General features: G+C 69.9%; 60 protein-coding genes and 1 pseudogene (1 of these 61 only partly in view). 47 read left to right on the top strand and 14 right to left on the bottom strand.

Annotated elements, in window-relative coordinates:
* From M6444_RS03390 to M6444_RS03370, 5 genes are all read left to right on the top strand, one after another.
* Positions 1 to 723, top strand: the 3' portion of a protein-coding gene (locus M6444_RS03390; protein WP_298323189.1) for an ABC transporter ATP-binding protein. It extends 171 nt beyond the left edge of the window; only the last 723 of its 894 coding nucleotides appear in the window; the start codon falls outside the window, past its left edge; it ends in the stop codon at positions 721 to 723.
* 26 nt (positions 724 to 749) lie between these two features.
* A complete protein-coding gene (locus M6444_RS03385) occupies positions 750 to 1,652 on the top strand; it encodes a hypothetical protein (RefSeq protein WP_298323186.1) in 903 nt (300 codons plus the stop codon).
* Positions 1,652 to 2,587 (top strand): ABC transporter ATP-binding protein, encoded by a 936-nt coding sequence (locus tag M6444_RS03380; protein WP_298323183.1) that lies wholly within the window; start codon positions 1,652 to 1,654, stop codon positions 2,585 to 2,587. Before M6444_RS03385 ends, M6444_RS03380 begins: the two co-directional genes overlap by 1 nt.
* A 13-nt stretch (positions 2,588 to 2,600) precedes the next feature.
* Positions 2,601 to 3,317: an ABC transporter permease subunit gene (locus tag M6444_RS03375; protein WP_298323181.1), complete on the top strand. Its 717-nt coding sequence runs from the start codon at positions 2,601 to 2,603 to the stop codon at positions 3,315 to 3,317.
* A gap of 68 nt (positions 3,318 to 3,385) precedes the next feature.
* The gene (locus tag M6444_RS03370; RefSeq protein ID WP_298323178.1) at positions 3,386 to 3,988 is read left to right on the top strand and encodes a DUF4262 domain-containing protein; all 603 of its coding nucleotides are present in this window, start codon (positions 3,386 to 3,388) and stop codon (positions 3,986 to 3,988) included.
* On the opposite strand, the gene M6444_RS03365 is transcribed toward M6444_RS03370, so the two are convergent.
* From M6444_RS03365 to M6444_RS03350, 4 genes are read right to left on the bottom strand one after another with little or no spacing between them, the layout of a single operon-like run.
* Positions 3,989 to 4,474, bottom strand: coding sequence for a PTS glucose transporter subunit IIA (locus M6444_RS03365; RefSeq protein WP_298323174.1), 486 nt, complete (start codon positions 4,472 to 4,474; stop codon positions 3,989 to 3,991).
* Positions 4,471 to 4,701: a glucose PTS transporter subunit EIIB gene (locus M6444_RS03360; RefSeq protein ID WP_298323170.1), complete on the bottom strand. Its 231-nt coding sequence runs from the start codon at positions 4,699 to 4,701 to the stop codon at positions 4,471 to 4,473. The genes M6444_RS03365 and M6444_RS03360 overlap by 4 nt, the downstream gene beginning before the upstream one ends.
* 58 nt (positions 4,702 to 4,759) lie before the next feature.
* The gene (locus M6444_RS03355) at positions 4,760 to 5,800 is read right to left on the bottom strand and encodes an SIS domain-containing protein (protein ID WP_363326221.1); all 1,041 of its coding nucleotides are present in this window, start codon (positions 5,798 to 5,800) and stop codon (positions 4,760 to 4,762) included.
* Positions 5,801 to 5,811: 11 nt separating this feature from the next.
* Positions 5,812 to 6,582: a GntR family transcriptional regulator gene (locus tag M6444_RS03350; protein ID WP_298323164.1), complete on the bottom strand. Its 771-nt coding sequence runs from the start codon at positions 6,580 to 6,582 to the stop codon at positions 5,812 to 5,814.
* A 181-nt stretch (positions 6,583 to 6,763) separates the two neighbouring features.
* On the opposite strand from M6444_RS03350, the gene M6444_RS03345 reads away from it, so the two are divergent.
* The 3 genes from M6444_RS03345 to ptsP are packed head-to-tail and all read left to right on the top strand — an operon-like array spanning position 6,764 to position 10,560.
* The gene (locus M6444_RS03345; RefSeq protein WP_298323161.1) at positions 6,764 to 7,519 is read left to right on the top strand and encodes a GntR family transcriptional regulator; all 756 of its coding nucleotides are present in this window, start codon (positions 6,764 to 6,766) and stop codon (positions 7,517 to 7,519) included.
* 9 nt (positions 7,520 to 7,528) lie between these two features.
* On the top strand, positions 7,529 to 8,899 hold the full coding sequence (locus tag M6444_RS03340; protein ID WP_298323158.1) for a PTS transporter subunit EIIC: 1,371 nt from the start codon (positions 7,529 to 7,531) through the stop codon (positions 8,897 to 8,899).
* Positions 8,896 to 10,560, top strand: a complete 1,665-nt coding sequence (gene ptsP, locus M6444_RS03335; RefSeq protein WP_298323155.1) for a phosphoenolpyruvate--protein phosphotransferase — start codon at positions 8,896 to 8,898, stop codon at positions 10,558 to 10,560. The genes M6444_RS03340 and ptsP overlap by 4 nt, the downstream gene beginning before the upstream one ends.
* 1 nt (position 10,561) lies before the next feature.
* Here ptsP and M6444_RS03330 read toward each other — a convergent pair whose 3' ends face one another.
* Positions 10,562 to 10,828, bottom strand: coding sequence for an HPr family phosphocarrier protein (locus tag M6444_RS03330; protein ID WP_298323152.1), 267 nt, complete (start codon positions 10,826 to 10,828; stop codon positions 10,562 to 10,564).
* A 216-nt stretch (positions 10,829 to 11,044) separates the two neighbouring features.
* Between M6444_RS03330 and fbaA the strand changes: the two genes are divergently transcribed.
* From fbaA to M6444_RS03315, 3 genes are all read left to right on the top strand, one after another.
* Positions 11,045 to 12,067, top strand: a complete 1,023-nt coding sequence (gene fbaA, locus M6444_RS03325) for a class II fructose-bisphosphate aldolase (protein ID WP_298323149.1) — start codon at positions 11,045 to 11,047, stop codon at positions 12,065 to 12,067.
* The gene (locus tag M6444_RS03320; RefSeq protein ID WP_298323147.1) at positions 12,064 to 12,477 is read left to right on the top strand and encodes a DUF3151 domain-containing protein; all 414 of its coding nucleotides are present in this window, start codon (positions 12,064 to 12,066) and stop codon (positions 12,475 to 12,477) included. The genes fbaA and M6444_RS03320 overlap by 4 nt, the downstream gene beginning before the upstream one ends.
* Positions 12,478 to 12,565: 88 nt before the next feature.
* The gene (locus M6444_RS03315; protein WP_298323144.1) at positions 12,566 to 13,852 is read left to right on the top strand and encodes an adenylosuccinate synthase; all 1,287 of its coding nucleotides are present in this window, start codon (positions 12,566 to 12,568) and stop codon (positions 13,850 to 13,852) included.
* A gap of 22 nt (positions 13,853 to 13,874) precedes the next feature.
* Here the strand turns inward: M6444_RS03315 and M6444_RS03310 are convergent, their stop codons facing one another.
* Positions 13,875 to 14,495 (bottom strand): GNAT family N-acetyltransferase, encoded by a 621-nt coding sequence (locus tag M6444_RS03310; RefSeq protein WP_298323141.1) that lies wholly within the window; start codon positions 14,493 to 14,495, stop codon positions 13,875 to 13,877.
* A 44-nt stretch (positions 14,496 to 14,539) separates the two neighbouring features.
* Here M6444_RS03310 and M6444_RS03305 point away from each other — a divergent pair, with 44 nt between their 5' ends.
* On the top strand, positions 14,540 to 15,145 hold the full coding sequence (locus tag M6444_RS03305) for a GNAT family protein (RefSeq protein ID WP_298323138.1): 606 nt from the start codon (positions 14,540 to 14,542) through the stop codon (positions 15,143 to 15,145).
* Here M6444_RS03305 and M6444_RS03300 read toward each other — a convergent pair.
* Positions 15,138 to 15,911, bottom strand: coding sequence for a tyrosine-protein phosphatase (locus tag M6444_RS03300; protein ID WP_298323135.1), 774 nt, complete (start codon positions 15,909 to 15,911; stop codon positions 15,138 to 15,140). The genes M6444_RS03305 and M6444_RS03300 overlap by 8 nt on opposite strands.
* Positions 15,912 to 15,989: 78 nt before the next feature.
* On the opposite strand from M6444_RS03300, the gene purD reads away from it, so the two are divergent.
* The 5 genes from purD to M6444_RS03275 all read left to right on the top strand — a co-directional run bounded on the left by purD (position 15,990) and on the right by M6444_RS03275 (position 19,602).
* The gene (gene purD / locus M6444_RS03295; RefSeq protein ID WP_298323132.1) at positions 15,990 to 17,228 is read left to right on the top strand and encodes a phosphoribosylamine--glycine ligase; all 1,239 of its coding nucleotides are present in this window, start codon (positions 15,990 to 15,992) and stop codon (positions 17,226 to 17,228) included.
* Positions 17,225 to 18,115 (top strand): dihydropteroate synthase, encoded by an 891-nt coding sequence (folP, locus tag M6444_RS03290; protein WP_298323128.1) that lies wholly within the window; start codon positions 17,225 to 17,227, stop codon positions 18,113 to 18,115. The genes purD and folP overlap by 4 nt, the downstream gene beginning before the upstream one ends.
* A 63-nt stretch (positions 18,116 to 18,178) precedes the next feature.
* The gene (folB, locus tag M6444_RS03285; RefSeq protein WP_298323126.1) at positions 18,179 to 18,541 is read left to right on the top strand and encodes a dihydroneopterin aldolase; all 363 of its coding nucleotides are present in this window, start codon (positions 18,179 to 18,181) and stop codon (positions 18,539 to 18,541) included.
* Positions 18,538 to 19,104, top strand: coding sequence for a 2-amino-4-hydroxy-6-hydroxymethyldihydropteridine diphosphokinase (gene folK / locus M6444_RS03280; protein ID WP_298323125.1), 567 nt, complete (start codon positions 18,538 to 18,540; stop codon positions 19,102 to 19,104). Before folB ends, folK begins: the two co-directional genes overlap by 4 nt.
* Positions 19,105 to 19,122: 18 nt before the next feature.
* Positions 19,123 to 19,602 (top strand): DUF3180 domain-containing protein, encoded by a 480-nt coding sequence (locus M6444_RS03275; RefSeq protein ID WP_298323122.1) that lies wholly within the window; start codon positions 19,123 to 19,125, stop codon positions 19,600 to 19,602.
* 10 nt (positions 19,603 to 19,612) lie between these two features.
* On the opposite strand, the gene M6444_RS03270 is transcribed toward M6444_RS03275, so the two are convergent.
* A complete protein-coding gene (locus M6444_RS03270; RefSeq protein WP_298323120.1) occupies positions 19,613 to 20,986 on the bottom strand; it encodes an amidase in 1,374 nt (457 codons plus the stop codon).
* On the bottom strand, positions 20,983 to 21,966 hold the full coding sequence (locus M6444_RS03265; RefSeq protein ID WP_298323118.1) for a D-2-hydroxyacid dehydrogenase: 984 nt from the start codon (positions 21,964 to 21,966) through the stop codon (positions 20,983 to 20,985). Before M6444_RS03265 ends, M6444_RS03270 begins: the two co-directional genes overlap by 4 nt.
* Before the next feature lie 94 nt (positions 21,967 to 22,060).
* Here M6444_RS03265 and M6444_RS03260 point away from each other — a divergent pair, with 94 nt between their 5' ends.
* Genes M6444_RS03260 through M6444_RS03250 form a run of 3 tightly spaced genes read left to right on the top strand, consistent with a single transcriptional unit; the run spans position 22,061 to position 24,278 of the window.
* Complete coding sequence (locus M6444_RS03260; RefSeq protein ID WP_298323115.1) at positions 22,061 to 22,807, top strand: hypothetical protein; 747 nt, start codon at positions 22,061 to 22,063, stop codon at positions 22,805 to 22,807.
* 38 nt (positions 22,808 to 22,845) lie between these two features.
* Positions 22,846 to 23,595 carry a hypothetical protein gene (locus M6444_RS03255; RefSeq protein WP_298323113.1) on the top strand — a complete coding sequence of 250 codons (750 nt, stop codon included), beginning with the start codon at positions 22,846 to 22,848 and terminating at the stop codon, positions 23,593 to 23,595.
* Positions 23,595 to 24,278, top strand: coding sequence for a GntR family transcriptional regulator (locus M6444_RS03250; protein ID WP_298323111.1), 684 nt, complete (start codon positions 23,595 to 23,597; stop codon positions 24,276 to 24,278). The genes M6444_RS03255 and M6444_RS03250 overlap by 1 nt, the downstream gene beginning before the upstream one ends.
* Here M6444_RS03250 and M6444_RS03245 read toward each other — a convergent pair.
* A complete protein-coding gene (locus M6444_RS03245) occupies positions 24,254 to 25,717 on the bottom strand; it encodes an NAD-dependent succinate-semialdehyde dehydrogenase (RefSeq protein ID WP_298323109.1) in 1,464 nt (487 codons plus the stop codon). The genes M6444_RS03250 and M6444_RS03245 overlap by 25 nt on opposite strands.
* Before the next feature lie 90 nt (positions 25,718 to 25,807).
* Between M6444_RS03245 and M6444_RS03240 the strand changes: the two genes are divergently transcribed.
* A complete protein-coding gene (locus M6444_RS03240; RefSeq protein WP_298323107.1) occupies positions 25,808 to 27,064 on the top strand; it encodes an aminotransferase class III-fold pyridoxal phosphate-dependent enzyme in 1,257 nt (418 codons plus the stop codon).
* 177 nt (positions 27,065 to 27,241) lie between these two features.
* Positions 27,242 to 27,832 carry a hypothetical protein gene (locus M6444_RS03235; protein WP_298323106.1) on the top strand — a complete coding sequence of 197 codons (591 nt, stop codon included), beginning with the start codon at positions 27,242 to 27,244 and terminating at the stop codon, positions 27,830 to 27,832.
* Positions 27,833 to 27,844: 12 nt separating this feature from the next.
* On the opposite strand, the gene M6444_RS03230 is transcribed toward M6444_RS03235, so the two are convergent.
* Entirely contained in the window at positions 27,845 to 28,705 is an 861-nt protein-coding gene (locus M6444_RS03230; protein ID WP_298323104.1) for a hypothetical protein, read from the bottom strand.
* Between the two features lie 299 nt (positions 28,706 to 29,004).
* Entirely contained in the window at positions 29,005 to 30,159 is a 1,155-nt protein-coding gene (locus M6444_RS03225; protein ID WP_363326220.1) for a betaine/proline/choline family ABC transporter ATP-binding protein, read from the bottom strand.
* A gap of 24 nt (positions 30,160 to 30,183) precedes the next feature.
* On the opposite strand from M6444_RS03225, the gene M6444_RS03220 reads away from it, so the two are divergent.
* From M6444_RS03220 to M6444_RS03165, 12 genes are all read left to right on the top strand, one after another.
* Positions 30,184 to 30,885, top strand: a complete 702-nt coding sequence (locus M6444_RS03220) for an ABC transporter permease (protein WP_298323100.1) — start codon at positions 30,184 to 30,186, stop codon at positions 30,883 to 30,885.
* 1 nt (position 30,886) lies between these two features.
* Positions 30,887 to 31,633: an ABC transporter permease gene (locus M6444_RS03215; protein WP_298323097.1), complete on the top strand. Its 747-nt coding sequence runs from the start codon at positions 30,887 to 30,889 to the stop codon at positions 31,631 to 31,633.
* A gap of 108 nt (positions 31,634 to 31,741) precedes the next feature.
* On the top strand, positions 31,742 to 32,719 hold the full coding sequence (locus M6444_RS03210) for an ABC transporter substrate-binding protein (RefSeq protein WP_298323094.1): 978 nt from the start codon (positions 31,742 to 31,744) through the stop codon (positions 32,717 to 32,719).
* Positions 32,716 to 33,327, top strand: a complete 612-nt coding sequence (locus tag M6444_RS03205) for a DUF1684 domain-containing protein (protein WP_363326219.1) — start codon at positions 32,716 to 32,718, stop codon at positions 33,325 to 33,327. Before M6444_RS03210 ends, M6444_RS03205 begins: the two co-directional genes overlap by 4 nt.
* A 17-nt stretch (positions 33,328 to 33,344) precedes the next feature.
* Positions 33,345 to 33,839 carry a PH domain-containing protein gene (locus M6444_RS03200; RefSeq protein ID WP_298323091.1) on the top strand — a complete coding sequence of 165 codons (495 nt, stop codon included), beginning with the start codon at positions 33,345 to 33,347 and terminating at the stop codon, positions 33,837 to 33,839.
* Positions 33,836 to 35,257 carry a PH domain-containing protein gene (locus M6444_RS03195; RefSeq protein WP_298323089.1) on the top strand — a complete coding sequence of 474 codons (1,422 nt, stop codon included), beginning with the start codon at positions 33,836 to 33,838 and terminating at the stop codon, positions 35,255 to 35,257. Before M6444_RS03200 ends, M6444_RS03195 begins: the two co-directional genes overlap by 4 nt.
* Positions 35,258 to 35,259: 2 nt before the next feature.
* Positions 35,260 to 35,679, top strand: a complete 420-nt coding sequence (gene panD, locus M6444_RS03190; protein WP_298323087.1) for an aspartate 1-decarboxylase — start codon at positions 35,260 to 35,262, stop codon at positions 35,677 to 35,679.
* 11 nt (positions 35,680 to 35,690) lie between these two features.
* Positions 35,691 to 37,382, top strand: coding sequence for a DUF885 domain-containing protein (locus M6444_RS03185; protein WP_363326218.1), 1,692 nt, complete (start codon positions 35,691 to 35,693; stop codon positions 37,380 to 37,382).
* A gap of 16 nt (positions 37,383 to 37,398) precedes the next feature.
* The gene (locus tag M6444_RS03180; RefSeq protein ID WP_298323082.1) at positions 37,399 to 37,764 is read left to right on the top strand and encodes a hypothetical protein; all 366 of its coding nucleotides are present in this window, start codon (positions 37,399 to 37,401) and stop codon (positions 37,762 to 37,764) included.
* A complete protein-coding gene (locus M6444_RS03175) occupies positions 37,761 to 38,168 on the top strand; it encodes a hypothetical protein (RefSeq protein ID WP_298323080.1) in 408 nt (135 codons plus the stop codon). Before M6444_RS03180 ends, M6444_RS03175 begins: the two co-directional genes overlap by 4 nt.
* A 10-nt stretch (positions 38,169 to 38,178) precedes the next feature.
* The gene (locus tag M6444_RS03170) at positions 38,179 to 39,357 is read left to right on the top strand and encodes a histidine kinase (protein ID WP_298323077.1); all 1,179 of its coding nucleotides are present in this window, start codon (positions 38,179 to 38,181) and stop codon (positions 39,355 to 39,357) included.
* Positions 39,347 to 40,030: a response regulator transcription factor gene (locus M6444_RS03165; protein ID WP_298323075.1), complete on the top strand. Its 684-nt coding sequence runs from the start codon at positions 39,347 to 39,349 to the stop codon at positions 40,028 to 40,030. The genes M6444_RS03170 and M6444_RS03165 overlap by 11 nt, the downstream gene beginning before the upstream one ends.
* Here M6444_RS03165 and M6444_RS03160 read toward each other — a convergent pair.
* Positions 39,994 to 41,199 (bottom strand): MFS transporter, encoded by a 1,206-nt coding sequence (locus M6444_RS03160; RefSeq protein WP_298323071.1) that lies wholly within the window; start codon positions 41,197 to 41,199, stop codon positions 39,994 to 39,996. The genes M6444_RS03165 and M6444_RS03160 overlap by 37 nt on opposite strands.
* Before the next feature lie 101 nt (positions 41,200 to 41,300).
* Here M6444_RS03160 and M6444_RS03155 point away from each other — a divergent pair, with 101 nt between their 5' ends.
* From M6444_RS03155 to M6444_RS03110, 10 genes are all read left to right on the top strand, one after another.
* Positions 41,301 to 42,374, top strand: a complete 1,074-nt coding sequence (locus M6444_RS03155; protein ID WP_298323066.1) for a LacI family DNA-binding transcriptional regulator — start codon at positions 41,301 to 41,303, stop codon at positions 42,372 to 42,374.
* 42 nt (positions 42,375 to 42,416) lie between these two features.
* Complete coding sequence (locus M6444_RS03150; protein ID WP_298323063.1) at positions 42,417 to 43,184, top strand: ABC transporter ATP-binding protein; 768 nt, start codon at positions 42,417 to 42,419, stop codon at positions 43,182 to 43,184.
* 2 nt (positions 43,185 to 43,186) lie between these two features.
* Entirely contained in the window at positions 43,187 to 45,085 is a 1,899-nt protein-coding gene (locus M6444_RS03145; RefSeq protein WP_298323060.1) for an FtsX-like permease family protein, read from the top strand.
* A 186-nt stretch (positions 45,086 to 45,271) separates the two neighbouring features.
* On the top strand, positions 45,272 to 46,171 hold the full coding sequence (locus M6444_RS03140) for a DUF2520 domain-containing protein (RefSeq protein WP_298323056.1): 900 nt from the start codon (positions 45,272 to 45,274) through the stop codon (positions 46,169 to 46,171).
* 57 nt (positions 46,172 to 46,228) lie between these two features.
* Positions 46,229 to 46,915 carry a hypothetical protein gene (locus M6444_RS03135; RefSeq protein WP_298323053.1) on the top strand — a complete coding sequence of 229 codons (687 nt, stop codon included), beginning with the start codon at positions 46,229 to 46,231 and terminating at the stop codon, positions 46,913 to 46,915.
* Complete coding sequence (locus tag M6444_RS03130) at positions 46,909 to 47,934, top strand: hypothetical protein (RefSeq protein ID WP_298323050.1); 1,026 nt, start codon at positions 46,909 to 46,911, stop codon at positions 47,932 to 47,934. The genes M6444_RS03135 and M6444_RS03130 overlap by 7 nt, the downstream gene beginning before the upstream one ends.
* Complete coding sequence (gene panC, locus M6444_RS03125; RefSeq protein ID WP_298323047.1) at positions 47,931 to 48,785, top strand: pantoate--beta-alanine ligase; 855 nt, start codon at positions 47,931 to 47,933, stop codon at positions 48,783 to 48,785. The genes M6444_RS03130 and panC overlap by 4 nt, the downstream gene beginning before the upstream one ends.
* A gap of 35 nt (positions 48,786 to 48,820) precedes the next feature.
* Entirely contained in the window at positions 48,821 to 50,494 is a 1,674-nt protein-coding gene (locus M6444_RS03120) for an L-aspartate oxidase (RefSeq protein WP_298323045.1), read from the top strand.
* Positions 50,491 to 51,387 (top strand): carboxylating nicotinate-nucleotide diphosphorylase, encoded by an 897-nt coding sequence (gene nadC, locus M6444_RS03115; protein ID WP_298323043.1) that lies wholly within the window; start codon positions 50,491 to 50,493, stop codon positions 51,385 to 51,387. The genes M6444_RS03120 and nadC overlap by 4 nt, the downstream gene beginning before the upstream one ends.
* A 5-nt stretch (positions 51,388 to 51,392) precedes the next feature.
* The gene (locus M6444_RS03110; RefSeq protein ID WP_298323040.1) at positions 51,393 to 52,163 is read left to right on the top strand and encodes a type III pantothenate kinase; all 771 of its coding nucleotides are present in this window, start codon (positions 51,393 to 51,395) and stop codon (positions 52,161 to 52,163) included.
* Here M6444_RS03110 and M6444_RS03105 read toward each other — a convergent pair.
* Entirely contained in the window at positions 52,123 to 53,043 is a 921-nt protein-coding gene (locus tag M6444_RS03105) for an RNA polymerase sigma-70 factor (protein WP_298323037.1), read from the bottom strand. The genes M6444_RS03110 and M6444_RS03105 overlap by 41 nt on opposite strands.
* Before the next feature lie 79 nt (positions 53,044 to 53,122).
* Between M6444_RS03105 and M6444_RS03100 the strand changes: the two genes are divergently transcribed.
* From M6444_RS03100 to M6444_RS03090, 3 genes and pseudogenes are all read left to right on the top strand, one after another.
* Positions 53,123 to 54,061: an NAD-dependent epimerase/dehydratase family protein gene (locus M6444_RS03100; RefSeq protein WP_298323034.1), complete on the top strand. Its 939-nt coding sequence runs from the start codon at positions 53,123 to 53,125 to the stop codon at positions 54,059 to 54,061.
* Between the two features lie 30 nt (positions 54,062 to 54,091).
* A complete protein-coding gene (locus M6444_RS03095) occupies positions 54,092 to 55,063 on the top strand; it encodes an acetylxylan esterase (protein ID WP_298323031.1) in 972 nt (323 codons plus the stop codon).
* Positions 55,064 to 55,176: 113 nt separating this feature from the next.
* Positions 55,177 to 55,704, top strand: a pseudogene (locus tag M6444_RS03090) (hypothetical protein); the annotation flags it as partial.

The raw sequence follows: 55,704 nt of genomic DNA, 5'->3' as shown, positions 1-55,704 counted from the left end.
CGGGCCATGATGCTGGATCTCGACGTCGTCACCGACGGGTCGCGCATCCGCGAGCAGGTCGGGTACATGCCCGAGCACGACTGCCTACCCGCCGACGTGTCGGCGACCGAGTTCGTCGTCCACATGGCCCGCATGTCGGGCCTACCTGCGAACGCCGCGCGTGAACGCACCGCCGACACGCTGCGCCACGTCGGGCTCTACGAAGAGCGCTACCGCCCGATCGGGGGCTACTCGACCGGCATGAAGCAGCGGGTCAAGCTCGCCCAGGCGCTCGTGCACGACCCCCAGATCGTGCTGCTCGACGAACCGACCAACGGCCTCGATCCGGTCGGCCGCGACGAGATGTTGGGGCTGATCCGCAGGATCCGCACCGACTTCGGCATCTCGGTGCTCGTCACGTCGCACCTGCTCGGCGAGCTCGAGCGGATCAGCGACCACGTCGTCGTCATCGACGGCGGCCGGCTGCTGCGATCGTCGTCGACGTCGGAGTTCACCCGGACCAGTCGGACGCTCGTCGTCGAAGTCACCGACCAGGTCGAGGCCGTAGCCGCGGCGCTGACCGATGCCGGAGCGAAGGTCGAGCGCGACCGCAGGCTGCTGGCCGTCGAGCTGTCCGACGACGCCGACTACGACCTCATTCGCTCGACCGTGGCTCGCCTCGGCGTCGGACTGATCCGCCTGGAGCAGCGTCGTCACCACATCGTCGAGGTGTTCGGAACGTGACCAGTGGTTCGGAGAGGAGCACGCCGATGCCGGCGCATCCTGACAGCGCTCCTGCGGGCGTCATCCACGACATCGGGTATCGCCATTACGACGGCGACCGGCTGGGGCGCGCAGCGATCACCCGGGCGCTGTTCTGGCACAGCCTGCGCGGCGCCTACGGACTGGGACGCTCGGCGCGCTCGAAGATCCTGCCGATGTCGCTGTTCGCCATCATGTGCATCCCGGCGTTCATCATCGCCGTCATCGCCAATGTCGGCGCACTCAATCTGAGCGACCTGCCGCTGCCGTACGAGCGGTACGTGATCACCACCCAAGGCGTGCTGACCATCTTCCTGGCCGCTCAGGCGCCGCAGAGTGTGTCGCGCGACCTGCGGTTCAAGACGGTGCCGCTGTACTTCTCCCGGCCGCTGGAGCGAGTCGACTACATCGGCGCCAAGTTCGCCGCGATGTCGGCGGCGATGTTCATCCTGATCGGGGTTCCGCTGCTGATCATGTACATCGGGGCGCTGCTGGCCGAGTTCTCGGTGGTGACCCACAGCCGCGAGGTCGCCGTCGCCCTGCTCGGCGCTGCGGTGTTCGCGATCGTGTTGTCCGGCATCGGTCTGCTCATCGCCTCGATGACGCCCCGGCGCGGGTTCGGCGTCGCGGCCATCATCACGGTCCTCGCCTTGAGCTACGGAGCGGTCACCTCGCTGCAGGGCATCCTGCGCTACGCCCAGAACGACCCGACCGCTGCCGGTTGGCTGGGCCTGTTCTCGCCGGTGACGCTCGTCGACGGGTTCCAGATGTGGGTGTTCGACACGACGTCGTCGGCCGTCGCGCCACCACCTGGAACCGTCGGCGGCATCGGGTTCGTGCTGGTGACCTTCGTCCTGATCGGCGCCTGCTGGGGGCTGCTGAACCTGCGTTACCGGAAGGTCTCGATCTGATGAGCACTCCATCGGGGGGCTCGACCCTCGCCATCGACGCGGTGTCGCGCTGGTTCGCCAACGTGGTGGCCGTCAACGACGTCACCATGTCCATCGGCCCGGGGATCACCGGGCTGCTGGGGCCCAACGGCGCCGGCAAGTCCACGCTGATCAACATGCTGGGCGGGTTCCTCCCGCCGTCGGCCGGTTCGGTCACGCTGAACGGCGCGACCATCTGGAAGAACCCGGATGTCTACCGTGTCATCGGGTTGGTTCCCGAACGCGAGGCCGCCTACGACTTCCTCACTGGCTGGCAGTTCGTGCTGGCCAACGCCGAACTGCACGGCTTGGCCTCGCCAGGCGACGCGGCACGGCGAGCACTCGAGGCCGTGGAGATGGAGTACGCCCAGGAGCGCAAGGTCGGCGACTACTCCAAAGGCATGCGCCAGCGGGTCAAGATGGCCTCGGCGCTGGTCCACGATCCGGGGGTGCTGCTGCTCGACGAACCGTTCAACGGCATGGACCCGCGCCAGCGGCTGCATCTGATGGATCTGCTTCGCCGGATGGGTGCCGAAGGCCGCACCGTGCTGTTCAGCTCGCACATCCTCGAAGAGGTCGAGCAACTCGCCCAGCACATCGAGGTGATGGTCGCCGGCCGGCATGCTGCGTCAGGTGACTTCCGCGAGATCCGCCGCCTCATGACCGACCGGCCGCACCAGTACGTCATTCGCTCCGACGACAACCGCGCGCTCGCGTCGGCACTGATCGCCGACGGGTCCACCGCCGGGGTTCAGATGGACGAGGACGCCGGCGTCCTGCGGGTGCAGGCGGTGGAGTTCCTGCGTTTCACCGAACTGCTGCCTCGAGTCGCCGACGACGCGGGCATCCGCCTCTACGAGGTGTCGCCATCTGACGAGTCCCTCGAGAGCGTCTTCTCCTACCTGGTCGCGAACTAGAAGGACGCACACGATGAACGCAACGGTAGCCAGGCTCACCGGCAAAGCGCTGTTCGGCGGACGACGAGCGCTGCTGCTGCTGACCCTGTCGGTGATCCTGGTGGCGCTGGCGGTCTTGCTGCGCCTGAGCATCGGCGTCGACCACCAGGTGAGCGCGGACTTCCTCGGCGCGGTCGCGCTGGGCACGATGGTGCCGCTGTTCGGGCTGATCGTCGGTACCGGCGTGATCGGCCCCGAGATCGACGACGGGTCCATCATCTACCTGCTGGCCAAGCCGGTGCCGCGGCCGTCCATCGTGTTGAGCAAGCTGGCCGTGGCGGTGGTCGCCACGATCGTGTTCGCCACGGTGCCGACGTTCCTGGCCGGGGTGATCATGTCCGGTCTGTCCAGCGGTGTCGCGCTCGGGTTCGCCGTGGCCGCGCTGGTGGCCTCGCTGGCCTACAGCGCGATCTTCCTGCTGCTGGCCGTGGTCACCCGGCATGCGGTGGTGTACGGGCTGGCCTATGCGCTGATCTGGGAGAGCCTGATCGGCGGCTTCGTGCCGGGCGCCCGGACGCTCAGCGTGCAGCAGTGGGCGCTGTCGGTGGCCGAGCGGATCGCCGAGCCCGGTTTGGTGTCCTCGGACGTACGTCTGGCTGTGGCCGGCGTGCTGTTGGCCGCCGTGACGATCCTGGCCACCTGGTACGCCGGCCAGCGCCTGCGGGTGCTCAAGCTCGCCGGCGAGGAGTGAGGCGGAAGCGCGAGCGCGCGCACTCGTACGGGTGATCGATCTATCTCTCTGGCAAGCATGGATTGTCGGTGGCGACCTCTAGTCTGACGGGTAGTTGGATCTACCTCGAGGAGGACGTCATGGCCCGGAGTCAACCGCCGATCACGACCGAGATTCAGCGCCAGCAGTGGCTTGATCAAGAAGATGCCTGGATGCGCGACACCGTCCGGTCGTTCGGGTGGGCCGTGCAATCGGTCCTGGCCGATGGATGCTGGGGTTCGCCGTCGTGCTCATGTGGCCGTCCGCGCGGTGTTTCTCCGCCGTTCGCGTACACCATCGGGCTGTTCGGGTTCGGGCACCCGGAGCTGCTGATCTACGGCATGCACGACGACAGCGCCGCGGGCGTGCTCAACGAACTCGGTGAACGGGTGCGTCGAGGCCACATGCTGGTGCCCGGCGAGCTGCAGACGTTCGACAATTGGCCGCACCGGATTCACCTGTTCCCGTTTCGCGACGATGGCGACCTGCCGGTGCTGATCTCGGCCCAGCGCTTCTACGAACGTCGGCAGGACGATCCCGTGCCGGCCCTGCAGTGCGTCTGGGACGACCGATGGGGCCGATTCCCGTGGGAACCGGGCTACGATCCGCCGCCGGGCTTGCAGCCGTTGCCGCAGTCCTTCGGCCGGGCTTGATCAGCGCGACCACTGAAACAGCACGTCTCCGGCTTTGATCGGGCCGGGTTCGTGCCGTACGGTCAGTGCCTCGGTGCTGGCGTCCAGCGCGATCACCGGCACGATCGGGGAACGTCCGCCGGTTTCGACGGTTGCCGGGTCCCAGCTGACGATCACCGCGCCAGCGGCGACCTCGTCGCCTTCGGCCGCGTGCAGCTGGAACCCGTCGCCGTTGAGCTGGACGGTGTCGATGCCCAGGTGCGTCAAGATCCCCGCGCCGTCCGACGTGCGGATGATGAACGCGTGCGGATGCAGCTTGACCAGCGTGCCGGTCACCGGCGCCAGCGCCTGGGTGTTCGCGCTGCGCTCGGGGTCTATCGCCGCTCCTGGCCCCACCAGAGCCGCGCTGAACACCGGGTCCGGCACGTCGGCCAGGTCGATCACCTGGCCTGCCGTCGGAGCGATGACGTCGAGCACCGGTGTGGGCGCCTCCGAGCCGGTTGTCACATCAGGTCCTCGATGTCGGTGGCGATGGTGTCGGCTTCCGGGCCTACGACGACCTGGACGACGCTGCCGGAGGTGATCACCCCGAAGGCACCGGCGGCCTTGAGTGCCTTCTCGTCCACCAGAGACGAGTTGTGCACCTCGGTGCGCAGGCGGGTCGCGCAGGGCTCGATCTCGACGATGTTGTCGGTCCCACCCAGAGCCGCCAGGATCTGCTCGGCCTTGTCCATGTGTCCTCCCTGTGGTCGCTGTGGTCGCGGTGGTTTGCCCGGTCGACGACCGGTCGAGTTACTCGGGCGCGGTGTCGGTCTGGGTGACCTTGGACAGCCCGCGCGGAGCGTCCGGGTTCAAGCCGAGTCGACGGGCCAGGGCCTCCACGGTCAGCTGGGCGGGCACGACCAGGGCCAGCGGCGAGACCAGTTCGGGCAGATCCGGGCCGGCCACGGCGACATCCACGGCGGCGGCGAACGTACTGTCGCCACCGATACCCACTGTCGCCGCAGCGCCCCGTCGGCGCAGGTCGTGGGCCAGCTCGGTGAGCCCCGCCACCATCGGACCATCGGCGGCCGAGACCAGCAAGGCCACGTGCTCGTCGTCCACCACCGCGATCGGTCCGTGCCGCAGGTCGGCGTAGGACAGGCCGCGTACCGGCCGCAGGCAGGTCTCTTCCAGCTTCAACGCCGCTTCCAGCGCAGTGCCGAAGGTGATGCCGCGGCCGCTGACGAGCACGTCCGGAGTCGAGGCCAGCCGTTCGGCGGCCTCATCGACACCGGCACGTCCGTCGATGAGGCGCTGCACCTCGCCCGGCACCCGGTCGAGGTCGGCATCGAGCGAGCCGGGCTTCGGTGACAAGGCGTCAGCGAGCACCGCCATGGCCGCCAGCTGCGCCGTGTACGACTTCGTGGCCGGAACCGCGAGCTCGCGACCGGCCTGGGTGATCATGGCGAGGTCGGCTGCCTGCGCGAGGGCGCTGTCGCCGTCGTTGGTGACGGCGATCGTCCGGGCCCCGTGCTCGCTCGCCCACTGTTGGGCCTCGATGATCTCGCCGGTCTCGCCCGATTGCGACACTGAGACCACGACGGCATCGGACAGGTCGAGGTCGGCGTGGTAGTGGGTGGCGACGCTCGGCGCCGAGAGCCCACCCCGCAACCCGGCGTGCACCTCCACCAGGTAGCGCCCGTAGACGGCGGCGTTGTCCGACGAGCCGCGGGCGACGAACAGCACCGCGCGGCGCTGGTCGGCCAGCGAACGTAGGTCGGAGCGCAACGGCCGAAGCGATTCGATCGTGCGGGCGAGGGCGTCGGGCTGTTCGGCGATCTCGCGAGCCATCGTCGTTTCGGTCACGTAGTACTCCTGATGGGCTTGGTGTTGGGCGTGGTGTTGGGATTGATGTCGGTGTTCTGGGTGGTCGTCCGCCTGCGGGGGACGACCGGCGCGTTCGGCCTGGAGACCGGTACCCACAGGGTGTACCGGTCCGAACGATAGGCCGACTGTGCGTATTCGATGGCCTGGTCGCCGGTGAAGGCCCGGCGCGTGATGCGCAGCACGGGTTTGCCCGGCTTGATGGTCAGCAGTTCGGCCTCCTCGTCGTCGGCTTCGCCGGCGTCGATGGTGTCCTCGCCCCAGTCGGGCGTCAGGCCTCGTTCGCCGAGCTCCACATACACGCTAGACGGCACGCCGTGCTCCAGGAACGCGGGCAGCCGGTCCGACGGCAACCACGTGTGCTCCACGGCCATCGGTGCGTCATCGGCGAAGCGCAGTCGGTACAGGTGGATCACGGTGTCACCGACGGCGATGTCCAAGGCTGCGGCGATGTCCGGCGGGGCCGGGGCGGTCTCGGCGGTGAGCACTTTCACCGAGGCCGTCATCCCGCGGCGGACCATCTCTTCGGTGAACGAAGCCAGGCGTACCTGCAGATCGACCTTGGGTGGGGCGACGAAGGTGCCGCGACCCTGGATCCGTTCCAGCAGGCCTTCCACGACCAACGCGTCGACCGCCTGCCGTACCGTCATCCGCGAGACGCCGAAGCGCTCGCACAGCATCCGCTCCGACGGCACCGGGTCGCCGGCGCTGAGCTCACCGGTCACCAGGGCGCGGAGGTAGTCGCGCACCTGGAGGTGCTTGAGGGTCGTTCGGCGAACAGGCAGCACGAAGCTCACACGGGTCGGGGCCGGGGCGGCCGGGGATCGCTTGTCGCTCACCACTTGACAACAGCGGTGTGCGGCAACATTGTATGGCCAACTGGTCAAGACATCTAGACCAGTGCCGATCTATCTGCTGAAAGAGGCCCCCGTGAGCGTGGTCGACGGCCCCGTGCCCAAGCACCGACAGCTCCGCGACATCCTGCTCGCGCTGATCGAGGGCGAGCTGGTCCCGGACTCGCCGGTCCCGTCCGAGCGCGAGCTCGTGGAGCGGTTCAACGTCAGCCGGGCCACGGTGCGTGAGGCGATCGGCCGGCTGGTGTCCGAAGGTCGGCTCTATCGGGTGCGCGGCAAGGGGACCTTCGTGGCGGCAGCGAGCATCGAATCCCAGATGCATCTGTCGTCGTTCACCGAGGACATGCGCCGCCGGGGGCACAAGCCGTCGACGGTCGTGCTCGGTGCCGACGAGACCGCCGCCCCGCCGCCGGCCCGCGCGGCTCTGGGCCTCGACGTCACCGATCGCGCGTTCCGGATCGAACGGCTGCGCTCGGCCGACGGCGCGCCGATGGCCCACGAGGTCTCCTGGCTACCGGCCGCGCCGCTGCCGGGATTGCTCGAACGTGACCTGACCAGCTCGGTCTACTCGATTCTGGCCCACGACTACGGGCGTGTTCTCGACTCGGCGGCGCAGACGGTGTGGGCCGAGGGGGCCGACCCGTTACGCGCCCGGCTCCTGCGGGTACCGCCAGCAGCACCGCTGCTGGTGTTTCGCAAGACGTCGTTCGCCGCGGGACGCCCGATGGAGCACGTCACGTCGTGGTATCGGGCGGATCGATATCAAGTGCACATGACCCTGGAACGCACATTGCACACCGGACCGGCCAGTCCTGGCTCGGCACGAATGTGAGGAGAATCGATGAGCGCCGCTAGTACGACGGCAACGACGGAGAAGAAGGGGTTCCCAGGGCTAGCCGTGCTGCAGCGGATCGGGCGCAGCCTGATGCTGCCGATCGCGGTTCTCCCGGCTGCCGCGCTGCTGTTGCGCCTGGGCTCCAACGACATGCTGGGCGGCGAGCCCGGTACGGTACCCGAGGGGCTGCCGGCCGGTCTGGCCCAGTACGAGGCGCTGCGCTGGTTGCAGCCGGTAGCCGAGGTCATCGGTGCGGCCGGTGGGGCGATATTCGACCACCTCCCGCTCCTGTTCGCCCTGGGTGTGGCCATCGGGTTCGCCCGGAAGGCCGACGGTTCGACCGCGCTGGCCGGGGTGGTCGGCTACCTGGTCTTCAGCGGGGTCACCGAGGTGATGTCGCCGCACATCCTGGGTGAACCGGCCGAAGGCGCCGAGCAGGAGCTGATCAACTTCGGCGTTCTCGGCGGCATCGTCATCGGCCTGACGGCGGCGATGCTGTGGCAGCGGTTCTATCGCATCAAGCTTCCGCCGTACCTCGCGTTCTTCGGCGGACGCCGCTTCGTGCCGATCATCACCGCCGTTGCTGCGGTGTTCATCGCCGTGTTGATGAGCTTCGTGTACAAGCCGTTCGACTGGGCGCTGTCGAACTTCGGCGAGTGGGTCACCGAGAACGACGTGGTCGGCGGCGGGCTCTACGGATTCACCAACCGGCTGCTCATCCCGATGGGGCTGCACCACATCCTCAACGCCTTCCCGTGGTTCCAGCTGGGCGAGTTCCAGGCGGCCGGGGGCGAGGTCGTCGTCGGAGACATCCAGCGCTTCCTGCAAGGCGACCCCACGGCGGGAACGTTCATGACCGGCTTCTTCCCGATCATGATGTTCGCGCTGCCGGCTGCGGCGCTGGCCATCTGGCAGACCGCGCGCCCGGCGCAGAAGAAGGTCGTCGGCGGCATCATGCTTTCGGCCGCGGTGACGTCGTTCGTCACCGGGGTCACCGAGCCGCTGGAGTTCTCGTTCCTGTTCGTCGCCTTCCCGCTGTACTTCATCCACGCGGTGCTCACCGGGTCGGCGCTGGCCTTGACCAACGCCCTCGGCTTGCGCGACGGCTTCGGGTTCTCCGCCGGCTTCATCGACTGGGCGTTGAACTTCCGGATCGCCGAGGGGCCGTTGTGGCTCATCGTCATCGGTCTCGGGTACGCCGTCGTGTACTACTTCCTGTTCAGATGGGTCATCACCAAGTGGAACCTGCGCACGCCCGGGCGGGAAGAGGACGTCGAGGAAGTGCGCGCCTCGCTCGGTGAGGAGGCCGCCGAGATCGTGCAGGAGGAGCGCGCGAAGAGCTCGGCCGAACGCGGCGGGACGTCGGCGGGCTCATGATCAACGGTATAGGTGTGAGCCCGGGACGGGCGGTGGCGCCGCTGGTTCACATGCCTGAGCCGGTCACGGAGCCCCCGCCCGACGCCGAGCTGCCGGCTGACGCGGACCGTGAGCACGAGTCCGCGCGCATCGCGACGGCGACCGAGCAGGTCCGGCAGGACCTCGACGCCAAAGCCGCGCGGGCGCACGGCGACGGGCAGGCGGTCCTCGAGGCCACGGCGCTGATGGCCGCCGACCCGACGTTGCTGGCCGCGGCGCAGAAGCGGGTCGCCGCGGGGACGGCCGCGACCCGCGCGGTGTGGGAAGCAGCCGAAGAAGTCGCGGCCATGCTCGAGTCGCTCGGCGGCTACATGGCCGAGCGAGTCCGCGACGTCGCTGATGTCCGAGACCGCATCATCGCGCAGCTCAGCGGCCTGCCCGCGCCGGGCGTGCCAGTGAGATCCGAATCGTTCGTCCTGGCCGCCCGCGACCTCGCGCCCGCCGACACCGCGACGTTGGACCCGGCGACGTGCGTGGCCCTGGTCACCGCCGAAGGCGGGCCGACCTCGCACACGGCGATCCTGGCCCGATCGCTGGGTCTGCCGGCGGTGGTCGCCGCGTCCGGCGTGCTCGACATCGCCGAGTCCACGGTCGTTCTCGTCGACGGCGCCGCCGGTACCGTCGAGCCGGACCCGCCCGAGCAGAAAGTCCGTCAGGTCCAGGCGGCGCGGCAGCGGCAGCGGCACTTCGACGGAACCGGCCGGACCAGCGACGGGCACCGGGTGCAGCTGCTCGCCAACGTCGGCGACCCGGCCGGCGCTGTCGCCGCAGCTGAAGCCGGGGCCGAGGGCATCGGGCTGTTCCGGACCGAGTTCTGCTTCCTGGGCCGCACCACCGAGCCGGACGTCGACCACCAGGCCGAGCAGTATGCCGCGGTCCTCGAGCCGTTCGCGGGACGCAAAGTGGTGGTCCGCACCTTGGACGCCGGGGCGGACAAGCCGCTGCCGTTCCTCACCGACACCTCCGAGGCCAACCCCGCGCTCGGCGTGCGCGGTTACCGGACCGTCGTGGCGCATCCGGAGGTCTTGGAACACCAGCTCGAAGCGATCGCCGTGGCCGCAGGGCGCAGCTCTGCCGACGTGTGGGTGATGGCTCCGATGGTGGCCACGCCCGACGAAGCCGAGTCGTTCGCCGCCGCGGTGGGCCGCCACGGCTTGGACACGCCCGGGATCATGGTGGAGGTGCCGGCCGCCGCCCTGCGGGCGGAGTTGCTCATGCGGCACGTGTCGTTCGTCAGCATCGGCACCAACGACCTGACGCAGTACACGATGGCCGCGGATCGGCTGCACGGTGAGCTGGCCGAGCTGAACGACCCCTGGCAACCCGCGGCGCTCCAGCTCGTCGGCCGCACCGCCGAGGCGGGCGAGCGGCACGACCGGCCGGTGGGCGTGTGCGGGGAAGCTGCCGCCGACCCGGCGCTCGCGGTGGTCCTGGTGGGTCTCGGGGTCACCAGCCTGTCCATGACTGCGCGGGCGATTCCGGACGTGGCCGAGGTGCTGCTGTCGGTGTCTCGGGAGGAGTGCGGGCGGCTCGCCGAGGTAGCGCTGGAGGCCGCGGACGCGCGAGCGGCGCGCGCCGAGGTGCGCTCACAGCTGCCGGTCCTGGAGGAGCTCGGCCTGTGAGTCACTCGTCGAGGTCGCGCTCCAGCAGCTCGACGAGAGCGTCGAGGGCCTCGTCCGCGTGCTCGCCTTCAGCCGAGAGGATGACTTCGTCACCCTGTTCGACGCCGAGGGTCATGATCGACAGGATGCTGGACGCGTCGACGGGGTCGCCGTCGGGCTTACGGATACTCACCGCCGTGGGCTGCTCGGCGGCGGCTTTGACGAACACGGCGGCAGGCCGGGCATGGAGTCCGGCCTTGCTCGCGACGACAGTGCGGCGCTCTGGCACAGGGTGCCCCCAGGGGAAGAGTGGTGATCTTGAGTCTAGGCTATCGCTTGCCGCGTCATCAATCGACGGCTGTAGCAGTTCCAGGGTCTCCAGTGTCCCGCATTCGCATGCGCGCGCCGTCGCGGTGATACTGGTGAGTGACACGACCGTTCCCCGCCGACGTGGGACGCGATCCAGAACAGTCGGCCTGCTGCCGTAGAACGAAACGGAGCTTTCATGCCCATCGCCAATCCCGAGGTTTACGCCGAGATGATCGCCCGGGCCAAGGCAGGCTCGTTCGCGTATCCCGCCATCAACGTCACGTCGTCGCAGACCCTCAACGCGGCATTGCGCGGCTTCGCCGACGCCGAGAGCGACGGCATCATCCAGATCTCCACCGGCGGTGCGGAGTACCTCTCCGGTCCCACAGTCAAAGACCGGGTGCGCGGGGCCATCGCCTTCGCCGCGTTCGCGCACGAAGTGGCCAAGAGCTACGACGTGCAGATCGCGCTGCACACCGACCACGCTCCCGTCGATGCCGTCGAAAAGTGGGTGAAGCCACTGCTCGCGGCGTCCACCGAGCGGGTCAAGGCGGGTGAGAATCCACTGTTCGGCTCGCACATGTGGGACGGCTCCGCGGTGCCGCTCGATGAGAACCTGAAGCTCGCGCGTGAGCTGCTCGCGCTGTCCGCCGAGGCCAAGACGCTCCTCGAGATCGAGGTCGGCGTCGTCGGCGGCGAAGAGGACGGCGTGGCCCACGAGATCAACGAGAAGCTCTACACGACGGTCGAGGACGGCCTGGCCACCGCCGAGGCGCTGGGCACGGGCGAGCACGGCACCTACCTGACCGCGCTGACCTTCGGCAACGTGCACGGGGTGTACAAGCCGGGCAACGTCAAGCTGCGCCCGGAGATCCTGCGTGACATTCAGCAGGCGGTCGGTGAGCGAGTCGGCCAGGACAAGCCGTTCAACCTGGTCTTCCACGGCGGTAGCGGTTCCAGCGAGGAGGAGATCTCCGCCGCGGTCGACTACGGCGTGGTCAAGATGAACATCGACACCGACACCCAGTACGCCTTCACCCGTCCGGTCGTCGACCACATGTTCAAGAACTATGACGGCGTGCTGAAGATCGACGGCGAGGTCGGCAACAAGAAGACCTACGACCCGCGCACCTGGGGCAAGCTGGCCGAGGCCGGCCTGTCGCAGCGGGTCGTCGAGGCGGCGCAGCAGCTGCGCTCGGCCGGAAAGCGGATGTCGTGACCGTAGGTCAGAACCTACTCGGCGAGCCACCGGAGACGCGGCTGCCCGACGATCCGGAACCGCATGAGGCGCTGGCGGCGGGGGTCGATCCGGCCACCGTCGCCGCGTCTCACCCCGAGTCGTCACTGGCCTGGGCCGAGCTCGCGGACCGGGCGTTTGCTGCCGGCGACGCCGTCACGTCGTACGCCTACGCCCGTACCGGTTACCATCGCGGCCTCGACCAGCTTCGGCGGGCGGGCTGGAAGGGGCATGGCCCGGTGCCGTGGGAACACGAACCGAACCGTGGCTTCCTTCGGGCCTTGTTCGCGTTGGGGCGGGCAGCTGAGGCCATCGGCGAGTCCGACGAGGCCACCCGGTGTGCGCAGTTCCTGCGTGATTCCAGCCCGACGGCGGCCACCGAGCTGAGCTGACCTCGCCGCCGGCCCATCAGGTAGCCTCTGCAGCGGCCGCAGTTCGCTCACCACCCGCTCACCATCCGTTCACTAGGGGTGTCTCACCATGCCCGCGATCGTCTTGGTCGGAGCCCAATGGGGCGACGAAGGCAAAGGCAAAGCCACCGATCTCATCGGCGGCCACCTCGACTACGTCGTGAAGTTCAACGGCGGCAACAACGCCGGGCACACGGTCGTCATCGGTGACGAGACCTACGCCCTGCACCTGCTGCCGTCCGGCATCCTCACCCCCGGGGTGACGCCGGTCGTGGGTAACGGTGTCGTCATCGATCTCGGTGTCCTGTTCGACGAGCTGGAGGCGCTCGACGCTCGCGGCGTCGACGTGTCGTCGCTGGTCATCAGTGCGAATGCGCACTTGATCCCGTCGTACAACCGCGTACTCGACAAGGTCACCGAGCGTTTCCTCGGCAAGCGCAAGATCGGCACCACCGGCCGGGGCATCGGCCCGACCTACGCGGACAAGATGGCCCGGGTGGGCCTTCGGGTGCAGGACCTGTTCGACGAGAAGATCCTGCGGCAGAAGGTCGAAGGCGCACTGGACCAGAAGAACCAGCTGTTGGTCAAGGTCTACAACCGTCGCGCGGTGAGCGTGGACGAGGTCGTGGACGAGCTGATGAGCTATGCCGACCGGCTGCGCCCCATGGTCACCGACACCGGGCTGCTGCTGGCCAAGGCGCTCGACGCCGGCGAGACCGTCCTTCTCGAAGCCGGCCAGGCCACCTTGTTGGATGTCGACCACGGCACCTACCCGTTCGTGACCTCGTCGAATGCGACCTCCGGCGGAGCGTGCACGGGGTCGGCCATCCCGCCGACGCGCATCGACAGCGTGATCACCGTCATGAAGGCCTACACGACCCGCGTCGGCGAAGGGCCGTTCCCCACCGAGTTGCACGGCGAGGAAGGCGATCGGCTGCGCAAGGCCGGTGGCGAGTTCGGGACGACGACCGGGCGGCCGCGCCGGTGCGGCTGGCTCGACACCGTCATCGGCCGCTATGCGGTGCGGGTCAACGGGACCACCGATTTTGTGCTGACCAAGCTCGACGTCCTCACCGGCTACGACCCGGTACCGGTCTGCGTGGGCTATGAGATCGACGGCGTCCGCCACGACGAGATGCCGCTGACCCAGACCGAGTTCCACCACGCGGTGCCGATCTTCGAGTACCTCGAGGGCTGGCATGAGGACATCACCGAGGCCCGCACGCTCAGCGACCTGCCCGCAGCCGCGCGGCGCTACGTCGAGACCGTCGAGCAGATGTGCGGGGCGCCGATCTCGGCGGTGGGCGTCGGCCCGGGCCGCGACCAGATCGTGGCGGTGCGCGACCTCATCCGGTGACCGGCCGTGCCGACAGGCTCGGTCACATCGCCGTGGACCGGCCCATGACCAGCGCGCGTGGCGGACGTTTCAACACCTCGAACCCGAGGCGGGTGTAGAAGCCCACGGCGCGCTCGTTCGCCGCGCCGACACCGAGATGCACGCCGGGAGCACCGGCCTCGCGCAACGCCGCCAGCAGCCGCTGCATCAGGGCCCGCCCGAGGCCACGGCCCTGCGCCGGTGGCAACAGGTCGATGTGTAGGTGCGCCGGGTAGTCGGCCACCACGTCGTCGTCTGCGCGGCCGGGCCGGTGGATGTGATTCACCAGCGACGCGTCGGCGGAGTCGGACGGGAACGCGTCGAGCGGGTAGCGCCGGCGCAGTGGCGGCCACCAGTGCTGCTCACACGCCGCCTCGAAGGCGCGGGTGTCGCGTGCGCCGAGGATGTAGCCCAGGACCTGGCCGGACTCCTCGATGACGAACGCCAACTCCGGTTCGAAGCGCAGGTACGGCCCCACGAACAATTCGCCGATCAGGCGGGGATCGGTGTAGCGATGGGTGGCGTCCTCGCCGCTGTCCCCGGTGCGCAAGCAGATGTCGTAGAGCGCGTCGTCATCGCCGGGCCGATACGGGCGGATGAGTGAAGTCGGGGCGCTGCGGGTCACGGACGGCCATGCTACGCAATCGGCCGGGCTGCCATGATGACCCGATGGTCGCCATCACTGCCGTCACGCTGGACAACGCCTGGGTACGCCTCGAGCCGCTCACCGAGGCGCACACGCCGGAGCTGGATGCCGCCGTATCCGACCCCGACGAGTTGTTCCGGTGGCTGACCACGTGGACTCCAGGCCCGGCCGGACTGGCCGACGCGGTGGCGCAGATCGTGCAACGCGGCCGCACCGGGCAGGTCGTGCCGTGGGCGATCCGGCGACGCGCCGACGGCCGGATCGTCGGCTCCACGTCCTTCCTCGACATCGACGAAACCAACCTGCGGGTCGAGCTGGGCTCGACCTGGATCGGTCCGGCCTGGTGGCGGACCGAGGTCAACACCGCGACCAAGCTGCTCGTGCTCGGCCACGCCTTCGACACGCTCGGCCTCGAACGGGTGGCGCTGAAGACCGACCACCTCAACACCCGCTCCCAGCGGGCGATCGAGCGCTTGGGCGCCGTGCGTGAGGGCGCCTTGCGCCACCACATCCGGCGGCCAGACGGAAGCTGGCGCGACACCGTCTACTACTCGATCCTCGCCGGCGAGTGGCCGCCGGTCCGCGACCGCCTGACCGCGGCGCTGACCGCGGACCGAGCCGTCAGCTGACCAGCCGCGCGCGCAGCGCGTCGGTGTCGGCGGCGGTCCAGCCGTGCTGGCGCAGCCAGGTGAGTGCGCCGCCGAAATCGGCGTCGACGTGGCGCAGGAAGGTGTGCATGTCCTGCGCGTTCGGGCGCTGACTGGAGGCGGGCCGGTCGTCGAGGTCGGGAGCGTAGGTGGGCGAGGCCTTGAGCCGGCCGATGATCTGCTCGATGCGCTCGCCGCTCTGGGCGTAGTCGTCGACGATCGCGTCGCGCTCGACGCCCGCGACGGACAGAGCCAACGCACAGACCACGCCGGTACGGTCTTTGCCCGCGGCACAGTGGGCGATGGTGGCTCCGGCGCCGTAGGCCATGGTGCGCAGCGCGGCGACCACGTTGGCGGGTCGATGACGCAGATAGTTGGTGTAGTAGACGCCCGCGGACTCCCAGATCTTGACGCCGTCCTCGGTGTTCCACGGCAACAGCGGGTCGGCCTGCACATCGGTTCGTTCGCCGACTTCCGGATACAGCGACAGATGGTGGACCGTCACCGAGGGCTCGTGCGTGAGCGGGCCTGGCCCTTCGGAGACGACCTCGACGGTGGTGCGCAGGTCGACGACGTCGGTGACGCCGAGGGCGCCGGTCAGCCGGTCGACGTCGTGAGCGGTCAAACTCTGCAGGTTGTCCGAGCGCAGAACCCGCCCGAACCGGGTCGTGCCGCCGTCGGTCGTGGGCAGGCCACCGAGGTCGCGGACGTTGACGGCACCGATGAGGTCGATCCAACGCTGTGTCATCGTCCTCACCATAATCAGTCCCACCGACAGCCCCCGACCGCCTTCGGCGCGCCGCGATGCCCGATAGGCTCGGCGGCCGTGAAGGTACTCGTCATCGGTTCCGGCGCCCGCGAGCATGCGCTCGTTCGCTGCTTGCTGCGCGATCCCGAGGTCGCCGAGGTGCATGCCGCGCCGGGCAACGCCGGTATCGCCGCTGAGGTCCCCGTCCACCCCGTCAAGGTCGACCGGGACGAGGCGGTCGCCGATCTCGCCGCCCGCCTCGATGCCGATCTCGTGGTCATCGGACCGGAGGCGCCGCTGGTGGCCGGCGCGTCCGACGCCGTCCGCGCGCGGGGCATCGCCTGCTTCGGCCCTTCGGCGCGGGCCGCCCGGCTCGAAGGTTCCAAGGCCTTCGCCAAGGAGGTCATGGCCGCGGCCGGTGTGCCGACGGCGATGGCGGTGGTCTGCGACACGCCCGCGGAGGTGGCGGATGCACTGGACCGGTTCGGTGCGCCGTTCGTGGTCAAGGACGACGGCCTGGCCGCTGGCAAGGGCGTCGTGGTCACCGAGGACCGCGCGATCGCGGTGCAGCATGCCGAGGCGTGCGGCCGGGTCGTCATCGAGGAGTTCCTCGACGGTCCCGAGGTCTCGTTGTTCTGCGTCACCGACGGCATGGCCGCCGTCCCGCTGGCCCCCGCCCAGGACTACAAGCGCGCCTACGACGACGATCAGGGCCCGAACACCGGCGGCATGGGCGCCTACAGCCCGTTGCCCTGGCTGCCCGACGGCTTCGTCGACGACGTGATGGACCGGGTGATCCAGCCCACCGTGGCCGAGATGCACCGCCGCGGCACACCGTTCGCCGGCCTGCTCTACGCCGGGCTGGCCCTGACGTCGCGGGGCATCCGGGTCGTGGAATTCAACGCCCGATTCGGCGATCCCGAGACCCAAGCCGTCCTGGCCCGGCTCCGCTCGGGGCTCGGCGGGCTGCTGCGGGCAGCAGCCACCGGCACCCTCGCCCAACACCCGCGACCCATCTGGCACGACGGCGCGGCCGTCACCGTGGTGATCGCCGCGCACGGATATCCGCAGGCGACTCGTCTCGGCGACCAGATCGGCGGCCTCGACAAGGCCGCCGCCGTCGAAGGCGTCGAGGTTCTGCACGCCGGCACCCGCATCGACAGCGACGGCGTGCTGGTCTCGAGCGGGGGCCGGGTGCTCTCGGTCACCGGGGTCGGCCGCGATCAGCGCGACGCTCGCTCTCGCGCCTACGAGGCAGTCGGCCACATCCAGCTCGACGGCAGCCACCACCGACGCGACATCGCGGTGCCACGATGACGGATCCGGCCAGCTGCGGACGTCCGGCGCGCTATGTCGCCGATCTGCCGCAGCCTCCGCGCATGCTGGTCATGGGCGTGGTGAACGTGACCCCGGACTCCTTCTCCGACGGCGGTTCTTGGTTCGAGACCTCCGACGCGATCGCCCACGGGCTGCAACTCGTGGCCGAGGGCGCCGACCTGGTCGACGTGGGCGGCGAGTCCACCCGGCCAGGCGCGCAGCGGCCCTCGGTCGACGAGGAGCTCCGCCGGGTCATCCCGGTCGTGCGTGAACTGGCCGCCGCGGGCGCCGTCGTCTCGATCGACACGATGCGCGCCACCGTCGCCGAGCAGGCTCTGGCGGCCGGAGCGCGCCTGGTCAACGACGTGTCCGGCGGCTTGGCCGACCCGAACATGCTCGACGTCGTGGCCGCGGCGGAGGTCCCGATCGTGCTGATGCACTGGCGTGGTCACTCCGACCGGATGCAGGAGCTGACCAGGTACGACGACGTCGTGACCGACGTCATCGCCGAGCTGCGGCCCCGGATCGACGCCGCCGTCGCGGCGGGCGTGCGGCCGGACCGGATCGCGATCGATCCCGGTCTCGGCTTCGCCAAGACGTGGGACCACAACTGGACCTTGCTGGGCCGGATGCGCGAGATTGTGGCGATGGATTTCCCGGTCCTGCTCGCGGCGTCGAGAAAGACCTTCCTCGGCGTCCTGCTGTCGGACCCGCGCACGGGCGAACGGCGCCCGCCGGCGGGGCGCGACGCGGCCACCGACGCGTTGACGGTACCGGCGGCGCTGGATCGGGCCTGGTGTGTCCGGGTGCACACGGTCCCGGCCACGCTCGACGCCGTGCATGTCGCCGCGCGTCTGGGCGAGGAATACCAGAAGGCGGGCCGATGATCGTGGCGAAGACCACCGACCCGGGGGAAGCCACATCGACGGTGCTGGGACTAGGGTCGTGGCGTGCCCGACCGTATAGAGCTGCGTGGTCTGACCGCGCGTGGACATCATGGCTGGTTCCCGCACGAGCGGGACAACGGCCAGACGTTCATTGTCGACGTCTCTCTCGGCGTCGACACTCGTGCGGCGGCCGAGAGCGACGACCTGACCGAAACGGTTGACTATGGCAGTCTGGCCGAACGGGTGGTCGATCTCGTCTCGGGGGAGCCGGTCCGCCTGGTCGAGACTCTCGCCCAGCGCGTAGCAGACCTCTGCCTGGATGAACCCAGAGTCGAGGATGTCGAAGTGACCGTGCACAAGCCGGAGGCGCCAGTGCCGGTGCCGTTCGGTGATGTGACCGTGACGATTCGAAGGGCTCGAACGTGACCAATGTGCCAAACCCCAACGTCGTCGACGCCGACACGCTGACCGGCGATCTGCGTCCGTTACGCCGGACGGCGTTCGCCCTCGGCAGCAACGTCGGCGACCGACTGGACTATCTGCAAGCCGCTGTCGACACACTGACCGACTCCTCCGAGATCGTCCCGGTCGCCGTGTCGCCGGTGTACGAGTCGCAACCCGTTGGCGGCCCGGAGGACCAGCCGAACTTCTACAACGCCGTGCTGGTCGTCGACACCACCCTGTCACCGCGTTCGCTGATGGAACGTGCCCAGTCCACCGAGAGCGCGTACGGCCGCACCCGCGAGGTGCCCAACGGCCCGCGCACGCTGGACATCGACGTCCTGGCCGTCGGCGACGTCACCGCCGACGACGAAGACCTGACCGTCCCGCATCCGCGGCTGGCCGAGCGGGCGTTCGTGCTCATTCCGTGGGCCGACGTCGATCCCGACTTTCACGTGCCCGGCCTGGGCCGGGTGATCGACCTGAGCTCTGGCGTCGACGCCACCGGGGTGCGCCGCCTGGAGGAGCGGCTGGAGTTCCCGAGCTGACTCCGGCTCCGTCGTCCCGTGCAGAAGACCAAGGTCAGCACCCTGGTGTGGACCGCACTCATCGCCACCCCGATCGGCTGGTCGCTCAGCCAGATCATCGACGTGTGGTCCGGAGCGTTGCCGCCCATTCCCTGGGTGCTGCCGTTCCTGTTGCTGTTCCTGTCCATCGGTGCGTTCGCCGGGGCGCGCGCCGTGCGGCAGTGGATCGAAGAACGCCGCTACTACCGGTGCATCGATCCACTGCGGGTGGCTCGGGCGGTGGCCCTGGCCAAGGCCATGGCGTATTTCGGCGCGGTGGCCACGGGCCTCTACGCCGGCCTGGGCGCCCTGGCGCTCACGATGCTGCAATCGCCGATGGGCCGCGAACGCGCGATCCTGGCGGCCGGGGTGGTCGTGTGCGCGGTGGCGATGACGACCGCGGCGATCCGGCTGGAACGTGCGTGTGTCGTCCCACCCGATGACACCGACGAGAACGGTGTGAACGGCGCGAAAGGCTAGCCGCGGCTGATCAGGACCGCGCCCGTTCGTAGGCGTGGCAGGCGGCGAGGACGGTGGCGTCGGCGTGGCGCGGACCCACGACCTGCAGACCGATCGGCAGCCCGTCTGAGGTGAAGCCGCACGGCACGCTCGCCGCTGGTTGCTGGGTGAGGTTGAACGGGTAGCTGAACGGCGTCCACCCGGTCCACTCCCGGTGCGACGAACCGGGCGGGACGTCATGTCCTGCCTCGAAGGCCGGTATCGGCAGGGCCGGCGTCACCAGCAGGTCGAAACGCTGATGGAACAGGCCCATCCGTCGGCCCAGCTCGACTCGGACAGCGGTGGCATCCAGGTAGTCCGACGCGGTGAGGTCGCGGCCACGAGCGACGCCGGCGGCCAGGCCGGGATCGATCTTCTCGACGGCGGACTCGCCGAAGGCCGACACGACCTTGGCGGCGCCGCTGAACCACAGCGCCTCGTAGGCCTCCACCGGGTCGGTGAATCCCGGGTCCACCTGCTCGACCTCGGCGCCCAGGCGCACCAGGACGTCCACCGCACGCCGCACGGCGTCGGCGACTTCGGGGTCGACGTCGACGTAGCCGAGGTCGGGGCTGTAGGCGATGCGCAGGCCTTCGATCGGCGTCTCGATCGCGGTGCGGAACTCCACGGTGGTCGGCGGCAGCGCCGACCAGTCCCGCGGATCCGGCAGCGCGAGCACGTCCAACATGAGCGCGGCGTCGGCGACCGTGCGGGTCATCGGGCCGACGTGGGCCAGCGTGCCGAACGGACTGGCCGGATGGTGCGGGACCCGGCCGTACGTGGGCTTGATCCCGAAGATGCCGGAGAACCCGGCCGGGATGCGGATGGAACCGCCGCCGTCGGTGCCGATGGACAGCGGCCCCATGCCGCGCGCGACGGCCGCTGCGCTGCCGCCGCTCGAGCCGCCCGCGGTGCGCTGCGGGTTCCACGGGTTGCCGGTGACGCCGTGCAGGGGACTGTCGGTGACCCCTTTCCAGCCGAACTCCGGCGAGGTCGTCTTGCCGACCAGGACCGCGCCGTGCTCACGCAGCCGGGCGGTGGCCGGTGCATCTTCGTCCCACGACTGGTCGGGGTCGATCAGGTGCGAGCCGCGCAGCGTCGGCCACCCCGCGGTGAGAACGAGGTCTTTGATCGACGTGGGCACGCCGTCCAGCAGTCCCACCGGCTCGCCGCGGTGCCACCGGTGCTCCGATTCGCGCGCGGCGGCCAGCGCGCGTTCGTGATCGACCAGGCAGAACGCGTTGAGCTCCGGGTTCGTGTCGTCGATACGCTGCAGGACGGCTTGGGTCGCCTCCACGGGCGACAACTGTCCGGCGCGATAGGCACGCAGGAGGTCGACGGCGCTGAGGTCGGCCGGTTCGGTCATGAGGCACTCTCCGTGGGGACGTAGCCGAGATGCTTGTCGACGACGTTCGGCAACGGCTCGTCGCGCCGCCAGCGGTCGAACGCCGCCACGAACAGGTCAGCCAGAGTGTCGAGCCAGCCCACGACGTCACCGGACATGTGCGGTGAGATGACCGCGCCGGGGGTGGTCCACAGCGGATGGTCGGCCGGCAGCGGCTCTTCGGGGAAGACGTCGAGCGCCGCGCCGGCGATCCGCCCGGACCGCAGCGCCTCGAGGACGGCGTCGGTGTCGACGATGGGCCCGCGGCCGACGTTGATGAGCCGGGCCGTGGGCTTCATCCGGCCCAGCACGGTGGCATCGATGAGCCCGCGCGTGCTCTCGGTCAGCGGAGCGGCTATGACGAGCGTGTCCGCGGCACCGACCACCTCACCGAGTTCGGAGCAGGCGTGCACGACACCGAAGTCGGGGTCACCGGTGCGTGCCGTGCGTCCGACCCCGGCCACGCGGATGCCGACGCACGACAGCAGCCGGGCGATCTCACGGCCGATGGGCCCGGTTCCCAGGACGAGCGCGTGAGTGTCCTGGACTCGTTCGGTCTCGCGATGGTGCCAGGTGCGCCGCACCTGCAGGCTCCACGTCATCGCCAGATCCTTGGCGAAGGCGAGGACGGTGGCCAGGACGTATTCGGCGATCGGCCGCTCGAAGACGCCGCGCGAATTGGTCACCACGACGTCGCTGTCCACCAGTTCGGGAAACAGCAGCCGGTCCACCCCGGCCGAGGCGATGTGCACCCAGCGCAGGTCGGTGGCCGCCGGCCAGGCGTCGCGCAGTGCCTCGGAGAGGAAGTCCCACACGAATAGCACGTCGGCGCCGCGCAGGGCGTGCGAGAGCTGCTTGACGGTCACGTACCGCACGTTCGCGTGCTTCTCGACCGCGTGCATACCTGGTGGGCGCTGGTCGGCGTACAGCACCACGACGGTGGGCCATGTGGGGGTGGACATCGCCGTCCTTCTCCTAGCCGGATACCTCGACGTGGACGCCGACTTCACGGTAGAAAGGCGCTAGCAGATTGTCAACAATCTACGAGGAGTCGCGTTGACGATCCCGGAAGGCTATGCCGGCCCGCCCGGCCCACCCGCGCAGTTCGGTGTCGGGGTCATCGCTCCGTACGACTTCGTTCTCGACCGGGAGCTCTGGCGCTGGGTGCCGAGTCAGGTGTCGCTGCGCATCACTCGGACGCCGTTCGTCGACGGGCCGGTCAGTGTCGAGCAGGCCGACCAGGTCAGCGGCGACGCGGAGATCGTCGCGGCCGCGCGCAGCCTGATGGCCAGCGAACCCCAGGTGATCGCCTATGCGTGTACGTCGGGCAGCTTTGTGCACGGCATCGACGGCGAGTTGCACCTGCGTGAGACCATCCGCGCGGCCGCCGGTGCCGCGGCAGTGACGACGTCGGGCGCCTTGCTCGCCGCGTTGGAGGCGCTGGGGGTGCAGCGCATCGGCATCGCGACGCCGTACGTCCGGGAGGTCACCGACGCGCTGCTGGGCTTCCTCGACGCCGCCGGCGTGCAGACGGTGGCCACCGAGCAGTTGGGCCTGCAAGGACGGATCTGGACCGTGCCCTACTCGACGACGTACCGGCTGATCAAGGACGCCGATCGCCCGGAGGCCGAGGCGATCTTCGTCAGTTGCACCAACTTGCCCACCTACGACCTCATCGCCTCGCTCGAGCAGGAGCTGGGCAAGCCGGTACTGACGGCCAATCAGGTCACCGCGTGGGGAGCACTGCGCGACATCGGCCTGGCTGCCGTCGGGCCGGGCCAGGCCGTGCTCGACACGGTATGATTGTCGACAATTTCTGTATCGATCTCATGGGATTGCACATGGCTGTCACTGCCACGCTCGGAATGCTGTACCCGGGTCATTCGGCCGAGGACGACTATCCGGCCATCGAGCAGCGCCTCGGCGACGTCGCCGTGCCGCTGGTGCACACGTCGGTGGGTGAGGATGCTCACCGGGTCGATGCGCTGCTCGACCTCGGCCGGCCGGAGCGGCTGGCCGAAGGGGCCGAGGCGCTGCGCCGCCACGATCCCGACGCCGTCATGTGGGCCTGCACCAGCGGCAGTTTCGTGTTCGGTTGGGAGGGCGCGCACGAGCAGGCAGCGGGCGTGGAGGCCATCCTCGGTGTGCCGGTGTCCAGCACGTCGCTGGCCTTCGCGCGGGCCGCGCAGGCCCTGGGGCTGACCTCCGTCGCCGTGGCCGCCACCTACCCCGACGACGTTGCTCAGCGATTCGTGCAGTTCCTCGCCGCCGCGGGCGTCGACGTCGTCGGCATGTCCAGCCACGGCATCATCACCGCCGCCGAAGTCGGCCGGCTCGGCCGTGACGAGGTCTTCGCGCTGGCGCGCTCCTACGATCACCCGGACGCGCAGGCGGTGCTCATGCCCGACACGGCCCTGCACAGCGTCGCCTGGCTGGACGACCTGGAGGAGCACGTCGGCAAGACGGTCCTGACGGCGAACCAGGTGACGGTCTGGGAGGCTTTGCGCCTGGTCGGGGCGGCATCCTCGCGCCCGGGACTCGGTAGGCTGTTCCGGGAGGCTGTGTACGTGACGCCACAGGGACAGCGGTGATGAGCCGGCGCGGTGAGATCTCTCCGGTCGCGCGGGAGTCCACAGCGAGCTACATCGCGCGCGAGCTGCGCACGGCCATCATGTACGGCACCCTGCCGCCGGGTGCCCAGTTGGGTGAGGCGGCCCTGGCCGCGCAGCTCAAGGTGAGCCGGGGCCCGTTGCGCGAGGCCATGCAACGCCTGGTGCAAGAAGGCATCGTCCGCAGCGAACCGAACCGCGGACTGTTCGTCATCGAGCTCGACGACGACGACATCCGCGACGTCTACCTCGCCAGGTCGGCCATCGAGCGTGCGGCCGTGCGAGCGATCCTGCAGCGTGACACCGACAAAGCCGTCGCGGCGCTGCACGAACCGCTACGCCAGATGGTCGAGGCCGCTGACGGCCCGGACCTGCGCGCCCTCAGTGACGCGGACCTCGCCTTCCACGAGGTCCTGGTCGACCTCGCGCAGAGCCCGCGGCTGCGCCGGATGCATCAGACGCTGCTGGTCGAAACCCGGATGTGCATGGCCGAGCTGGAGCGCACGTACCAGCGCCCCGAGGGGGTCGTCGACGAGCACCGGGGCATCGTCGAGGCGCTGCGGTCGCGCGATGCACAACGCCTCGACGAAATCATCACCGCTCACATGGACGACGCGCTGGCTCGGCTGGTCTCGGACAATCAGCCCAAGCCGATGTTGACGTAGGTGATCTCGAGGAACTCCTCGATGCCCACCCGGCCGCCTTCGCGCCCGAGTCCCGACTGCTTGACTCCGCCGAACGGCGCCGCCGGGGTCGACACGATGCCCTGGTTGATGCCGAGCATCCCCGTCTCGAGCGCCTCGCTGAGCCGTAGGGCGCGGTCGAGATCTCGCGTGTACACGTACGAGACGAGCCCGAACGGCGTGGCGTTGGCCGCTGTGACGACTTCGTCCTCGGTCTCGAACGTCGTCACCGGTGCGACCGGGCCGAAGATCTCGTTGTGGTGCATCTCGGCGTCCGTGGCCACGCCGGTCAGTACCGTCGGCGGATAGAAGTAGCCGGGTCCCGGCAGCGGGGCGCCGCCGACCTCGACCTTCGCGCCGCGGGCGACGGCATCGTCCACCAGCCGCTGCACCTTGGAGCGGCCGGCCTCGTCGATCAGCGGGCCGACCTGAACGCCGTCGTCGACGCCGCGGCCCACCCGCAACTCGCTCATCCGCGCGGTCAGACGAGCGGTGAATTCGCTGGCGACCGAGGCGTGCACGTAGAGCCGGTTCGCCGCGGTGCACGCTTCGCCGATGTTGCGCATCTTCGCCTGCATCGCGCCCTCGACGGCGCGGTCGAGGTCGGCGTCGTCGAACACGATGAACGGGGCATTGCCGCCCAGCTCCATCGACGTACGGATGACGTTCTGCGCCGACTGCTCGAGCAAGATACGTCCCACGGCGGTCGAGCCGGTGAACGACAGCTTGCGGGTGCGGGGATCGCGCAGCAACGGTTCCACGACCTCGCCGGCCCGGGAGGTCGTGACGACGTTGAGGACACCGTCCGGCAGCCCGGCCTCCTGAAGGATCTCGGCCAAGGCCAGCATGGACAGCGGGGTCTGCGGCGCCGGCTTGATCACCATCGTGCAGCCGGCGGCGATGGCGGGCCCGATCTTCCGGGCACCCATGGCCATCGGGAAGTTCCACGGGGTGATGAGCAGGCACGGGCCGACGGGACGACGCATCACCAGGAACCGGCTCTTGCCGTCCGGTGCCGTGGCGTAGCCGCCGTCGATGCGCACGGCTTCCTCGGAGAACCACCGCAGGAACTCCGCTGCGTAGGCGACCTCGCCCTTCGACTCCGCCAGCGGCTTGCCCATCTCGAGCGTCATCAGCCGGGCCAGCTCGTCCTGGCGATCGAGCAGGGCGCGATACCCGCGGTACAAGATCTCGCTGCGCTGCCGGGGCGGGTGCGCGGCCCAGGACTCCTGGGCGGCCACGGCGGCGTCGAGCGCCGTCATCGCGTCGGCCGGGGAGGCGTCGGCCACGTCGCACAGGGTCGAGCCGGTGGAGGGATCCTCGACCGGCATCGTCGCCGTTTCGGTCGCGTCGCGCCACTGGCCGCCGATGAGCAGACGAGTCGGCACAGCGGACACGATGTCCGGGTTGGTTGTCGTCATGGGTCGAAACTACCCCTCGCGTCGAGACCGTAGGGAGGCTTAGAGTGGGATTGTCGACAATCTAACAATCAGATGCGAACGGGAGTTGCCATGGCGACCTTGTCCCCACTGCTCAAGCAGGCGACGCCGGTCCTGGCGGCTCGTGGCGAGGGCTGCTATCTCTACGCTGAGGACGGCACCCGGTACCTCGACTTCACCGCCGGCATCGGCGTCACGAGCACCGGACACTGCCATCCGCGGGTGGTCGAGGCCGCGCAGCAACAGGTGGCCACGTTGATCCACGGGCAGTACACCACCGTCATGCACCGGCCCCTCCTGCGTTTGGCCGAGCGGCTGGGTGACGTGTTGCCTGCTGGTCTGGACTCCCTGTTCTTCATGAACTCCGGCAGCGAGTCGGTCGAGGCGGCCCTGCGCCTGGCCCGCCACGCCACCGGGCGGCCCAATGTCGTCGTCTTCCACGGCTCGTTCCACGGCCGCACCTTCGGCGCAGCCTCCATGACGACCTCGGGGCTGAAGTTCCGCGCCGGCCTCTCCCCACTCATGGGCGGCGTGGCCGTGGCGCCGTTCCCCACCGCCTTCCGCTACGGCTGGGACGAGGACACCGCCACCGAGTTCGCGCTGCGAGAGCTGGACTACCTGCTCAATACGGTCACCGCACCGCAGGAGACCGCGGCGTTCATCGTCGAGCCCGTGCTCGGCGAAGGCGGCTACATCCCGGCGACGCCCGGCTTCCTGCAGGGTCTGCGCGAACGTGCCGACCGGCACGGCATCCTGCTGATCGTCGACGAGGTGCAGACCGGGTGGGGCCGCACGGGCACGTACTGGGGGCACGAGCATTTCGGTGTCACGCCCGACATCCTCGTCAGCGCCAAGGGTCTGGCCAGCGGTTTCCCGCTCTCGCTCATCGCAGCTCGTGAGGAGCTGATGGCGAAGGCCTGGCCCGGGTCGCAAGGCGGCACGTACGGCGGCAACGCCGTGGCGTGCGCGGCGGCGCTGGCCACGGTGGACGTCATCGAGGACGAGAAGCTCGTCGACAACGCCGCTGCCATGGGGGCCGAGCTGTTCACCGGCCTGCAGCGCCTGGCGAGCGATCACCCGGGCATCGGCGACGTGCGCGGACTCGGCCTGATGGTCGGGTGCGAGTTCGTCACCGCCGACGGCGAACCCGACGCCGCGACCGCGCAGCGAGCCCAGGCGGCCGCGCACGAGAACGGCCTGCTGCTGCTGATGTGCGGCGCGTGGGGCAACGTCGTGCGAATGATCCCGCCGCTGATCGTCAGTCCCGCCCAGGTACAGGAGGGCCTCGAGGCCTGGGAACGCGCGCTGCGCTCGGCCACGGCCGGCTGACATCGGCATGCCGGCCGGCATTGTCCGACACCGTGCTGGTGACTGACCAAGGCGGCGAGATCCTCACGGCGGCGTCGTCGGAGTCGGGGGCCTGACGACCCGAGTTCGGCGAAACGCCGACGCGGCCCCGGCGTGTGACGTCCGTTTCGTGCCGTACAAGAAGGTACGGTGACGCCCATGGCCTCCGTCCGTCACCGTCGTCGCCTGAACGCCGTTCGCGTCCTGGCAGTGTTCGCCCCCGTCCTGGCGGTCGCGCTCGTCGCGGTCGCGTTCGTCACCGAGGGGCCATGGCCGCGACTCGCGGCCGGTGCCGGAGCGCTGATCTCCGCCGTGCTCGGCGGGTTCATCCTGCGACTGGAAAGACGGTTGCGCGTCGAGGTGGCCACCGTACGGGCCGAACAGGCCGCCGAGTACTCCGAGGCCCATGCCCGCTACTCCGAGGAGCACCGCGAGTTCACCGACCACATGGTCGGCCTGCTCGATGTCGCCTCCGAGCGCATCGACGTCATGCGCGCGCGCCTCGACACCCTCGAGGCCGAGATCGCCGCAGCCCGCAGCGCTCGTCCTGGTGCCTCCACACCGAGCAACGAACTGGCGCGGTTGGCCGAGGGCGCGGAGTGGAACGACCTGTGGCCCGACCTCAGCGAAGCGCCCACGGTCGTCGACCTGATCAAGTGGGAAGACAAGAACAGCGACCTGTTGCCCGAGCCGCAGCAGCCGGCGTCCGACGCCACTGACCCGGCCGAGCCCGAGGAACGCAGCGCCTGAGCGTCCCGAACTTCAGCCACGGCCACGGGTCGTGACGGTCTGCACCTCAGCGACGGCGATGGGCGCGGGCGACCACGCGCCGCGCAGTTCGTCGGGCAGTCCGGGCAGGTCGACCGCGTGTCCGTCGCGACGGGCCTGCAACGTGTACACCAACCGTGCCCGCGCGCGAAACGCCGGCCGTCCCTTCGGATCCGTGACCGGGCCATCGGTGGAGGCGTGCCGGTAGGTGTGCGTACACCGATCCGATGCGGTATAGCTCCATGCGCAGCGCAGCGTCGGGCTGCCGTCACCGGGATCGAGCTCGATGTGCGCCGGTGTGCCGACGACGACGAGCCCGGCCGCCGACGTGCCGCGGATCGTCGCGTCGTCCACGCCGTCGGCCCAGAACCACGTCGCCAGATTCACCACCGACAGCCCCGGCGGGTTGCTGCGCAGCGTGAAGTCGGGCGCGGCCAGGTGCCCGGCGGCCTGCCACGATTCTTCGGTGCGCGGCAGGTGCCAGTGGAAGTAGGGCCGGTAGCCCTGCCCGGGTGCGGCGCAGAACCGGTAGGTCCACACCGCGTCGGGAGCCGGCGCCGGTGTCGGCCAGGCCGACTCGGGGATCGGTGAGGGCAGGGCCGTCCAGCACGCGAGGTCGCCGATGCAGTACCGCGCCGGCGCGCTGATCTCGCACGTGGGATCGGCCCTTCGGCCGGAGCCGACGCGCTCGTCGGCGCAGCCGTAGCCGACGACGCCGGCCTCGAGCCGGGCTGCCCCGCACTCGGCGTCGTGGGCCGACGTTGCCGGTGAGGCCTGTGCCGTGGGGACGGCGAGCGTAGCCGCGACGGTGAACAGGACGGTGACGACATTGCTCGGGCGGATTCTGGTGGCCATGACCGTGACGGTAGAGACGGCGCGATTGCCCGGCCAAGCACTCGTCCCCGAGGGCAACCGAGGGCAACCGGCAGGGCGTGTTTCAGGGTGCTCAGGGCGTGCCGGTGAGGCCGCCGCCGACAGCTAACCCGGCTGCGACAGTCATCTCGATCAACGACAGCCGATCATGAGCACCTGGCGGCGCGATAGCGCCGTAGCCGCCGCATGATCTCCGCCCGGAGCGCCCGAGCCACGCCGCTGGCGCCTCATGATCACCTCGCAGCGACGATCATGAGGCGACTGCGGTAGCGACCGTGAGTTCAGGCGTTCTGGACGGTTTCGAGGACGACCTCGGCGGGTGTGACGTCCTGGGCGTCGGCCTCGACGGAGCGTCGCAGTGCGGCGTGCAGGGTCGAGGGGGTGAGCACGCCCAGGTAGCGGTCGTCGTCGTCCAGCACGGCGATCCAGCCGGCGTTCCACTGCAACATCTCGGCGAAGGCGACCTTGAGGCTGTCGTCGAGGGCGACCCAGGCCTCCATCCGGCGGGCCTGGTCGCGCACGCGTCCCGGCGCCGAGGTCATCTCCTGACCGACCCAGCCGGCCAGGCGGCCTTCGGTGTCGAGGACGACCGCCCACCGCGACGGCTGCATCGCCGAGCCGGCTTCGGCCAGCGTGTCGTCGAGGTGAACCACCGGAGGGTGCTCCAGGTCGGCCTTCGTGACCGGGGTCACCGACAGCCGCTTCAGCCCGCGATCGGCACCGACGAAGTCGGCGACGAAATCGGTGGCGGGGGCGCCCAGGATCGCGGCCGGACTGTCGAACTGCTCGAGCAGCCCGCCTTGTTTGAACACCGCGATCCGGTGACCGAGCCGTACCGCCTCCTCGATGTCGTGGGTGACGAACAGGATCGTCTTGCGCACATCGTCCTGTAATCGCAAGAACTCGTCCTGCAGTTGCGAGCGGACGACGGGGTCGACCGCGCTGAACGGTTCGTCCATCAGCAGGACCGGCGGGTCGGCCGCCAGCGCCCGCGCCACCCCGACGCGCTGGCGTTGTCCGCCGGACAGTTCGTGCGGGTACCGCCCGCCGTGGACGGCCGGGTCGAGGCCCACCAGTTCCAGCAGCTCGCGGGCGCGCTCGCGGCAACGCCGGCCCGACCAGCCGATCAGCTCGGGCACAACGGCCACGTTGTCCTCGATGCTGCGGTGGGGGAACAGGCCGACGTTCTGGATGACGTAGCCGATGCCGCGGCGCAACTCCACCGGGTCGACATTCGTGACGTCGCGACCGTCGACGAAGATCCGTCCGCCGGTCGGCTCGACCAGGCGATTGACCATCTTCATCGTCGTGGTCTTGCCGCACCCCGACGGGCCGACGAGGACCACCAGCTCGCCGCGGCGTACGTCGAGGGACAGCTCGTGTACGGCCGTCGTGCCGTCCGGGTAGGTCTTGGATACGCCTTCGAGACGAATCATCAGCTCTTCGGTACTGTCGTGCGAATGGCGTTCCGCGGGCCCACTCATACCGCAACCCTGTCCGACGATTGCCTCGTTCGCAACGACTGGGTCTGCCCGGAGTATGTCCGCACCCGCTCGTCCGACATCGTCGACGCGCTCGTCGAGCACGTCGGAATCACCGCGGTCTCGGTACTCGGTGGATTCGTCCTGGCGCTGCTCCTGGCGGTGCTGGCGCGGCGGTGGCCCCGGTTGCGCGGCACGATCGTCGGCACGTCGACGGTGCTCTACACGATCCCGTCGCTGGTCATGTTCAGCCTGTTGTTGCCGATCACCAAGTTGACGGTGACGACGGTGATCGTCGGTCTCGTCTTGTACTCGTTGACCATCCTGGTCCGCGGGATTCTCACCGGGCTGGAAGGGGTTCCTCCCGAGGTCCGCGAGGCGGCGGTCGGGATGGGATACGACGGGCTACGCCTGCTGCGCAAGGTCGAGCTGCCGCTGGCGATGCCGGCCATCTATGCGGCCTTGCGGGTGGCCACGGTGTCGACAGTGGCGATGACCACCATCGGGATGATCGTCGGGCACGGCGGTCTCGGCAATCTGATCGACCGCGGGCTCGACAGCAACTTCAAAGCCGAGGTACTCACTGCGTCGGTGCTGTGCGTGGTGCTCGCGCTGGTCGCCGATCTGGTGCTGGTGGGCCTGCAACGCTGGCGCACGCCGTGGCGACGAGAGGTGAGCTGACATGGGTGCGCTGATCGACGCGTTCGGCTGGTTCGGCGATGGGGCGAACTGGCAGGGCCCGGCGGGCATACCGACACGGCTGGGCGAGCACCTGCTGGTCACGGTGGTGGCGCTAGCCCTGGCGTGTGCGGTCGCGTTGCCGATCGGGCTGTGGTTGGGTCATGTCGGGCGTGGCGGCACGCTGGCCATCAACATCAGCAACGTGGGTCGGGCGGTGCCCACGTTCGCCATCCTGGTGCTGCTGTTCCTGACCCCACTGGGCTTGTCGGTGTGGACGACCATCATCGCGCTGGTGCTCTTCGCCGTCCCGCCGATCCTCACCAACACCTACGTCGGCATGCGTGAAGTCGATCCCGATGCCCGCAACGCCGCGCTGGGGATGGGGATGAGCGCGTGGCAGGTCGTGCGCAAGGTCGAGCTGCCGCTGGCGGTACCGCTGATCATGACCGGTGTGCGGTTGGCCGCGGTCCAGGTGGTCGCCACGGCGACCCTCGCGGCGTTCGTCAGCGGGCCTGGCCTGGGGCGCATCATCACCAGCGGCTTCGGCCGTCAAGACCTGCCGCAGATCGTGGCCGGCGCCATCCTCGTCGCGGTCCTCGCGCTCGTCGTCGAGGGACTGATGGAGTGGGCGCAACGGGCGGCCGATCCGGTCCGCCGGGCGCGCCGGCGATCGGCCTCCGCGACATCGAGACGCGATCGTGACCCGGAAACCCTCGCTTCGCGGGAAGAGGCTGTCGGTGCTTCGTAGTTGACTGGTCGAACGCGGGCGCTGCCGGTGCTCGCCGGACACGCGTGGTGGCCCGCAGGCCGCCACGGGACACAGAAGGTGAACACCCCGGAAGGCGGTGCCAGATAGATGATCAAACGACGAATGCTCGCGGCCACGGTGGCCGGTGTGGGCTTGATGATGACGCTCGCGGCGTGCGGTGACAGCGACGACGTGTTCGACGAGGGCGGTGACGGCGGTGACGGCGACACGGCCGCCGAAGCCTCGGGTGAGCTGACCGTCGGCGGCGCGAACTTCACCGAGATGAACATCATGAAGGAGATGTACGCCGCGCTGCTCGAGGATGCCGGATTCACCGTCGACATTCAGGCCGTCGACAACCGGGAGATCTACTTGCCGGCGGTCGAAAGCGGCGAGATCGACATCGTGCCGGAGTACGCGGCCACGTTCGCCGAGTTCGTCAACGCGCAGATCAACGGTGCCGACGCGCCGCAGGACTCGCCGATCGCCACGACCGATGCGCAAGAGACCGTCGACGCGGCCCGGCCGCTGGCCGAAGAGATCGGCTTGGACATCCTCGAACCCGCCGAAGCGGCCAGCCAGAACGCCTTCGCCGTGTCGCAGGAGTTCGCCGATCAGAACGATCTGACCACGCTGTCCGACCTCGGTGAGCTCGGCGAGCCCATCACCCTGGCTGCGGTCGAGGAATGCCCCGACCGGCCGTTCTGTGAGCCAGGGCTGGAAGAGGTGTACGGCATCGACATCGTGGATCCGCCGCTCGCGCTCGGGTTCAGCACGACGCAGACCAAGCAGGCGGTTCAGCGCGGCGACGCGCAGCTGGGGCTGGTCGGCACCACCGACGGCACTCTCGAGCAGTTCGGGCTGGTCCTCCTCGAGGACGATCAGCAGTTGCAGCTGGCCGACAACCTCGTGCCGGTGGTGAATACCGACACTGCCGGCGATGATGCCGTCGCCGAGGCGCTGCAGCCGCTGACCGAGACGTTGACCACCGAAGACCTCGCCGCCTTGAACGCGCAGGTCGACGCCGAGCGGCAGCAGCCGGCGGACGTCGCCGTCGCCTACCTCGAGGAGAAGGGACTGCTCTGAGCGCACTCGACGTCCTCGACTGGCGCCGCCGGGTCCACGCGCTCTACGCGCGGGTCCGGGCCGAGACGGACCCGGCGCAGGCACACGCCGCGTGGGTGGCCGAGCGCGACGAGCTGTTCCGCACCCACCCGGCGTCGCCGGTACCGGCCGTCGACGGCGTCAGGGCCGGGTTGCGGCATGCTCCGTACGACCCGTCGCTGCGGTTCGTCGCGCCGGTCGACACCGACGTCGACCCGCACCGGCTGGAGGTCCAGACGGCCACGGACGGACTGGTGCCGTTCGAGCGGGTGGGCCGGCTGCACCTGCCGGTCGGCGACCTCGACGTCTGGTGGCTCGACTCCTACGGCGGCGGCGTGTTCGTCCCCCTCAAGGACGCCTCCGCGGGGCGGGCCACCTACGGCGGCGGGCGCTACCTGATCGACACCGTCAAGGGCGCCGACCTCGGCGGCACCCCGGCCGACGGCCTCGTCGTCGATCTCAACTTCGCCTACAACCCGTCGTGCGCCTATGACTCCGCCTGGGCCTGCCCGCTCGCGCCGCCCGGCAACACCCTGGCCACCGACGTGTCTGCTGGTGAACTCCTGCCTCCCACGCCCGAGCGTCGGTAGCGGTAGCCTCGGATCCCGTGGACCAGGACTCGCTTTTCGCCCCTCCCGGGGAGGCCTGGCAGCAGGTGTCGCACAAGCTCGTCGACCTGCGCCGGCTCGTCCTCGTCGTGACGTTGACGCCGCTCACCGCAGCGTTGGCGGTCGGGTTGGGGATCCTGCTCGGCGGCTGGGGCGTGGCCGCGGCCATCGCGGCGGGTCTGGCCGGTCTCGCGTTCGGGCTGTGGCTCATCCCGCGCAACTGGCGCGCCTGGGGCTACGCCGAGCGGCTAGACGACCTCTTGGTCACCCGAGGGGTGATGTACCGGCAGCTCACCGTCGTGCCGTACGGGCGGATGCAGTACGTCGACGTCGCCTCCGGTCCGCTGGAACGGCGGTACGGGTTGGCGACCGTCCAGTTGCACACGGCTTCGCCGGCCACGGATGCCAAGATTCCCGGCCTGCCGACGGCCGAAGCCGCTCGGCTACGTGATCGGCTGTCCGAGCTGGGTGAGGCGCAGGCGGCCGGATTGTGACCGACGTCTCCCGGGATCCCGGCGGAACGCCCGCGCACTTCAAGCGGCTGCATCCGCTGACCCCCCTGCTGCGCGGCTGGGCGTTCCTGGCAGCGGCGATCGGCTTCGGCGGGCAGGATGCGCTGCGCTCGGGCGACATGGGTCGCTTCGGTCTCACCGTCGTGGGAATCGCGGTGTTGGGCATGATCACCGGGCTGGTGTCGTGGTGGTTCACCCGGTACGGGTTCGACGGTGATGCGTTGCGTATCGACTCCGGTGTCCTGAATCGAAGGTCGCGGCGTGTACGGCTGGACCGGCTGCAGGCTGTCGACATCAACCGTCCGCTCGCCGGGCGGCTGCTCGGGGTTTCCGAACTTCGCCTCGAAGTGGCCGGCGGAGGCAAGGCCGAGGCGCCGCTGCAGTACCTGGCCGTCGACGACGCCATCCGGTTGCGGGCCGAGCTGCTCGCCCGCGCAGCCGGTATCGATGCCGACACCCCGGAGGCGCCGGAGCGGGTGGTGCACGAGGTGCCGCTCGACCGGCTGGTGTGGTCGACCGTGCTGTCCAGCACGTTCGCCTTCGGTGTGCTGATGCTGGTCGGTATGGCGGTCGCGTTCGCGATCGTGCCGGACCGGCGTGCCATCGTGAGCGTGTCGTGGTCGGTCCTGCCCGGCATGATCGCGATCGGGGTGGCGCTGTGGAATCAGCTCGGCCGCAACTTCGGGTTCGTCCTCGCCGAGTCGCCGGACGGGTATCGCATCCGTAAGGGGTTGCTGGATACCCAGCACCAGACCGTGCCGCCGGGGCGCGTCCAGGGAGTAGCGATGCGCCAGCCGTTGTTATGGCGGTGGAAGGGCTGGGTGAAGCTGGACGTGGACGTCGCGGGGTACGCGGGTGACTCGACCGAGGACGTCGGGCGCACCTCCACGCTGTTGCCGGTGGCGACGTACGACGAGGCGGCTGCGGTGCTGCGGTACGTCGTGCCGGGTGCCGACCCGCTGGCCGTACCGACCGAGCCGGCGCCGCGCCGGGCCCGGTATCTGCGCCCAGTGGGCTGGAAGCGGCTGGCGTACGGGTTCGACGAGCACGTCGTGGTCGTGCGCGAGGGGATTCTCTACCGCAACGTCACCGTCGTGCCGCACGCCAAGACGCAGAGCGTGCGGGTGACTCAGGGGCCGGTGCAACGACGCCTCGGTCTGGCGACGGTGCGGGTGGACACCACGCCCGGCCCGGTCGACGCGGTGATCCGCCACCGGTTCGCCACTGAGGCGCGCACCATCGTCGAAGAGCAGGCCGAGCGGGCCCGACTGGCGCGCAAGGCCGATATTCCAGAACAATGGATGTCGCGGCGCTCGGTTCCCCCGGATTCCGCGAGTCCCGACGGTGACGCCGACGGTGACGGTCAGCCGGCCGCATCGATCGAGCGAGACCAGGAGTAGACGTGTACCGCACCATGATGAAGAGCAAGATCCACCGGGCCACGGTGACGCATGCCGACTTGCACTACGTGGGTTCGGTCACCGTCGACGAAGACCTCCTCGACGCGGCAGATCTGCTGCCCGGCGAACAGGTCGACATCGTCGACATCACCAACGGCGCGCGGCTGACCACCTACGTCATCGCCGGTGAGCGGGGCTCAGGGGTCATCGGCATCAATGGTGCCGCGGCCCGGCTCGTCCAGCCCGGCGACCTGGTGATCCTCATCAGCTACGGCGTGTTCGACGACGCCGAGGCGCGGTCGTTGACGCCGCGCGTCGTGCATGTCGACACGGCGAACCACATCGTCGGCGTGGGGCAGGACCGGGCCGAGCCCGCGCCGGGCGCGCTGGGGCAGCTCCGCGGCGACATCCCGGCCGCCTGACGCCGGCGACCATGCGGCAGGATGGGGCGGTGCCGAACGACACCTCGCTCACACCCCGTCAAGTCGCTGACGCACACGTCGAGACCCTCGCCGACCTCAATCCCATCGTCGGCACGCAGCTGGGTATCCGCCCTGGTGTCGACGCCCTGCCCGACTTCGGTCCCGAGGGCCTCGAGGCGATCGCCGCGGCCGAACGGTCCACGCTGGCCGATCTCGATGCCGCCGAGAAGGCCCCCGACTTGGCACCGACCGAGCGCCGCGCGGCCCGCCTGCTGCGCGAACGGCTGACGACGTCACTGGCCCTGCACGACTCCGGTGAGTACCTGCGCCAGGTCAACAACCTGTTCTCTCCGGTGCAGGCGCTGCGACTGGTGTTCCTGCAAATGCCGACCGCCGCGCCGCAGGACTGGGACGTGATCGGCCGGCGGCTGCGGCGCGTGCCCGAGGCCGCCGGCAGCTACCGGGCCGCACTGGAAGCCGGCGTTGGGCAGGGACTGCACGCGGCGCCCCGGCAGGTCGAAACGGTGGTCGGGCAGATCGACGCATGGCTGGACGCGGACTGGTTCGTCTCGTTCGTGGCGGACGGGCCGGCCGATCGCCGCGATGAGCTGACCGCGGCCGCGCGTGAGGCCGGCCGTGGGTTCGCCGAGCTGCGGCAGTATCTGGTGACGTCGTACCTGCCCGCGGTGGCCGACACTCCGGACGCCGTCGGGCGCGAGCGGTACGCCCTGGCCGCGCGTCGCTGGACCGGCTCCGCACTCGACCTCGAAGACGCCTACGCCTACGGGTGGGAGGAGTACCGGCGGCTGAGCGAGGAGATGCGCGTGGCTGCCGAGGCGGTCCGGCCCGGGCACACCCCGTCGGCCGTCATGGGTTACCTCGACGAACACGGTGCGGCGATCGACGGCGTCGAGGAGGTCCGGGACTGGCTGCAGCGGCTGATGGACGAGGCGATGGCCGACCTGGACGGCACGCACTTCGACCTGGCCGACCGGGTCAAGACCGTGGAGGCCCGGATCGCCCCGCCCGGCGGCGCCGCAGCACCCTATTACAGCCGCCCGTCGCTGGATTTCACCCGGCCAGGACGCACGTGGTTACCGACTCTCGGCGCTGAACGGTTCCCCACCTGGAACCTGGTGAGTACCTGGTATCACGAAGGCGTTCCGGGTCATCACCTGCAACTGGCGCAGTGGGCGCACCTGGCCGACCAACTGTCGCGCTACCAGGTCAGCATCGGCTCGGTGAGCGCCAACACCGAGGGCTGGGCGTTGTACGCCGAGCGGCTGATGGACGAACTGGGATACCTGACCGACCCGGCGCGCCGCCTCGGCTACCTCGACGCGCAGATGATGCGGGCCATCCGGGTGATCATCGACATCGGGATGCACCTGAAGCTGCGTATCCCGCGGACCGAGCACTTCCACCCCGGCGAGGTGTGGAGCCCGGAGCTCGCCCGGGAGTTCTTCGCCGCGCACAGCGGCCGTGATCAGGCGTTCATCGACTCCGAGCTGGTGCGCTACCTGGGCGCACCCGGCCAGGCCATCAGTTACAAACTGGGCGAGCGAGCCTGGCTGGCCGGACGCGAGGCGGCCCGAGCCGCGCAGGGTGATGCTTTCGACCTCAAGGCGTGGCACATGGCTGCGCTGTCGCTGGGTTCGCTCGGGCTCGACGACCTCTCCGACGAACTGGCTCGCCTGCCGTGACACCCGGAGCGCAGCGTTGATCACCGTCCTCAACTACGCCGTCATCGTCGCCTCGCTCGCCTACGCCGCATGGGCGCTGGTCGCCGTGGTCACCGGCCGCCCGCCGCGCGAGCCGTACGTCATCGGCGCCGGAGTCGTCGAGATCCTGATCCTGCTGCAGGTCGTGATCGCGATCGTGATGATGTTCGTCGACGGTGCTCCGGACGAGACCGCCACGTTCATCGGCTACCTGCTCACGGTCGTGGTGGTGCTTCCGCTCGGGTTGTTCTGGGCCTTGGCCGAGAAGACCCGGTGGGGTTCGGCCGTGCTGGTGGTGGCGGCGTTGGTGATCCCGGTACTGGTGGTCCGGCTGGACCAGATCTGGTCGGCAGGCGCGGCGTGAGCGAGCAGGCGGCGCACCGCGCCAGCGGGCCGGGTCGGTTGCTGGTGGCCGTCTATGCCGTGTTCGCGCTGGCGGCCAGCGCCCGGGCCGGGGTGCAGATCGCGACGAAGTTCGACGAGGCACCGTTGGCGTACCTGCTGTCGGCGTTCGCGGCGGTGGTGTACATCGTCGCGACCGTCGCGCTGGCCAGAGACGATGCGACCTCGCTGCGGGTGGCGCTGGTGGCGTGCTCGGTCGAGCTGGTCGGCGTGCTGGTGGTGGGCACGGTCACCGTCGTCGATCCCGGCGACTTCCCGGACGACACGGTCTGGTCGATGTACGGACGCGGCTACGGCTTCGTCCCGCTGGTGCTACCGGTTCTCGGCCTGTGGTGGCTGCGGCGCCGATGGCGGGCCAACCGCTAGCCTGCCTCGCGTGAGACGTAGGGACCGGCTGTACGCGTGGATCCGCGCGCATCCGCTCGTGCCCGACACCGCGCTGGCCGCGCTGTTGTTCCTCATGGTGGGCGTGCCGTCCGGGTACCGGTACGCCGACGGCACGGCTCACGTCATCCTCGCGACCGTCACTGCTCTCGGGCTGGTGTTCCGCCGGGTACGACCGGTCGCGTCCTTCGCGGTGGCCGCCGGGTGCGCGTGCGTGCAATGGGCCGCGGGAATCGATCTGACGCCGGCCAACGCCTTGTTGCTCCTGGCCTTCTACTCGATCAGTGCGTACGGGCCCCAGTGGGCCAGCCGCGCCGGACTGGGCGTCGGCCTGCTCGGCGCGGCGCTGGCGGGAGCGCGTTACATCGCGCCGTACTCGGACCTGAAATCGATCGTGTTCAGTGTCGTCGCCCTCAGCGCATTCGTGGTGGGGGCGTGGGCGCTCGGTGACGTGCGCAGGGTTCGCCAGGCCTACGTCGCCGAACTGGTCAACCGGGCTCAGCAGGCCGAACGCGAACGTGACCAGCAGGCCAAGATCGCCGTCGCGGACGAGCGGGCGCGGATCGCGCGTGAGATGCATGACGTCGTGGCCCACAATCTGTCGGTGATCGTCGTCCAGGCCGACGGCGGGCGCTATGCCGCCGAGCAGGACCCGAAAGCCGCCCTGCAGGTGCTCGAGACCATCGGCGACACCGGACGTGGGGCGCTGGCCGACATGCGGCGGCTGCTGGGCGTGTTGCGCGCACCGGAGGATTCCGGTGAGTTGGGCCCGCAGCCCGGCCTCGTCCTGCTGCCTGACCTGATCGCCTCGGTCCGCAAGGCCGGGCTCGACGTCGACTTCGGCGTAGACGGCGAACCGCGGGCTCTCGGGGCCGGGGCGTCGCTGGCGGTGTACCGAGCGATTCAGGAAGGACTGACGAACACGCTCAAGCACGCCGGACCGCACGCCCGCAGCCGGGTTCGGCTGGCCTACGATGCCGAACGGCTCACGGTCGAGGTGTCCGACGACGGCCCCGGCGCGTCGGCGTCGTCGTCCGCTGGCGGTCCGGGGCACGGCCTGATCGGCATGCGCGAACGTGTCGAGGCCTTCGGTGGCGAGGTCATGGCCGGGCCAGGCCCCGAGGGCGGATGGCGAATCCGGCTGACCATGCCGTACGACGATGGGAAGTGAGGGCGCGGTGCCGGTCAAGGTGTTCTTGGTCGACGATCAGCAGCTCGTTCGGGCCGGGTTCCGGATGGTGATCGAGTCCCAGCCCGACATGGAGGTGGTCGGCGAGGCCGGCGACGGCGACGAAGCCGTGCACGCGCTGGCGGCGACCTCGGCCGATGTCGTCCTGATGGACGTGCGGATGCCCGTGCTCGACGGCGTGGCGGCCACCCGCCGGCTGCGCCAGCGTGCCCAGGCGCCGAAGGTCGTCGTCCTCACCACGTTCGACTTGGACGAGTACGCGTTCGCTGCGATCAAAGCCGGCGCGAGCGGGTTTCTGCTGAAGGACGTACCGCCACCGACGCTGCTCGACGCGATCCGGTCGGTGCACTCCGGGGACGCCGTCGTGGCTCCGAGCACGACGCGGCGGCTGCTGGAGCGGTTCGCCACGCACCTTCCCGACGATGCGCTAGCCGCGTCGTCGACCTGGGAGCGCCTCACCGAGCGCGAGCACGAGATCGTCGCCGAGGTGGCCCGCGGGCGGTCCAACGCAGAGATCGCTGCCGCGCTGTTCGTCACCGAGGCGACCGTCAAGACCCATGTCGGGCGCATCCTGGCCAAGGTGGGGCTGCGCGACCGGGTGCAGTTGGTCGTGTTGGCTTATGAGACCGGCCTGGTCCGGCCGGGGTCTGCCTGAGCGGTCTGGGCGGGAACCCTGCGCGCTGCCGGGGAGGCGAGCAGACCGATGACGGCGGCGACCGCGACGACGCTGAGCGCTTGCAAGACACCCTGGTGGTCGCCCAGCCAGCCCAGCACGGGCGGCCCGGCGAGGAAGGCGGTGTAGCCGATCGATGCGACGACGCTGACTCTGGCCGCTGCGCGGGCGGGGTCGTCCGAGGCCGCACTCATCCCCAGCGGGAATCCCAGTGAGGCGCCCAGGCCCCAGATCACGATGCCCACCGCGGCGATCGGCAGAGCAGAGCCGAAGACCACGAGCAGGACACCGACGGTGGCCATCGAGCCGGTGAGCCGCAGCACGAAGAGCCGCCCGAATCGATCGATCAGGTTGGAGCCGACCACCCGCCCGACCGTCATCGCGGTCACGAAGATCGCGAAGCCACCGGCGCCCACGGCGTTGCTGACGTCGTAACCGTCGACCAGGCCCAGGGCCAGCCAGTCGTTGGCGATCCCCTCGATCAGGGCGAAGCTCAGCACCAGGACGCCGACGGCCAGCGTGCGAGGCTCGCGCCACGCGGTCCAGACCGACACATCCGCGGGCCGTTCCACGTCGTCGTCGGCCTCGACGGCACGTGGCAGGAAGTTTCTCACGGCCACCAGGGTCGTGGCGGTGACCAGCACACCGGTGGCCACGAGGTGCGCGACCACCGTGACGCCCAGCGCGGTGGCGCCCGCGCCCACGCCGGCTCCGACCACCGTTCCCAAGCTGAACGCGGCGTGGAACCGCGGCATGATGGTCCGCCCGATCAGGCGCTCGACCGCCGCGCCTTCGACGTTCATCGCGACGTCCCACCCGCCGGAGCCGAAGCCGAGGGCGGCCAACCCGGCCGCGGTGAGCAGGACACTGTCGACCGCGCCGCTGCCGATGCCGGCGAGGACGAGCCCGACGCCGACGATGACGGATCCGCCGGCCACGGTGCGGGCCGCGCCGATCTTGCTGATGACGAACCCCGCGGACGGTAACGCCAGCAGCGAGCCGACGGCCAGCGCCAGCAACATCCGGCCCAGGTCGCCGGCGGTGATGCCGAGCAGATCGCGCACGTGCGGGATCCGCGACATCCAGGTGGCGATGGCCATGCCGTTGACGGCAAACACGATGGCCACAGCGTTGCGGGCGGAGTAGGGCACCAGAGTCCTCAGCGAAGGATCGAATCGATTCGAGTCAACTTCGATATTCTCCGTTGCGTCATAGGCTGGGCGCAACTCGGATTCTGGGGAGCGAGATCGTCATGGGTGAGCGCGTCACCCTCGCCGGCGTGGCCGCGCGGGCCGGCGTGTCGCCGTCCACGGCCTCGCTGGCGTTCAGCGGCTCCGGGCCCGTCGCGGCGGCCACCCGCGAGCGTGTCCTGGACGCCGCGCGTGAACTCGGCTACCTGGGCCCGGACCCCATCGCGAGATCGTTGCGCCGGGGCCGCTCCGGCATCGTCGGGGCCTTGATCGGGGAACGACTGCTCTACGCCTTCCGCGACCCGGTCGCAGCCGCCCTGCTGGACGGCCTGGCCGAAGCCCTCACGCCGGAAGGCACCGGTCTGCTTCTCCTCTCCGGCGACGCGGCCCGCACCGGGCCCACGCCGGAACAGGTGTCGCGCATGCCCGTCGACGCCGTCGTGTTCGCGACCTGCGGTGCCGACGACGACCCGCTGCTCGACGTGTTCCTGAGCCGGGGCGTGCCCATTGTGGCCGTCGACGGCCCGGACCGGCCCGACCTCGTATTGCTCGACGTCGACGACTACGGCGGCACTCTCGACCTCGCCCGGCATCTGGCCCAGCTGGGTCATCGGCGGGTGGGCGTGGTGACGCTGCCGCTGCGCCTGGACGGCCGGAGCGGCCCCGTCGACGACGCCCGGCGGGCGGTCATCGGCTTCGCCGACTGCCGGCACCGCCTGGCCGCGGTCGAAGACGTCTTCGGCCCGGTCGAGGTCACCGAAGCCTCCGCGAATGACATCGACGAGGGCCAACGCGTGGCCCGGCAGCTGCTCACCCGGCAGCGGCCGACCGCCGTCGTCGCCCAGAGCGACCTGCTCGCCGTCGGGGTCATGCGGGCCGCAGCGGCGATGGGCATCGACGTCCCGGCCGATCTCAGTGTGGTCGGATTCGACGGCATCGACACCCCGTGGCTGGGCGAGCACACGCTGACCACGGTGGTGCAGCCGAGCGCGGAGAAAGGCCGGACCGCGGGGCAGATGGTGACGCGCTTTCTCGCCGGGGAACGTCCCGACAACGTCCGCTTGCCGGTCCGCGTGCACATCGGGTCGACCTCGGCGCCGCCGTACGACCTTGGTCGTACGACAGGTGCGGACTGACGGCTGACGACTCGCGCCGCGGTCACGACGAGGCTGGACGGCGTGACGATACCGACTGACCGCCACACCAAGGCCGCGAGCGCTGTCGCGGACGCCGTCCGCGCCGAAGCGCTCACCAAGATCTACGGCACCGGGGACACCGCCGTGCGCGCGCTCGATCACGTCGACGTCAGCTTCCGCGCCGGGCGGTTCACCGCCATCATGGGCCCGTCCGGATCCGGCAAGTCCACGCTCATGCATTGCCTGGCCGGGCTCGACGCCGCCACGTCCGGGCGCGTGGTGCTCGGCGGAACCGACCTGAGCGGGCTCGACGACACGGCGCTGACGCTGCTGCGCCGCGACCGGGTCGGCTTCGTCTTCCAGGCGTTCAACCTGCTGCCGACGTTGGACGCGAAGGCGAACGTGCTGCTGCCGCTCCGCCTGGCCGGCCGGCAGCCGGAACCGGAATGGTTCGACACGGTGGTCGACGTCCTCGGCCTACGGGACCGCCTCGGTCACCGCCCCAGCGAACTCTCCGGTGGCCAGCAGCAACGGGCCGCCATCGCCCGCGCCCTGATCACCCGGCCCGACGTCGTCTTCGCCGACGAGCCGACCGGGAACCTCGACTCCCGCTCGGGCATCGACGTGCTCGACCTGCTGCGCACCAGCGTCCGCGACCTGGGCCACACCGTCGTGATGGTCACCCATGACCCGGCTGCAGCCGCCTACGCCGACCGCGTCGTCCTCCTGGCCGACGGCCGGGTCGCGGGCGAGATCGACGAACCGACCGTGGACACCGTCATCGACGGCTTGCGCGAGTTGGGAGGCTGACCATGTTCGGGATCACGATGGCGCGGCTACGCGCGCACCCACGGCGGCTCGTCCTGACCACGGTGGTCGTGGTGTTGTCCGTGGGGTTCACCGCCGGAACCCTGATCCTGGCCGACTCGCTGAACCAGGCCGCCTCCCTCCAGGAGATGCCGGACGCGAAACACCTGGAGGTCCCGCTGTTGATGCTCGGCGCCGTGGCGCTGATCGTCGCTGCGTTCGTCATCGCCAACACGTTCCGCATCCTGGTCGCCCAGCGCACTCGGGAACTGGCGCTGCTGCGTACGGTCGGGGCGACCCGACGGCAGGTACGCACGGGCGTGCTGGTCGAGTCCGCGGTGGTCGGGGCGCTCGGCAGTGCGGCCGGGCTGGCGTTGGGCGCGGTGAGTGCCGCCGGCATCGGGCGGGCACTCAGCGCCGATCACGGGTCGATGCCGTTGGTGGTCTCAGCCTCCACCGTCGTCGCGTCGATGCTGGTCGGGATGCTCGTGACGGTCGGGTCCGCGGTCGCGCCCGCGGCCGCGGCGACCAGGGTGGCGCCGCTGGCCGCGGTACGCGCGGTGCCGGACGGGGTGGACAGCCCGGGCGCCAGGCGCCGGCAAACCGGCGTCGGGCTCACGTTGATCGCCGTCGGTGTCGCCGGGCTGGGCCTGGGCGTGTCGGTGGGGCTCGGGGCCGGCATCGTCGTGGTCGTGTTCGCTGCTGCCGTGTGTTTCCTGGGCATCCTGCTGCTCGGGCCCCGGATCGTGCCGCCCATGCTGCGCATCACGGGGGCGCTGGCGGGACGAGCTGCCGGGCGGGGGCGGTCCACGGTGGAGCTGGCGACGGCGAACTCGGTACGCCATCCACGGCGGGCGGCGGCGACGTCAGCGGCGCTGATGATCGGGGTGACCATGGTGATCGGTTTCGTCACCGTCGCCGAGTCCGCCCGGGCCAGCGTCGGTGTCGTGCTGGACGCGCGGGTACCGGCCGATTTCGTGCTGAGTCCGGTCGAACCCGGGGGCCTGTCCGACGAGGCGATCCGCGCCGTCGACGACCTGCCTGAGACCGGCGCGAGCGTGGAGCTCTACACCGCGATCGTCGACACCGGGGAAGTGGGCACGGTGGAGGTGCTCGGTACCGACCTCCAGCGCTGGGCGCAGATCGCCCAGCTGGACGGCGACGGAAACATCGCCGACATCGCGGCCGGTGACGTCGCGATCGACGGCGGCACGGCCGACGAGTTCGGGCTCGGCGTCGGTGACACCGTGACCGTCTTCGGCCAAGAGTTGCCGATCGGCTACATCGTGGACACCCGGACCATGTACCACACGGGCTTGGTCCTGGCGCCGGCGACGTTCCGGGCCTTGGCGCCGGAGGCGGCGTCGGGGCCGGAGTACTTCGCCGTGGACACCGCCGACGGCGTGTCCCCGTCGCGCGCGCACGCTGCCATCGAGGAGACGTTGCAGGCCTGGCCGGACATCATGCTCCGCAACCACGTCGAGGCCAAGGAACGGTTGAACCGCGGCCTCGACCAGACCGTCAGCGTCGTCGTGGCCATCCTCGGTGTCGCGGTGATCATCGCGGTCATCGGGATCGCCAACACGCTCTCGCTGTCGGTGCACGAACGGCGGCGCGAGATCGGGGTGTTGCGGGCGGTCGGCCTGACCAAGGCCCAGACCATGCGCCTGCTCGGTGTCGAAGCCGTGTTGACCGCGCTCGTGGGGGCGTTGACCGGGGTCACCGTGGGGGTGGGGTTCGCGTTCGCGGCGGTGCTCAGCATGGAGCGGATGATCTTCGTGGTGCCATGGGGCTACGTAGCGCTGACCTTCGTGGTGGCCGGAGCGCTCGGCGCGGTGGCCGCACTCGGTCCCGCGCGCCGTGCCGCCCGGATGTCACCGGTGGTCGCGCTGGCAACGGAATGATCGGGTTCGCCGTTCGAGGTTGGTCAGATGTTGCGTTGGCCGATGGTGAAGCGGCCGTGGTCGACGATCATGGGTCAGTTGTGGCGCTCTGGCTGCTGATCATGGGTCGCCTACGGCGTCATCGCGCCGGTACCGACTCATGATCACCGGATCGTCGACCACGATCTTCGCTTAGCCTTGTCGTTTGTGAGCGAGGAACGTCCGGCCCGTCTCGAGGTGGGCGTGGTCGGGACCGGCCGGGTCGGAGCCGTCCTCGGCGCCGCCCTGGCCGAGGCAGGGCACCACGTGGTCGCCGGGTACGGAGTCTCATTGACCAGCCGCACCCGAGCCGGAGCCTTGTTGCCCGGGGTGCCGCTGGTCAGCGTCGACGAGGTGTTCGCCCGGTCGGGGCTGGTGTTGCTCACCGTGCCCGACGACGTGTTGCCGGCCCTGGTCGACGGGTTGGCGAACACCGCCGCGGTGCGGGCGGGACAGCTGATCGCGCACACCAGCGGCCGGTACGGCATCAGCGTGCTCGACCCCGTGACGCGCGCTGGCGCGCTGCCGTTGGCCCTGCACCCCGCGATGACGTTCACCGGCACGTCGGTGGATCTGCAGCGCCTGGCCGGCGCGACCTTCGGGGTCACGGCCCCCGAGCCGTTGTGGCCGGTGGCCGAGGCGCTCGTGGTCGAGATGGGATCCGATCCCGTCCGGATCGCCGAGGAACACCGGCCGCTGTATCACGCAGCGCTGGCGCACGGCGCCAATCACCTGGTGACGCTGGTGAACGACGCGATGGACCTGTTGCGGGTGGCTGACGTGGCCGAACCGGACAAGGTCCTGGGGCCGCTGCTGTCGGCGGCTCTGGACAACAGCATGCGCCAGCAGGACGACGCGCTCACCGGGCCCGTGGCGCGCGGCGATGCTGGCACCGTCGCCAGCCACATCCGGTACATCGACCAGACGTTGCCCGAGGCCACGGGCGCCTACGTGGCGCTGGCGCGGCGCAGCGCGGCTCGGGCCCTCGCGGCCGGACGGCTGAAGGCGAGCGACGCCGAGGCGCTGCTCGACGTGCTCGCCGACGTCCCTCGGGAACCACCGCGATGACTTCGGCTAGTCAACGAGAAATGTTATCGTGCGGCGGGGGCGACTGATGATCGACAGATGCACTCGACTCACGGAGCGACGTACGTGCAACGGACGACCAAGCGCCACTGCCGCGGCGCGGTCATTGCCGTGGCCGCTGCGTCGGTCCTGCTCGCCGGCTGCGGCGGGAACGATGAACCCGCCGGACTCGATGCCGACGCGTCGGCGTCCAGCACGCCGGAGGACACTGCAGCGCCGGACGACTCCCCGGCGGAATCCGAAGGGGGCGACCCCACTGCCGCGGCCACGCCGACGACCCACGAGTTCGCCGACGCCGGTGTGACCGTGGTGGCGCCTGCGGCGTCGTCGCCGGCTGAGGAGGCCGCCCTGGCCACCTACGTCGAGTTCGCCCACCAATGGCGCAAGTCGCTCCATGATGCCCAGCTCAGCGAGATGCTGCCAGGCCTCGCGGCCCCGTCCATCGTCGAGAGCGTCAAGGATTCGCTGGATTACCAGACGAAGAACGGCATCCGTTATGGCGGCGAGATGGTCATCGAGCCGACCATCGAGAACAGCGGCGACAACGTGGTCATCCTCGGGGGATGCGTCGACGGCTCGGGTATGACGCTGATCGATGACGGTGAGGAGCGCCCGCCGGACGGCGTCGAAGAGAACCCGCTGATCCCGATGAACGTCGTGATCGGGAACAGCGGTGCTGGGTGGATGGTGAACGAAAACACACTGCACGAGGACGAATCATGCTGACGAAACGACACCTGGCGCCGCTGCGCGTCACCGTTCTGGGAGCTACCGCGGCGTTGGTCGCCTCCGTGGGTGTCACCGCCGCCGTCACGCCGGCCACTGCTGACCAGTCGCTGCAGTGCGGCATCAGCGGCTGCGGCAACGACGACGATGACGGCGGTTCCACCCCTGGCGTCGAGGACGGCGCCGTGAGCATCCGAGTGTGGGGAACCGCCACCACCGGAGGCCGCGACGGTTACGACCTGCCGCCCGAGACCGTCGTCGTGCTGCCGCCATGCCGCTACATCCAGGGCTTGACGGGCAAGGAGTACTACGACCACGTCGAGAAGTTCGGCAACGGCCGCGACACCGAAGGCCGGCCCATCCCGCCGTACGAGGGGTACGAGAAGTACAAGGACGACACCGAGGGTCACTGGTGGGGAGGCATGTGCGACAGCGGTGACTTCGACGGCGACCTCGACGAGTTCTTCGACTACTCCGACGAGTGGTTCGACGAGAACGAAGGTTTCTACGTCGAGGCCGGCGACCCGCCGCCGGTGCCGCCGATTCCGCCCGAGGTGCTCGTCGAGGTCGCCTACGACGAGATGACCCTGCCCGAGCCCGAGATCGGCTGGAACCCGAAGCGCGACGGCGACGGCGCCACGTTCGTCAACGTCGACACCTGGCTCTGGCTCGACGACGGCCCGGTGGCGCTCGAGATCAACGCCGAGGCCGGCGACAACGTCGCGCGGGTCGAGGCCACGCTCGGGTCGATGAACTTCTCCGCGCCGAACGCCGCGCCGGTGTCCTGTAGCGGTACGGGGGTCGAGTGGAGCCCGGGCGCGGCGTCCACCGACTGCGCCCTCGTGTTCGAACGCTCCAGCGCGAACCAGCCGGGACAGGTGTCGCGAGTGACCGCCGAGAGCCACTGGGACATCGAGTGGTTCGCCAACGGCGAGCCCCGGGGCGCCCTCGACCCGCAGACCACGACGGCGACCTTCGACGTCCCCGTCGCGGAAGTGCAGACAGTCGTCACCGAATGAACCAAGCGACGGCGCCGGCCGTCACGCGCACACGCGACGAACTGGTCGATGCCCTCTCGGCCAGCGAGACGGCCAGCGCCGTCGTCATGACGCTGGGCGCGTTGCACGACGGCCATCGGGCGCTCATCTCGGCAGCGCGCGAGACCGTCGGCGCCGACGGCACCGTGATCGTCACGATCTTCGTGAACCCGTTGCAGTTCGGCGCGGACGAAGATCTGGACCGGTATCCACGCACGTTGGACGCCGACCTGGCCGTCTGTGCCGACGAGGGGGTCGACGTCGTGTTCGCCCCTGGCGTCCGCGACGTCTACCCCGACGGCGAACCGCAGGTGAGCATCGATCCGGGCCCGTTGGCACTTGAGCTCGAAGGGGCCTCGCGCCCCGGGCACTTCGCCGGCGTGCTGACGGTGGTGGCGAAACTGCTCAACCTGACGGTGCCGACGTTTGCGATGTTCGGTGAGAAGGACTACCAGCAGTTGACGCTCGTGCGCCGGATGGTCACCGATCTGGAGATGCCCTACGAGATCGTCGCGGTCCCCACGGTTCGTCAGGCCGATGGGCTCGCGCTGTCCAGCCGCAACCAGTACCTGTCCGCGCAGCAGCGCCGCCAAGCCGTGGTGTTGTCGCGGGCGTTGACCGCGGGCGCCGATGCTGCGACCGGTGGCCGAGCGGCCGTGCTCGCCGCGGCGCGGGCCGAGCTGGACACCGAGCCCGGCGTCGAGGTGGACTATCTCGAGCTCCGCGGGCCCGACCTGGAACCCGAGGTCGAGCACGGGCCGGCCCGGCTGTTGGTGGCCGCCCGGGTGGGAACCACCCGGCTCATCGACAACGTCGCGGTCAATCTGGCGTGACGGACCATGTCCGAGGCGGCGTAGGCTTCTTCGGCGTGACCGGACTACGCGTGGCCCGCCAGCTACCGGCAGAGCAGCCTGGGTGGACGGTGTCGGCCGACGTCGTCGTCGTCGGCAGCGGCATCGCCGGGCTGACCGCAGCGCTCGAAGCGCGCAAGGCCGGGCGGGTGCTGTTGGTCACCAAGACGCGGCTCTCCGACAGCGCGACGGCCTGGGCTCAAGGTGGTATCGCCGCGGCGCTCGGACCCGAAGACAGCCCCGATCAGCATCTACAGGACACGCTGGTGGCCGGGGTGGGATTGTGCGACGAGGCCGCGGTACGCACGTTGGTCACCGAGGGGCCGCGCCGGGTCCGGGAGCTGGCCGCGCTCGGCGCGGAGTTCGAACGCACCGCCGACGGCGCCATCGCACTCACTCGCGAGGGCGGTCACGGGCAGGACCGCATCGCTCATTCCGGCGGCGACGCCACCGGGAAAGAGATCTCCCGTGCCCTGCTCGATGCGTTGCACGCCGTACGCGAAGACCCCGCGATCGACGTCTACGAGCACGCGTTGATGACCGACGTGCTCACCGATGCCAGCGGGCGTGCCTGCGGGGTCGGCCTGCACGTGCTCGGCGAGGGCCGCCGCGGCGGCATCGGCGCCGCCCTGGGCCGCGCGGTCGTGCTCGCGACGGGCGGGCTCGGGCAGGTGTACGCGTCGACCACCAACCCGTCGGTGGCCACCGGCGACGGCGTGGCCGCGGCGCTGCGTGCCGGTGCCGAGGTGGCCGACCTGGAGTTCGTCCAGTTCCATCCCACCGTGCTGTGGCTCGGCCGCTCGGCGAAGGGACAGCAGCCGCTGATCTCGGAGGCGCTGCGCGGTGAGGGCGCGGTGCTGCGCGACGTGGAAGGGCGGCGGTTCATGCTCGGCCGGCACGACCTCGCCGAGCTCGCTCCGCGTGACGTCGTCGCCAAGGGCGTGGTGACGGCGATGGCCGAGACCGGTGCTGAGCACGTCTGGCTCGACGCCCGGCATCTGGGCGCCTCGTTCGTCGAGGAACGCTTCCCCACCATCGTGGCGCGCTGCCGCTCGTTCGGTATCGATCCGGCTCGAGACCTGGTTCCGGTGGCCCCGGCGCAGCATTACGCCAGCGGCGGCGTCCGCACCGACTGGCGGGGACGGACCACGGTGCCCGGCCTCTACGCCTGCGGCGAGGTGTCGTGTACCGGCGTGCACGGCGCCAACCGGCTGGCGTCGAACTCTCTGCTCGAAGGTCTGGTGTGGGGCCATCGGATCGCTGCCGACCTCGTCGAGACCCTCGCCGACGCGCACCCGGGCGATCCCGTCGACCGCGGCGGCAGCCAGGTCCTGCTCGACGCCGACGCCCGCCCGTTCATCCAGTCGGCCATGACCACCGGCGCCGGGGTCGTCCGGTCGGAATCCTCACTCACGACACTGGCCGCGCGGCTCGCGACCCTGACGACTTTGGCCGACGGGCCGGATTCCACCGTCGTACCGGCGCCGGATTCGTGGGAGACCACCAACCTGCACGCGGTGGCCGTTACGCTCGGTCGGCATGCCGCAATTCGTGAAGAGACACGGGGCGGACATTGGCGTGCGGACTTCCCGGAACGTGATGACGAACGCTGGCGCGCCCATTTGGTCAGCGTCGTCGACGCGGACGGTGTCCTGACGACGAGATATGAGCCGATGAAGGAGTCAGCATGAGTGTGCCCGAGCCCGTCGTTCTCGCCTTGCGCGAGGCGGGCCTCGATCCGCTGTACGTCGAAGACCTGATCCGGGCCACAGTGGAGGAAGATCTCGGTGGCGGCGCCGACGTCACGTCGCAGGCCACCATCGCCCCGGACCAGCGAGCCAGTGCCGTGCTCGAAACCCGCGAGGCGGGCATCGTCGCCGGACTGCCGGTCATGGAGGCGGTTTTCGCCGCGGTCGCCGGCGACGACGTGGAGCTGGAGCGGCACGTCGCCGACGGGGACGCCGTCGGGGCCGGTTCGAAGATCCTGAGCGTGCATGCCCGTACGCGGCATCTCCTGCTCGCCGAGCGCACGGCGCTCAACCTGGGTAGCCGGTTGTCGGGCATCGCCACCGCGACCCGGCGGTGGGTCGAGGCGATCGCTGGTACCGGCGCGGTCGTGCGCGACACGCGCAAGACGATGCCGCTGATGCGCCCCCTGGACAAGTACGCCGTGCGGGTGGGCGGCGGACAGAACCACCGCTCCACGTTGTCGGAGTCGGCGCTGATCAAAGACAACCATGTGGCGGCGGCCGGTAGCGTCACCGCGGCCTACCAGGCCGTGCGTACGGCTCACCCGGACTTGCCCATCGAGGTGGAGGTCGACGACGTCGCGGACGCGATCGCCGCCGTCGAGGCCGGAGCCGAGCTCGTCCTGCTGGATAACTTCACCGTCGACCAGGTGGTCGAGGCCGTCGAGGCCGTGGACGGCAGAGCGCGGCTGGAAGTCAGCGGCGGGCTGACCGTCGAGCAGGCGCCGGCGTATGCCGCCACCGGCGTGGATTACCTGGCCACCGGCGCGCTGACGCATTCGGTGCGTGCCTTGGATCTGGGCCTCGAGGTCGTGGCCGTGGCCGGAGGTCAGTGACGACGATGCTGCTCGCGATCGACGTCGGTAACACCGAAACTGTCGTCGGGCTGCTCGACGGGACGACCATCGCCCGCCACTGGCGCGTGGCCACTGAGGCACGCCGGACGGCGGACGAGATCATGGTGCTCCTGCGCGGGCTGTTCGACGGCGGTGACGACGTCGACGGCATCGCTGTGTGCTCCACGGTCCCGGCTGTGCAGCGCGAGATGCGCCAGCTGATCCAGCGCTACTTCGACGACGTGCCGTCGTTGTTGGTGGAACCGGGTGTGCGCACCGGGGTCCCGGTGCTCATGGACAACCCGCGCGAGGTCGGCACCGACCGCATCGTGAACTCGCTGGCGGCCACCCACTTGTATGGCGGCCGGCCGTGCATCGTGGTGGACTTCGGCACCGCGACGACGTTCGACGTCGTCTCCGCGCGGGGCGAGTACGTCGGCGGTGCCATCGCTCCGGGGATCGAGGTGTCGCTGGAGGCTCTGGGCAAGGCAGGCGCGCAGCTACGGCGGGTCGAGCTGGTGCGGCCCAGGTCGGTGATCGCGAAGAACACCGTCGAGGCCTTGCAGTCCGGGGCGCTGTACGGCTTCAGCGGTCAGGTCGACAACATCGTCACCCGGATGGCCGCCGAGCTCGGGGTGGGGCTCGACGGGCTGACGGTCATCGCCACCGGTGGGCTGGCGCCGTTGGTCCTGGACGAGTCGACGACCATCGACGAACACGAGCCGTTGCTGACTCTCATCGGGCTGCGCCTGGTGTTCGACCGGAACCACCAGTGATGTCACCCACCGGACCGAGGTGTTGCAGCTTGTCCGGGTTGATGACGTTGTGCAGCGCCTGAATCCGGTTGTCGGCCACGATCAAGGACATCACGCCGACAACTCCGTCATCGGTGTGCACCGCGATTCCCGGCGCACCGTTGACGTGTACGAACTCGTACCGCACGGTCAGCCGATCGCCATACCGGACCAGGCCCGCGAGGAACCGGGCCACCTGGAGAGACCCGGTGACCGGAACGCGCCGGGCCGGTGCCTGACCGCCACCGTCGCCGTGGAACATGACGTCGTCAGCCAGCAGGCGTTCGAGTTCGTCGATGTCGCCGGTACGGCAGGCGCGCAGGAACTCTTCGGCCAGCCGATCGCGCTGTTCGCGGGACGGCTCGAATCTGGGCCGGCGCTCCTCGACACTGCGGCGGGCGCGCGTCATGAGCTGGCGGCAGTTGGCCTCGCTGCGTTCGACGATCCGGGTGATCTGCTCGTAGTCGTACTGGAAGACCTCGCGGAGCAGGAACACCGCGCGTTCGAGGGGTGAGAGCGTCTCGAGTACGACGAGGAACGCCGACGACAGCGTGTCGGCGGTCTCGGCGCGCATCGCAGGCTCGTCGCCGCTGGTCAGCCATGGCTCGGGGAGCCACGGTCCCACGTAGCGTTCTCTCCTGACGCGCGCGGAGCGCAGGGCGTCGATGGCCAGTCGAGTGGTGACCGTGGTGGCGAATGCCTCGGGGGACTCGATCTGCGTGCCGGTGCTCGCGGCGGTGTGCATCCGGACGAATGCGTCCTGGACGACGTCCTCGGCCTCGGCGACGCTGCCGAGCATGCGGTAGGCGATGGAGAACATCAGCGGCCGCAGCGAGTCGTGGACTACTGCGAGGTCGGTCACATCTGAATACAACCACGGGCTCGGATGTCACAGGGGCGCCGGCCGTCTCGTCGGCCGGGGTGAGAAGGGAGATCTCACCATGCGTATCTTTCTGGCCGGAGCCACCGGCGTCATCGGTCGCCGTCTCGTCCCTCTGTTGGTCGCGGCTGGGCACGAGGTCGTCGGCACGACCCGGTCGGCGAGCAAGGCAGACGAGTTGCGCGCCGCGGGAGCCGAGCCGGCCGTCCTCGACGCGCTGGATCGTGACGCCGTGCTGAAGGCGGTCGATGCCGCCGCACCCGACGTCGTCGTGCATCAACTCACCGCCATCGACAAGACCGACTTCAAACACTTCGACCGTGCGTTCGCCTTGACCAACCGGCTGCGCACCGAAGGGCTGGATCATCTGCTGGCGGCCTCACTCGCGGCGGGGGCACGCCGCTTCGTGGCCCAGAACTTCATCGGGTGGTCCAACGAGCGCAGCGGCGAATCGGTCAAGACCGAGGACGACCCGCTGGCCGCCGCCCCCGCCGGAGAGTCGAGCGAGTCGCTGGCCGCGATCAAGTACATCGACCAGACGATCACGACGACACCCGGCATCGAGGGGTTGTCGTTGCGTTACGGCTTCTTCTACGGTCCCGGCACCAGCCTGGGGATCGGCGGCGAGAACGTCGAGATGGTCCGAAAGCGGCAGTGGCCGATCGTCGGTGGAGGCGCCGCGATCTGGTCGCTGATCCACATCGACGACGCAGCGCGAGCGACGGTCGCGGCGATCGAGAGGGGAGCGCCGGGCGTGTACAACATCGTCGACGACGACCCCGCACCGGTCCGCGACGTGGTGACCGTTCTCGCCGATGCCATCGGCGCGAAGCCGCCACGGCGGGTGCCGGTGTGGATGGCGCGTCCGATGCTCGGCGGCTTCGGCGTGGCCGCGATGACGTCGCTGCGCGGATCGTCGAACGCGAAGGCGAAGCGTGAACTCGGGTGGAAGCCGGAGTACTCGAGTTGGCGTGAAGGCTTCCGAACCGCGCTCGGCTGATCTGGCAAACCGGCCCGATACGATCGCCGCGTGGCAGTTCCGGCGCCGTACGACGAATGGTTTGGCCCACAGGCTTTCGACGCCACTTACGGGTACGACGAAGCCGGCCTGCGACGGGTAGGCGCACCGCCGGAGCCGGCCGGCTTCGCCGAGTTCTGGTCCGATCTGTACCGGGCGGCCATGAAGGTCGACCCGGCAGCGTCGGTCCGGCCGGTTCCAGGCCCGCCGGGCCTGGACGTGTTCGACGTCGAGTTCACGTCGCTGGGAGACGTCCGGATCGGTGCGTGGCTGGTCGTGCCGGCCGGCCGCGAGGTCCGGACCGCGGTGGTGGTCGGGCACGGCTACGGTGGCCGCAGCGCGATCGACCTGGACTTCGTCCCCGACGGCGCTGCCGCCATCTTCCCGGTGGCCCGCGGGCTGCCAACGCGCAGCTTGGTGGACGGCATCCCGTCCACCGGAGCCGAACACGTGCTGCACGGCATCGAGTCGGCGTCGACCTACGTTCACGGCGGTTGCGCTGCTGACATCTGGTGCGCGGCGACGGTCCTGCTCGATGCGTTGCCCACTTCTGTTGTGCGGCTGGGTTATGTGGGCGGCAGTTTCGGTGGGGGCATCGGTGCTCTGGCCTTGCCGTGGGACGAGCGCTTCACGGCCGGCGCCTTGTACGTGCCGAGCTTCGGCAACCACGACCTACGGTTGACGATGCCGTGCACCGGCAGTGGGGAGTCGGTGCGCCGGTATGTGGCCGCGCATCCGGAGGCTCGTGAGGTGCTGCGGCTGTTCGACGCCGCCACCGCTGCGCTCCGGCTGCGGATTCCGATGTTGGTCGCTCCTGCCCGGTGGGACGGCGCCGTGCCGCCTCCGGGACAGTTCGCCGTCCACAACGCCGTCGCCGGGCCGCGCGAGACTTTCGTACTGTCCGCTGGTCATGCGTCCTACCCCGGTGAGGAAGAAGAGCACGACCGGCTGGCTGCTGCGGTGCGCGATTTCCTCAGCAGATAACTCTTGGCTGGGGTTGTCGTTGTGCTGGTCGCGTTGGGTTCGTGATCGTTTTGTGATGGCTTGGCTGCAGCTTGACGGTAGTGATTCGAACATGTGTCTGGTAGCGTGTGGGCATGTTCGACAGTTGGGACGATCAAGACGACGGGCCGGGTGGGTGTCTGCCTGGTCCGGAGGTTGTCCCGGCTGTTCCTGACTATTTGGCTGCGCGGGATGCGGCCTGGTGCCCGGATGATGATGCCGCGGTCGTGGGTCTGCCCGGCGAGGTCGACGGTGGTGTTGGCCCGGCTGAGGGTGATGGGGTTGATCCGGGGGTGTGGCGGGACCTGGTCGCGGCGGTTGATGGTGGGTCGTGGCTGGTGGCGCCTGATGAGGGTGTGCCGGTGGTGATGGTCGCTGACGGGCGGGGTCGGCGGTATCCGACGGTGGCCGGGGTGACACCGGGCGCCGACCTGGCCGACGCGCTGGAGCGCCTCACCACCGCTGCGGGGGCGAGTGGTGGCGTGACCGGGTCTGGTTTCCCGTCTGGCGTGTCGTTGTCGGGGGTGGGTGATGTGGAGTTGGGTGAGGTGGTGGGGGCGTGTCAGCGGTTGGGGTCGTGGGCGCGTGCGGTGCAGGCGGTGGTGGTGGGTGAGTTGTCTCGG

It is taken from the genome of Haloactinopolyspora sp. (genome assembly GCF_027324685.1).
In the GTDB taxonomy this organism is placed as follows: Bacteria; Actinomycetota; Actinomycetes; order Jiangellales; family Jiangellaceae; genus Haloactinopolyspora.
The sequence above is the reverse complement of the archived record's forward strand: the minus strand, read 5'-3'. Positions and strand labels throughout refer to the sequence as shown.

What these genes read in the sequence shown, in the direction of transcription:
- M6444_RS03385 (WP_298323186.1), top strand. Translation starts at nt 750, where the DNA reads ATGCCGGCGCATCCTGACAGCGCTCCTGCGGGCGTCATCCACGACATC.
- M6444_RS03380 (WP_298323183.1), top strand. Translation starts at nt 1,652, where the DNA reads ATGAGCACTCCATCGGGGGGCTCGACCCTCGCCATCGACGCGGTGTCG.
- M6444_RS03375 (WP_298323181.1), top strand. Translation starts at nt 2,601, where the DNA reads ATGAACGCAACGGTAGCCAGGCTCACCGGCAAAGCGCTGTTCGGCGGA.
- M6444_RS03360 (WP_298323170.1), bottom strand. Translation starts at nt 4,701, where the DNA reads ATGGACAAGGCCGAGCAGATCCTGGCGGCTCTGGGTGGGACCGACAAC.
- M6444_RS03355 (WP_363326221.1), bottom strand. Translation starts at nt 5,800, where the DNA reads ATGGCTCGCGAGATCGCCGAACAGCCCGACGCCCTCGCCCGCACGATC.
- M6444_RS03340 (WP_298323158.1), top strand. Translation starts at nt 7,529, where the DNA reads ATGAGCGCCGCTAGTACGACGGCAACGACGGAGAAGAAGGGGTTCCCA.
- ptsP (WP_298323155.1), top strand. Translation starts at nt 8,896, where the DNA reads ATGATCAACGGTATAGGTGTGAGCCCGGGACGGGCGGTGGCGCCGCTG.
- fbaA (WP_298323149.1), top strand. Translation starts at nt 11,045, where the DNA reads ATGCCCATCGCCAATCCCGAGGTTTACGCCGAGATGATCGCCCGGGCC.
- M6444_RS03315 (WP_298323144.1), top strand. Translation starts at nt 12,566, where the DNA reads ATGCCCGCGATCGTCTTGGTCGGAGCCCAATGGGGCGACGAAGGCAAA.
- M6444_RS03305 (WP_298323138.1), top strand. Translation starts at nt 14,540, where the DNA reads ATGGTCGCCATCACTGCCGTCACGCTGGACAACGCCTGGGTACGCCTC.
- M6444_RS03300 (WP_298323135.1), bottom strand. Translation starts at nt 15,911, where the DNA reads ATGACACAGCGTTGGATCGACCTCATCGGTGCCGTCAACGTCCGCGAC.
- folP (WP_298323128.1), top strand. Translation starts at nt 17,225, where the DNA reads ATGACGGATCCGGCCAGCTGCGGACGTCCGGCGCGCTATGTCGCCGAT.
- M6444_RS03270 (WP_298323120.1), bottom strand. Translation starts at nt 20,986, where the DNA reads ATGACCGAACCGGCCGACCTCAGCGCCGTCGACCTCCTGCGTGCCTAT.
- M6444_RS03265 (WP_298323118.1), bottom strand. Translation starts at nt 21,966, where the DNA reads ATGTCCACCCCCACATGGCCCACCGTCGTGGTGCTGTACGCCGACCAG.
- M6444_RS03255 (WP_298323113.1), top strand. Translation starts at nt 22,846, where the DNA reads ATGGCTGTCACTGCCACGCTCGGAATGCTGTACCCGGGTCATTCGGCC.
- M6444_RS03250 (WP_298323111.1), top strand. Translation starts at nt 23,595, where the DNA reads ATGAGCCGGCGCGGTGAGATCTCTCCGGTCGCGCGGGAGTCCACAGCG.
- M6444_RS03245 (WP_298323109.1), bottom strand. Translation starts at nt 25,717, where the DNA reads ATGACGACAACCAACCCGGACATCGTGTCCGCTGTGCCGACTCGTCTG.
- M6444_RS03240 (WP_298323107.1), top strand. Translation starts at nt 25,808, where the DNA reads ATGGCGACCTTGTCCCCACTGCTCAAGCAGGCGACGCCGGTCCTGGCG.
- M6444_RS03235 (WP_298323106.1), top strand. Translation starts at nt 27,242, where the DNA reads ATGGCCTCCGTCCGTCACCGTCGTCGCCTGAACGCCGTTCGCGTCCTG.
- M6444_RS03230 (WP_298323104.1), bottom strand. Translation starts at nt 28,705, where the DNA reads ATGGCCACCAGAATCCGCCCGAGCAATGTCGTCACCGTCCTGTTCACC.
- M6444_RS03225 (WP_363326220.1), bottom strand. Translation starts at nt 30,159, where the DNA reads ATGATTCGTCTCGAAGGCGTATCCAAGACCTACCCGGACGGCACGACG.
- M6444_RS03220 (WP_298323100.1), top strand. Translation starts at nt 30,184, where the DNA reads ATGGCGTTCCGCGGGCCCACTCATACCGCAACCCTGTCCGACGATTGC.
- M6444_RS03215 (WP_298323097.1), top strand. Translation starts at nt 30,887, where the DNA reads ATGGGTGCGCTGATCGACGCGTTCGGCTGGTTCGGCGATGGGGCGAAC.
- M6444_RS03210 (WP_298323094.1), top strand. Translation starts at nt 31,742, where the DNA reads ATGATCAAACGACGAATGCTCGCGGCCACGGTGGCCGGTGTGGGCTTG.
- M6444_RS03185 (WP_363326218.1), top strand. Translation starts at nt 35,691, where the DNA reads ATGCGGCAGGATGGGGCGGTGCCGAACGACACCTCGCTCACACCCCGT.
- M6444_RS03165 (WP_298323075.1), top strand. Translation starts at nt 39,347, where the DNA reads ATGGGAAGTGAGGGCGCGGTGCCGGTCAAGGTGTTCTTGGTCGACGAT.
- M6444_RS03155 (WP_298323066.1), top strand. Translation starts at nt 41,301, where the DNA reads ATGGGTGAGCGCGTCACCCTCGCCGGCGTGGCCGCGCGGGCCGGCGTG.
- M6444_RS03145 (WP_298323060.1), top strand. Translation starts at nt 43,187, where the DNA reads ATGTTCGGGATCACGATGGCGCGGCTACGCGCGCACCCACGGCGGCTC.
- M6444_RS03135 (WP_298323053.1), top strand. Translation starts at nt 46,229, where the DNA reads ATGCACTCGACTCACGGAGCGACGTACGTGCAACGGACGACCAAGCGC.
- M6444_RS03130 (WP_298323050.1), top strand. Translation starts at nt 46,909, where the DNA reads ATGCTGACGAAACGACACCTGGCGCCGCTGCGCGTCACCGTTCTGGGA.
- panC (WP_298323047.1), top strand. Translation starts at nt 47,931, where the DNA reads ATGAACCAAGCGACGGCGCCGGCCGTCACGCGCACACGCGACGAACTG.
- nadC (WP_298323043.1), top strand. Translation starts at nt 50,491, where the DNA reads ATGAGTGTGCCCGAGCCCGTCGTTCTCGCCTTGCGCGAGGCGGGCCTC.
- M6444_RS03110 (WP_298323040.1), top strand. Translation starts at nt 51,393, where the DNA reads ATGCTGCTCGCGATCGACGTCGGTAACACCGAAACTGTCGTCGGGCTG.
- M6444_RS03100 (WP_298323034.1), top strand. Translation starts at nt 53,123, where the DNA reads ATGCGTATCTTTCTGGCCGGAGCCACCGGCGTCATCGGTCGCCGTCTC.